Origin of the sequence: Aquibacillus sediminis, from assembly GCF_005870085.1 — a bacterium.
Lineage (GTDB): Bacteria > Bacillota > Bacilli > Bacillales > Amphibacillaceae > Aquibacillus_E > Aquibacillus_E sediminis.
This window is the reverse complement of the sequence record NZ_SZNM01000020.1, coordinates 1-57671: the sequence shown is the minus strand read 5'-3', so window position 1 is coordinate 57671 and position 57671 is coordinate 1. Positions and strand designations below refer to the sequence as shown.

General features: G+C 37.7%; 53 protein-coding genes, 10 tRNA genes and 2 rRNA genes (1 of these 65 running past the window's edge). 11 read left to right on the top strand and 54 right to left on the bottom strand.

The genetic code is table 11. The features are described from left to right. The 3 genes from FCI53_RS16160 to FCI53_RS16150 form a co-directional block, all read right to left on the bottom strand. On the bottom strand, positions 1 to 123 hold the start of the coding sequence (locus FCI53_RS16160; RefSeq protein WP_138420074.1) for a hypothetical protein. 462 nt of this gene lie to the left of the window's left edge; only the first 123 of its 585 coding nucleotides appear in the window; its start codon is at positions 121 to 123; the stop codon falls past the left edge of the window. Next, positions 120 to 1064, bottom strand: coding sequence for a hypothetical protein (locus FCI53_RS16155; RefSeq protein ID WP_138420073.1), 945 nt, complete (start codon positions 1062 to 1064; stop codon positions 120 to 122). The genes FCI53_RS16160 and FCI53_RS16155 overlap by 4 nt, the downstream gene beginning before the upstream one ends. Before the next feature lie 263 nt (positions 1065 to 1327). Next, positions 1328 to 1537, bottom strand: coding sequence for a hypothetical protein (locus FCI53_RS16150; protein WP_138420072.1), 210 nt, complete (start codon positions 1535 to 1537; stop codon positions 1328 to 1330). Between the two features lie 134 nt (positions 1538 to 1671). On the opposite strand from FCI53_RS16150, the gene pepT reads away from it, so the two are divergent. Next, positions 1672 to 2907, top strand: coding sequence for a peptidase T (pepT, locus tag FCI53_RS16145; RefSeq protein ID WP_138420071.1), 1236 nt, complete (start codon positions 1672 to 1674; stop codon positions 2905 to 2907). Positions 2908 to 3725: 818 nt separating this feature from the next. Here the strand turns inward: pepT and FCI53_RS21555 are convergent. The 3 genes from FCI53_RS21555 to FCI53_RS16135 form a co-directional block, all read right to left on the bottom strand. After that, the gene (locus tag FCI53_RS21555) at positions 3726 to 3887 is read right to left on the bottom strand and encodes a hypothetical protein (protein WP_171038212.1); all 162 of its coding nucleotides are present in this window, start codon (positions 3885 to 3887) and stop codon (positions 3726 to 3728) included. Positions 3888 to 4186: 299 nt separating this feature from the next. After that, positions 4187 to 4573, bottom strand: coding sequence for a DUF488 domain-containing protein (locus tag FCI53_RS16140; RefSeq protein ID WP_138420070.1), 387 nt, complete (start codon positions 4571 to 4573; stop codon positions 4187 to 4189). 11 nt (positions 4574 to 4584) lie between these two features. Next, positions 4585 to 5040, bottom strand: coding sequence for a DUF2269 family protein (locus FCI53_RS16135; protein ID WP_138420069.1), 456 nt, complete (start codon positions 5038 to 5040; stop codon positions 4585 to 4587). 216 nt (positions 5041 to 5256) lie between these two features. Between FCI53_RS16135 and FCI53_RS16130 the strand changes: the two genes are divergently transcribed. Beyond that, on the top strand, positions 5257 to 6639 hold the full coding sequence (locus FCI53_RS16130; RefSeq protein ID WP_138420068.1) for a Glu/Leu/Phe/Val family dehydrogenase: 1383 nt from the start codon (positions 5257 to 5259) through the stop codon (positions 6637 to 6639). A gap of 385 nt (positions 6640 to 7024) precedes the next feature. On the opposite strand, the gene FCI53_RS16125 is transcribed toward FCI53_RS16130, so the two are convergent. Genes FCI53_RS16125 through FCI53_RS16110 form a run of 4 tightly spaced genes read right to left on the bottom strand, consistent with a single transcriptional unit; the run spans position 7025 to position 10317 of the window. Next, complete coding sequence (locus FCI53_RS16125) at positions 7025 to 7276, bottom strand: MerR family transcriptional regulator (protein ID WP_138420067.1); 252 nt, start codon at positions 7274 to 7276, stop codon at positions 7025 to 7027. A 29-nt stretch (positions 7277 to 7305) separates the two neighbouring features. Beyond that, a complete protein-coding gene (locus FCI53_RS16120; protein ID WP_138420066.1) occupies positions 7306 to 8037 on the bottom strand; it encodes an exonuclease domain-containing protein in 732 nt (243 codons plus the stop codon). Beyond that, positions 8031 to 9056, bottom strand: a complete 1026-nt coding sequence (locus FCI53_RS16115; protein ID WP_246050133.1) for a DUF294 nucleotidyltransferase-like domain-containing protein — start codon at positions 9054 to 9056, stop codon at positions 8031 to 8033. Before FCI53_RS16115 ends, FCI53_RS16120 begins: the two co-directional genes overlap by 7 nt. Beyond that, entirely contained in the window at positions 9049 to 10317 is a 1269-nt protein-coding gene (locus tag FCI53_RS16110) for an ammonium transporter (RefSeq protein ID WP_138420065.1), read from the bottom strand. The genes FCI53_RS16115 and FCI53_RS16110 overlap by 8 nt, the downstream gene beginning before the upstream one ends. 333 nt (positions 10318 to 10650) lie before the next feature. Between FCI53_RS16110 and FCI53_RS16105 the strand changes: the two genes are divergently transcribed. Further along, entirely contained in the window at positions 10651 to 12138 is a 1488-nt protein-coding gene (locus FCI53_RS16105; protein WP_425457191.1) for a potassium/proton antiporter, read from the top strand. A 29-nt stretch (positions 12139 to 12167) separates the two neighbouring features. Here the strand turns inward: FCI53_RS16105 and FCI53_RS16100 are convergent, their stop codons facing one another. Both FCI53_RS16100 and FCI53_RS16095 read right to left on the bottom strand, forming a co-directional pair. Then, complete coding sequence (locus FCI53_RS16100) at positions 12168 to 13082, bottom strand: DMT family transporter (protein ID WP_138420064.1); 915 nt, start codon at positions 13080 to 13082, stop codon at positions 12168 to 12170. A gap of 298 nt (positions 13083 to 13380) precedes the next feature. Continuing rightward, entirely contained in the window at positions 13381 to 13587 is a 207-nt protein-coding gene (locus tag FCI53_RS16095; RefSeq protein WP_138420063.1) for a CDGSH iron-sulfur domain-containing protein, read from the bottom strand. A 697-nt stretch (positions 13588 to 14284) separates the two neighbouring features. Here FCI53_RS16095 and FCI53_RS16090 point away from each other — a divergent pair. Next, complete coding sequence (locus FCI53_RS16090; protein ID WP_138420062.1) at positions 14285 to 14659, top strand: carboxymuconolactone decarboxylase family protein; 375 nt, start codon at positions 14285 to 14287, stop codon at positions 14657 to 14659. A gap of 63 nt (positions 14660 to 14722) precedes the next feature. On the opposite strand, the gene metA is transcribed toward FCI53_RS16090, so the two are convergent. The 9 genes from metA to FCI53_RS16050 form a co-directional block, all read right to left on the bottom strand. Next, positions 14723 to 15631 (bottom strand): homoserine O-acetyltransferase MetA, encoded by a 909-nt coding sequence (gene metA, locus FCI53_RS16085; protein WP_138420061.1) that lies wholly within the window; start codon positions 15629 to 15631, stop codon positions 14723 to 14725. A 221-nt stretch (positions 15632 to 15852) separates the two neighbouring features. Beyond that, the gene (locus FCI53_RS16080) at positions 15853 to 16776 is read right to left on the bottom strand and encodes a glycine betaine ABC transporter substrate-binding protein (RefSeq protein WP_138420060.1); all 924 of its coding nucleotides are present in this window, start codon (positions 16774 to 16776) and stop codon (positions 15853 to 15855) included. 885 nt (positions 16777 to 17661) lie between these two features. Continuing rightward, complete coding sequence (locus FCI53_RS22070; protein WP_281279548.1) at positions 17662 to 17793, bottom strand: hypothetical protein; 132 nt, start codon at positions 17791 to 17793, stop codon at positions 17662 to 17664. Positions 17794 to 17931: 138 nt separating this feature from the next. Further along, positions 17932 to 18960 (bottom strand): type 2 isopentenyl-diphosphate Delta-isomerase, encoded by a 1029-nt coding sequence (gene fni, locus FCI53_RS16075; RefSeq protein ID WP_138420059.1) that lies wholly within the window; start codon positions 18958 to 18960, stop codon positions 17932 to 17934. Between the two features lie 24 nt (positions 18961 to 18984). Then, a complete protein-coding gene (locus FCI53_RS16070) occupies positions 18985 to 20088 on the bottom strand; it encodes a phosphomevalonate kinase (RefSeq protein WP_171038211.1) in 1104 nt (367 codons plus the stop codon). Positions 20089 to 20143: 55 nt separating this feature from the next. Continuing rightward, positions 20144 to 21133, bottom strand: a complete 990-nt coding sequence (mvaD, locus tag FCI53_RS16065; protein ID WP_138420057.1) for a diphosphomevalonate decarboxylase — start codon at positions 21131 to 21133, stop codon at positions 20144 to 20146. Positions 21134 to 21180: 47 nt separating this feature from the next. Beyond that, the gene (gene mvk / locus FCI53_RS16060) at positions 21181 to 22131 is read right to left on the bottom strand and encodes a mevalonate kinase (protein WP_138420056.1); all 951 of its coding nucleotides are present in this window, start codon (positions 22129 to 22131) and stop codon (positions 21181 to 21183) included. Positions 22132 to 22182: 51 nt separating this feature from the next. After that, positions 22183 to 23538, bottom strand: coding sequence for a tripartite tricarboxylate transporter permease (locus FCI53_RS16055; protein WP_138420055.1), 1356 nt, complete (start codon positions 23536 to 23538; stop codon positions 22183 to 22185). Continuing rightward, positions 23539 to 23814, bottom strand: a complete 276-nt coding sequence (locus FCI53_RS16050; protein WP_138420054.1) for a hypothetical protein — start codon at positions 23812 to 23814, stop codon at positions 23539 to 23541. Positions 23815 to 24097: 283 nt separating this feature from the next. Between FCI53_RS16050 and FCI53_RS16045 the strand changes: the two genes are divergently transcribed. Continuing rightward, complete coding sequence (locus tag FCI53_RS16045; RefSeq protein ID WP_138420053.1) at positions 24098 to 24469, top strand: YbaN family protein; 372 nt, start codon at positions 24098 to 24100, stop codon at positions 24467 to 24469. A gap of 10 nt (positions 24470 to 24479) precedes the next feature. On the opposite strand, the gene FCI53_RS16040 is transcribed toward FCI53_RS16045, so the two are convergent. From FCI53_RS16040 to yfkAB, 3 genes are all read right to left on the bottom strand, one after another. Further along, complete coding sequence (locus tag FCI53_RS16040) at positions 24480 to 24683, bottom strand: hypothetical protein (RefSeq protein WP_138420052.1); 204 nt, start codon at positions 24681 to 24683, stop codon at positions 24480 to 24482. A gap of 40 nt (positions 24684 to 24723) precedes the next feature. Further along, positions 24724 to 25179 carry a hemerythrin domain-containing protein gene (locus FCI53_RS16035; RefSeq protein WP_246050132.1) on the bottom strand — a complete coding sequence of 152 codons (456 nt, stop codon included), beginning with the start codon at positions 25177 to 25179 and terminating at the stop codon, positions 24724 to 24726. A gap of 748 nt (positions 25180 to 25927) precedes the next feature. Continuing rightward, positions 25928 to 27052 (bottom strand): radical SAM/CxCxxxxC motif protein YfkAB, encoded by a 1125-nt coding sequence (gene yfkAB, locus FCI53_RS16030; protein ID WP_138420051.1) that lies wholly within the window; start codon positions 27050 to 27052, stop codon positions 25928 to 25930. Positions 27053 to 27237: 185 nt separating this feature from the next. Here yfkAB and FCI53_RS16025 point away from each other — a divergent pair, with 185 nt between their 5' ends. Next, positions 27238 to 28062 carry an MBL fold metallo-hydrolase gene (locus FCI53_RS16025; RefSeq protein WP_138420050.1) on the top strand — a complete coding sequence of 275 codons (825 nt, stop codon included), beginning with the start codon at positions 27238 to 27240 and terminating at the stop codon, positions 28060 to 28062. Positions 28063 to 28157: 95 nt separating this feature from the next. Here FCI53_RS16025 and FCI53_RS16020 read toward each other — a convergent pair whose 3' ends face one another. From FCI53_RS16020 to desA, 3 genes are all read right to left on the bottom strand, one after another. After that, a complete protein-coding gene (locus FCI53_RS16020) occupies positions 28158 to 28757 on the bottom strand; it encodes a response regulator transcription factor (protein WP_138420049.1) in 600 nt (199 codons plus the stop codon). Positions 28758 to 28770: 13 nt separating this feature from the next. Continuing rightward, positions 28771 to 29892 carry a sensor histidine kinase gene (locus FCI53_RS16015; RefSeq protein ID WP_138420048.1) on the bottom strand — a complete coding sequence of 374 codons (1122 nt, stop codon included), beginning with the start codon at positions 29890 to 29892 and terminating at the stop codon, positions 28771 to 28773. A gap of 115 nt (positions 29893 to 30007) precedes the next feature. Beyond that, entirely contained in the window at positions 30008 to 31063 is a 1056-nt protein-coding gene (gene desA / locus FCI53_RS16010) for a Delta(5) desaturase DesA (RefSeq protein WP_138420047.1), read from the bottom strand. Positions 31064 to 31440: 377 nt separating this feature from the next. Between desA and FCI53_RS16005 the strand changes: the two genes are divergently transcribed. Continuing rightward, entirely contained in the window at positions 31441 to 32502 is a 1062-nt protein-coding gene (locus FCI53_RS16005; protein ID WP_138420086.1) for an NAD(P)/FAD-dependent oxidoreductase, read from the top strand. 51 nt (positions 32503 to 32553) lie between these two features. On the opposite strand, the gene FCI53_RS16000 is transcribed toward FCI53_RS16005, so the two are convergent. Together FCI53_RS16000 and FCI53_RS15995 are read right to left on the bottom strand one after the other, a co-directional pair. Further along, on the bottom strand, positions 32554 to 34455 hold the full coding sequence (locus tag FCI53_RS16000) for a heavy metal translocating P-type ATPase (RefSeq protein WP_138420046.1): 1902 nt from the start codon (positions 34453 to 34455) through the stop codon (positions 32554 to 32556). Positions 34456 to 34895: 440 nt separating this feature from the next. After that, positions 34896 to 35117, bottom strand: coding sequence for a heavy-metal-associated domain-containing protein (locus FCI53_RS15995; protein ID WP_138420045.1), 222 nt, complete (start codon positions 35115 to 35117; stop codon positions 34896 to 34898). Between the two features lie 333 nt (positions 35118 to 35450). Here FCI53_RS15995 and FCI53_RS15990 point away from each other — a divergent pair, with 333 nt between their 5' ends. Continuing rightward, positions 35451 to 36155: a DsbA family oxidoreductase gene (locus FCI53_RS15990; protein WP_138420044.1), complete on the top strand. Its 705-nt coding sequence runs from the start codon at positions 35451 to 35453 to the stop codon at positions 36153 to 36155. Between the two features lie 58 nt (positions 36156 to 36213). Here the strand turns inward: FCI53_RS15990 and FCI53_RS15985 are convergent, their stop codons facing one another. From FCI53_RS15985 to FCI53_RS15970, 4 genes are all read right to left on the bottom strand, one after another. Next, positions 36214 to 37812, bottom strand: coding sequence for an ABC transporter permease (locus FCI53_RS15985; RefSeq protein ID WP_138420043.1), 1599 nt, complete (start codon positions 37810 to 37812; stop codon positions 36214 to 36216). A gap of 5 nt (positions 37813 to 37817) precedes the next feature. Continuing rightward, positions 37818 to 38717: an ABC transporter ATP-binding protein gene (locus tag FCI53_RS15980; RefSeq protein ID WP_138420042.1), complete on the bottom strand. Its 900-nt coding sequence runs from the start codon at positions 38715 to 38717 to the stop codon at positions 37818 to 37820. Between the two features lie 67 nt (positions 38718 to 38784). Further along, positions 38785 to 39411, bottom strand: a complete 627-nt coding sequence (locus FCI53_RS15975) for a TetR/AcrR family transcriptional regulator (protein ID WP_138420041.1) — start codon at positions 39409 to 39411, stop codon at positions 38785 to 38787. Between the two features lie 236 nt (positions 39412 to 39647). Next, on the bottom strand, positions 39648 to 40469 hold the full coding sequence (locus FCI53_RS15970) for a squalene/phytoene synthase family protein (protein WP_246050131.1): 822 nt from the start codon (positions 40467 to 40469) through the stop codon (positions 39648 to 39650). 161 nt (positions 40470 to 40630) lie between these two features. On the opposite strand from FCI53_RS15970, the gene FCI53_RS15965 reads away from it, so the two are divergent. Both FCI53_RS15965 and FCI53_RS15960 read left to right on the top strand, forming a co-directional pair. Continuing rightward, positions 40631 to 42001: an aldehyde dehydrogenase gene (locus tag FCI53_RS15965; RefSeq protein ID WP_138420040.1), complete on the top strand. Its 1371-nt coding sequence runs from the start codon at positions 40631 to 40633 to the stop codon at positions 41999 to 42001. Between the two features lie 839 nt (positions 42002 to 42840). Beyond that, a complete protein-coding gene (locus FCI53_RS15960; RefSeq protein ID WP_138420039.1) occupies positions 42841 to 44058 on the top strand; it encodes a Bcr/CflA family efflux MFS transporter in 1218 nt (405 codons plus the stop codon). Positions 44059 to 44231: 173 nt separating this feature from the next. Here the strand turns inward: FCI53_RS15960 and FCI53_RS15955 are convergent, their stop codons facing one another. The 9 genes from FCI53_RS15955 to sigW form a co-directional block, all read right to left on the bottom strand. Continuing rightward, entirely contained in the window at positions 44232 to 45089 is an 858-nt protein-coding gene (locus FCI53_RS15955) for an MBL fold metallo-hydrolase (protein ID WP_138420084.1), read from the bottom strand. A gap of 295 nt (positions 45090 to 45384) precedes the next feature. Next, the gene (gene ahpF, locus FCI53_RS15950; RefSeq protein ID WP_138420038.1) at positions 45385 to 46947 is read right to left on the bottom strand and encodes an alkyl hydroperoxide reductase subunit F; all 1563 of its coding nucleotides are present in this window, start codon (positions 46945 to 46947) and stop codon (positions 45385 to 45387) included. Between the two features lie 11 nt (positions 46948 to 46958). Beyond that, complete coding sequence (gene ahpC / locus FCI53_RS15945) at positions 46959 to 47522, bottom strand: alkyl hydroperoxide reductase subunit C (protein WP_138420037.1); 564 nt, start codon at positions 47520 to 47522, stop codon at positions 46959 to 46961. A 533-nt stretch (positions 47523 to 48055) separates the two neighbouring features. Beyond that, on the bottom strand, positions 48056 to 49858 hold the full coding sequence (gene glmS, locus FCI53_RS15940) for a glutamine--fructose-6-phosphate transaminase (isomerizing) (protein WP_138420036.1): 1803 nt from the start codon (positions 49856 to 49858) through the stop codon (positions 48056 to 48058). 573 nt (positions 49859 to 50431) lie between these two features. Continuing rightward, on the bottom strand, positions 50432 to 51781 hold the full coding sequence (gene glmM, locus FCI53_RS15935; RefSeq protein WP_138420035.1) for a phosphoglucosamine mutase: 1350 nt from the start codon (positions 51779 to 51781) through the stop codon (positions 50432 to 50434). A 78-nt stretch (positions 51782 to 51859) separates the two neighbouring features. After that, positions 51860 to 53110 (bottom strand): CdaR family protein, encoded by a 1251-nt coding sequence (locus FCI53_RS15930; RefSeq protein WP_138420034.1) that lies wholly within the window; start codon positions 53108 to 53110, stop codon positions 51860 to 51862. Continuing rightward, positions 53103 to 53927 (bottom strand): diadenylate cyclase CdaA, encoded by an 825-nt coding sequence (gene cdaA, locus FCI53_RS15925; protein ID WP_138420033.1) that lies wholly within the window; start codon positions 53925 to 53927, stop codon positions 53103 to 53105. Before cdaA ends, FCI53_RS15930 begins: the two co-directional genes overlap by 8 nt. 164 nt (positions 53928 to 54091) lie before the next feature. Beyond that, a complete protein-coding gene (locus tag FCI53_RS15920; protein ID WP_138420032.1) occupies positions 54092 to 54703 on the bottom strand; it encodes an anti-sigma factor family protein in 612 nt (203 codons plus the stop codon). A 15-nt stretch (positions 54704 to 54718) separates the two neighbouring features. Further along, positions 54719 to 55282: an RNA polymerase sigma factor SigW gene (gene sigW, locus FCI53_RS15915; protein WP_138420031.1), complete on the bottom strand. Its 564-nt coding sequence runs from the start codon at positions 55280 to 55282 to the stop codon at positions 54719 to 54721. 167 nt (positions 55283 to 55449) lie between these two features. Here sigW and FCI53_RS15910 point away from each other — a divergent pair, with 167 nt between their 5' ends. Continuing rightward, positions 55450 to 55605, top strand: coding sequence for an aspartyl-phosphate phosphatase Spo0E family protein (locus FCI53_RS15910; RefSeq protein ID WP_138420030.1), 156 nt, complete (start codon positions 55450 to 55452; stop codon positions 55603 to 55605). Between the two features lie 314 nt (positions 55606 to 55919). Here the strand turns inward: FCI53_RS15910 and FCI53_RS15905 are convergent. The 12 genes from FCI53_RS15905 to FCI53_RS15850 form a co-directional block, all read right to left on the bottom strand. Beyond that, positions 55920 to 55992, bottom strand: a tRNA-Ala gene (locus FCI53_RS15905). Positions 55993 to 56000: 8 nt separating this feature from the next. Further along, positions 56001 to 56075: transfer RNA gene (locus tag FCI53_RS15900), tRNA-Gly, on the bottom strand. Positions 56076 to 56121: 46 nt separating this feature from the next. Continuing rightward, positions 56122 to 56194 (bottom strand) — tRNA-Lys (locus tag FCI53_RS15895). A 303-nt stretch (positions 56195 to 56497) separates the two neighbouring features. Then, positions 56498 to 56572 (bottom strand) — tRNA-Gln (locus FCI53_RS15890). 10 nt (positions 56573 to 56582) lie between these two features. Beyond that, a tRNA-Tyr gene (locus FCI53_RS15885) sits at positions 56583 to 56668 on the bottom strand. Positions 56669 to 56686: 18 nt separating this feature from the next. Further along, positions 56687 to 56762, bottom strand: a tRNA-Thr gene (locus FCI53_RS15880). Between the two features lie 4 nt (positions 56763 to 56766). Then, a tRNA-Val gene (locus tag FCI53_RS15875) sits at positions 56767 to 56842 on the bottom strand. A 38-nt stretch (positions 56843 to 56880) separates the two neighbouring features. Beyond that, a tRNA-Glu gene (locus FCI53_RS15870) sits at positions 56881 to 56955 on the bottom strand. Positions 56956 to 56970: 15 nt separating this feature from the next. Then, positions 56971 to 57042, bottom strand: a tRNA-Thr gene (locus FCI53_RS15865). A 3-nt stretch (positions 57043 to 57045) separates the two neighbouring features. Further along, positions 57046 to 57120: transfer RNA gene (locus tag FCI53_RS15860), tRNA-Asn, on the bottom strand. Between the two features lie 61 nt (positions 57121 to 57181). Beyond that, positions 57182 to 57297: ribosomal RNA gene (gene rrf / locus FCI53_RS15855) — 5S ribosomal RNA — on the bottom strand. Between the two features lie 250 nt (positions 57298 to 57547). Beyond that, positions 57548 to 57671 (bottom strand): 23S ribosomal RNA (locus FCI53_RS15850); the annotation flags it as partial.

Genomic DNA, 57671 nt, shown 5'->3' with positions numbered 1-57671 from the left:
TGCACCTGCATAAATCAAATAATATCCTAATGGTTCGGGTAAAACGTCAATAACAAGAAAGTGAATTTCGATTAGTATAAATAAATAACCCCAAAACACTTTGCTGAAAGCTTCCCGCATCATGACCGTCCCCCTTGCTTCTCATCAATGATTTGGTTTATATCGTCCTGCTCTAAATATGGGAGATCATGAATGAATGTTTCCGTGACAAAGGGTTCACCTGATTTAGTCTCGCCTACCATTTCAATCCCAAAGTGAAAGTAACTCACCCGATTTGGGTTAAAACGCATAAACAGTCGTAAGGCTTCGTCCCTTTCCATTTCAAGCGGAAAAACTTCATCATCAATGGTGATACCAGGCACCTCTTCCCATGGAACTTCGAAATCCCGCTTATGCCAATCTGGTCTTTCACCATTCTGCTTTATTTCTTCTAACTCTTGTAGTTTTTCTTGTTCTACATCTACTTTTATCGCTACTTCATTACTAATTTCAGCAAATGGGACATCAATTGCATCAATTCTAATCTCCTCTGTTGTCATTAATGACGTTGACTCTCGGTGCTGATTACTGCTACTGCCAGAACGAAATTCAAGTACACTTTCATTGTTTAGTCGATTGTATAAACGAACCTTACCAACCGTTGCGTTCGTGACACTACCATCAGTAAAATACACTTGCATCTGTTCAAATGACCATGATGGGTTGTCTTCAGATATTGGAATGACGTTCGATGGAACATTTACATTCACTTTTTTTAAATAGTGATGGCGGAATTCCTGTTCGTATTGTATTTGCGGCTGTGTAGCCTGCCATACACCAAAACTTTGATTGTCTACAGGATACAATTGGACATCATCAACTTGTATGTACTGGACCTCCAATGGATTTTGCTTATTGGTTAAGTAATGGAATGGTAAATGAGTTTCTTCCTGCTCAATCTGACGTCCGTAATAGTGATCTAAAAAGATTGGTTGTTCCAACTGATGCGTTTGAAAATAGATATAGTTAGCTATCCAACTAATGATGATCAATCCAATACCAAGCCATAATCCTTTACTATTCAACCCAATCCCCCCGCTCCCGATAATAAGAACTTCAACCATTTTATCATAGGAATACGGTGTAAAGGCCTTTTTGGATGGATTTAGGAAAATCAAATGTTGTAATTTTCATCTTACTTCTACCGAATGCAAAAGACTATCGTAGTTAGTTCATTGTCTCTCGGTTGGATCCACGGTCTGTTCTGTCTGAATCTATCGTGACTATAGAAGACAGAAAAAACTGCCCAACAATAGGTCTAAACCCTAATTGGACAGTTCTGGAACAACTATAAATTCTCTCGCTCTTGTTTAAATTCTTCCTCGGCAATATATTGGTTTGCATTTTCCATTGCCTTATGTTCATTAACAGAATCTCCTGCATACTGATCTGTTGTATCTAGTGGGTGGTCTGCTTCTAAATCCGTTCGTACACCTACCTGTTCACTTGAATTTGCTTTTGTTGTTTTACTAAAGCTTTTTTTATTTTGTTCTTTCATTCCTATCACCTCTTATTTAGTTTTGTTCCACCACAAGAATTTGATTCAGTCTCAATCAATGAACTCCTTTTTAAGTTGTTTCAGAATCTATGCTAGTATGGATGTATAATTTAAAAATGGAGATGAAGCCAAAAATGAAAAAGGAAATTTTAGATCGCTTTACAACTTATGCGAAAGTGGATACACAATCTAATGAAGAAAATGATTCCTGTCCATCTACCCCTGGTCAATGGACACTAGCAAAAAGGCTAGTCGAGGAGTTAAAACAAATTGGAATGGAGGAAGTAACCATTGATGAGCACGCATATGTGATGGCTACACTTCCAGCCAATACGGATAAATCTGTTTCAACGATTGGCTTTTTAGCCCATATGGATACTGCGACAGATTTTACTGGTAAAGATGTAAAGCCTCATTTAGTCGAAAATTATGATGGTAATGATCTTGTGTTAAACCATACAGAAAACATCGTTCTGTCACCTAGTCAATATCCCGAGTTGGCTAACTATAAAGGGCACGATTTAATTACAACAGACGGCACTACACTTTTGGGGGCGGATAATAAAGCAGGTATTGCCGAAATCATGACTGCAATGGCTTATTTAATTAATCATCCTGAAATTGAACATGGAAAAATTAGAGTTGCTTTTACACCTGATGAAGAAATTGGCCGCGGACCACATAAGTTTGATGTAAATGCATTTGACGCTTCCTTCGCTTACACGGTAGATGGTGGACCATTAGGTGAACTTCAATATGAAAGCTTTAATGCTGCCGCTGCGAAGTTAACTTTTAAAGGCAACAATGTCCACCCAGGTTCAGCGAAGAACAAAATGGTAAATGCAACGAAACTTGCAATGGAATTTCACCAACACTTGCCAGAAGAACAAGCCCCAGAACATACAGCAGGATATGAAGGGTTCTACCACCTTCTTTCCTTCCATGGTGATGTGGAACAAACGAACGTCTACTATATTATCCGTGATCATGATGGTGAAAAATTCAATGCCAAAAAACAATATGTGGAAGATACTGTTCAAAAACTAAGCGAAAAATATGGTGCAGATAACATCTTGTTAGAAATGAAAGACCAATACTACAATATGGGAGAAAAAATCAAACCTGTTAAAGAAATTGTAGATATCGCCCATCAAGCGATGGAAAACTTAAGTATAGAACCGATCGTTAAACCAATTCGTGGAGGGACAGACGGATCTCAACTTTCTTATATGGGACTTCCAACACCAAATATATTTACCGGTGGAGAAAACTTTCATGGTAAATTTGAATATATTTCATTGGACAACATGGAAAAATCTGTCCGAACCATAATAAAGATCGCATCCCTTTTCGCCAAAAAAGAAGCATAATATCTTATGAAGTCCACCTGTTATCTATAAGAGGTGGACTTTTTTATATAAAAAAAAGCCTTTGCCTATAAGATTGTTTTTAGTGCATATAAGCTGTATTATGCGACATAACTAGGCTCTATTTACTTTCTTACATTCTGATTGAAATAAGTGCTTTATCATTGTTCCGGCTGAATACTACGCTTTCCATGAGCACGGCCTCGGGACAACAGGATGTTGGTCACACAGACGTTGCTCGCGTGTCCGTGGCAAACTTAGCCTACGTTCCTTAATAATTACTGCGGGATCTTCGGCTCGTGCTGTTCCCATAGGACAAGGAAAGCTTCGATAGCGATACATCGCACGAAGAAAATTGGTTTGTATTTTCGAGGAGTCTCCGTATTCCGCCTCAACTATGGTAAGTTTTCTGATTATGATAAGTGTATGCAAGTTAAATCAGACGCACAAAAAAGGCGTTGATGTTGTAATTAAGTAATAACAACTCTATAAAATTCAACGAATTCTACTTAGCGAAGGAAATACACGAAGACTCCTACGGGAGGAAAGGCCTAGATTGAGACCCCGCAGCGAGGGACGAGCGAGGAGGCTCAACAGCCGCCCGTGGAAAGCGGAGTGTATTTCCGTAGCGATATATTAGCACTCATATTATAAAGGAAAAAGTGGAGGTTAATGCGTATAATACAGCAAATACGCAATAACTAACGAATAAGTGCGTTACGAAAAAAACATACAAAAAACGCCCTTTGGTTATTGTTTGGAATACCAAGGGCGCCATTAATCTGACCAAGATGTCAGGTAATTATCATAATCACCATTTTTCATTGCTTACCAACAGCCACAAAAGTTGGATTGATTTGTTCTCTGTTTGAAACAAATTTGTTCTTTTTCTTCTTACGGAATGCTGAAACTTTTTCGACAATCGACAACGTGATAAAAGTTAACAGAATCGTTACAGAAATAGCAAATAATGATGTCACCATAATTACTATCCCCTTTCTTCATAAAATTCTTCATTTGTTAATGAATTCAAGTATATAATACCAAATTTTAGCAATAAGTAAATATATAAATTGAAATTCTTTTAAATTCTTTTAAATTCTTTACAATATCGTCACATACTTAAAATTCGATCATACATTTCCTCTAATAAAATCGCCCATTACCATCTATTACAAGCTTTGATAAGCATTAGTTAGTAATGTTTTTTTCTTGCATTATTTAACCTAGGCAAAAAAAGAGGAAGGACGCACCTTTACATTTCGGCTTGTCCTTCCTCTTTTTATTTAGACACTACTTTATAATTTAACAACTCTGCTAACACAACCACTTGATTATACTCGCGGTCTTTTGCAGCGTATACTAATGTCACCCGTTCACTGCGCTTAATTATTTCCTGTAATTCTTGTAATTGTCTTTCTTTTTCTTGATTGGTCCATATTTCTTCTTTATATTTTTGTTTAAAAACCGAAAATTTCTCTTGGTCATGGTTAAACCATTTACGCAACTCTGTTGATGGTGCTAGTTGTCGCAACCAATAATCAATCCGGGCTTCCTTTTTTGAAACACCACGCGGCCACAATCTGTCCACCAATACTCGCACACCATCTTCAGAAGTAGGTTGTTGGTAGGCACGTTTTAGTTGTACTTCAATAACAAACACCTCCATCTTATTTCGTTTTAAAATGGTTTTAAGATCATTAGTAAGATGATAATTAAGAAAATAAAATTCTCCACATATTCATATCGAAACAATACTTTGGCTAACCGGTCATACTCCTTGGGAACATCTTCCCCCTGATAGTTTGCAAGCAATTCTTTAATTGGCCTTGAGCAAGGACTTAGAACAAGCGGGCCCATTGCTAATGCAAGTATAAATAAAACAAGACTTATCACATACCATCCCGCTCGAAATAACCCCGGATTAATGAATCCCATCAATAATCCGGTAATCAGTAACAACGTGCCTCCAATCATGACAAAAATATGTAACCGATGTCGAATCAAGTAAGCATGTCTTACTTCTTTCATTGTATTTGCCGTTTTTGGAATAGTCGTCAATACAAAACCAGGGCCCATCCCTAAAATAGCAGAAAATATATGAATGACAACCAAAATTGTGTAGAACGTATCCACCTATATTCCTCACTCTCACATGAATTGTTTTTCAATTTCTACCATTATATTTATCGGTAAGTCTATCATGACAAGGATACAGATGGTGTGACATTCATCAATTATTCATGTGATAACATTTTCTTTCATCGAATAAAATACAATAGTCTAAGTATAATTTAGCCCTATACGATTCATTCTGTATGTATACTAGCTTTTAACATGGAGGTTTGTCACATGAGCGATAAAATGAAAGCAATCATAGAACAGTCTTTAGGCCAACTAATGGAGGATGATACCTTTCTCCCTCATTTACAAGAAGATAAACGGAAAAGAGCACACGATTCATTAGTTTCCATTTTATCCACCCCAAATCATATCATCAAATCTTTCTTACGCATTTCCTTAGAAAATGGTAGAATCACGAGAATACCAGCCTTCAGAGTGCAACATAACAATACACTCGGACCCTATAAAGGTGGTATAAGATTCCACGAATCCGTGAATGAAGATGAAGTTGTTAATCTAGCTAAATTAATGACATTAAAAAATGCACTCCACGATGTCCCATTTGGCGGTGGCAAAGGTGGTGTTGTGATTAATCCTAGAAAGTACAGTGAGGCGGAATTAAACTTAATTTGTAAAAAGTATGTGCATTATTTTAGTGACTCACTAGGTACAGAAAAAGATATCCCAGCACCTGATATTGGTACTGGCGAAAGAGAAATGGATTGGATGATGGCAGAATTTAAATCAATACACCCTGGCGAAACATACCGTGGAAGTTTCACAGGTAAAAGCGTTTTGAATGGTGGATCATTAGGACGTCGTGAAGCAACTGGTAAAGGGGTCTATTATACGTATCGTTACTTACTCCATGATTTTATAAAAGAAAATATAAACCTAATGAACAATCATAAAAATAAACCCTTTGTACAAACCGCATTACAGCATCATGATGGACCCTTAACCATCGCGATCCAAGGTTTTGGAAATGTTGGCTCTGTCGTCGCCCTGGAAGCTTATCAATGTGTGCACCTACAAAATAAAGTGGTTGCTGTTAGTGATCGAAATGTTACACTTTATAACTCTGATGGTTTAGATATACCTGCACTAATCTCGTATAGTAACAAACACGAGGGTGATTTACCTACAACAGAGGGCCAATTAAAAGAACACAACATAAAAGCAACGATTAAAGACCGTGATGGCTTACTCACATCAAACGTTGACGTGTTATTCTTAGCAGCGCTTGAGGATCAGATTCATCGAGATAATTGTCAAGATATTAAAGCACAGGTAATTGTGGAAGGTGCCAATTCACCCGTTACCGAAGAGGCTGGTCGCTTTTTAAGCAATAAAGGGATCGTCATTATCCCCGATATTTTAGCTAATGCCGGTGGTGTGATTGTATCCTACTTAGAATGGTTACAAGGACGAGATACACAATTTTATACGGAAGAACAAGTCTATGAGCTTCTCCACCAAAAAATGAAAACAACATTCGAATCTGTATTCCCTCCATTCTTTAGCAACACATTACCATTAAGAGAAACCTGTTATACCCATGCCGTGATGAAGCTATCTACCATCTTGTATCGCCAAGGTAAGTTATACTAACGGGCGCTTAAAGACAGAACAAAAACCAGTTTAGATGAACTGGTTTTTGTTCTTACCTTACTTTTTTACTTGTTGTTTTTGTCACAATAAAGATAGAATCCGACGTAACTCAAAAATAATTACTCATAATCACCGAAATTTAAGCTAGATGTGTACAATTAACTAGTGTCCGCCTATATTCGAGGCAAACTTATTCCTTCCTAATGTACACGTTTCTTGAGTTTTCATGCACAATAGGATCAACTTTTATGCTAGATGTGCACGTTTATTTCGTTTCCGTCTATATTTGAGGTGATTTCCCTCCCTAATGTACACGTTTCTTGAGTTTTCATCTTGTTCTACGTCGGAGTTTCTATCAACTACGTACTAAGAACCATTCAATAACCTACCTTTGCTCATCCTCCAACATCGCTTTAATTCCAGCAATATTTATCCCTTGATCAATTAATTCTTTCACCTTTTTTAACCGTTTCATATCATTAAATGAATAGACACGCCGATTTCCTTCACTTCTCTTTGGATGAACCAATCCTTGTTCCTCGTAATACCTAATTTGTCTTGCGGACAGTTCTGTCCATTCTTTTACAGCACTGATTGGGAAAGCGGCTCTATCATTAGGAATATTCTGATGGTTCAACTCCCCCTCCCCCCTCTTCTCATATACGGCTACAGTTTAGCTAATTGTGTATAGACGTCTTTTAGGTTCTCAAATCCTAACCCTTGAATAGACCGGACACATTCCGTCCACAACTTAGCTGTAGCGATTGCATCATGCAAGGCATGATGTCTTTTTTCAATCGTGATTCCATAGTAATCACAACACGAATCTAATGTCACCAACTGTGTCTGAGGATTGATTACCTTCATTAAAAATGACGTATCAACAATTCGGTGTTGAAACCCTGTCTTCATCGACATCCATGTTGCATGTTTCATAAACTGCTTTTCATGACCGGCGTGATGAGCCACTAATAGGTCACTTTTAACAAATTGGTAAAACTCCCTTAGCACAACTTGTAGAGGAGGTGCCTCGTTTAATTGATCATTTGTGAGTCCAGTTAAACCCTTTATTTCTGTCGATAACGAGCTATCATGATGAATCATCGAATAAAAGGATTCCTCCTCTAGCAGTTGCTCACCCTTCACCTTAACCGCACCAATTGATAGTATTTTGTCCCCCTTGTATGGAAAAAAACCTGTTGTTTCCATATCAAATACAACCACTTCTAATTGGTGAAAAGGAATTTCCAAGACTTCTTTCTTTTTTAATTCTCTTTGTAAGTTTCGCAAATAAGCTACTTTATTAGGATCTGTTTGACCAGATGTCCCCGAATACGGCCCCACGTTTAACTTTCCTGATACTTGTTTCACGAATTGAAACATGTGATTCATTACCATAAGGAACACTCTTTTTCGACAATAGATTTAGTTTCAGAAAAAAGGCTATATCCATTTTTCATTAATACTTTAAGCTGTTGTCTACCCTCTTTTGATAGAGCATGTTTGTGTACAACATGCACCTGTTTATAACTTCTTGCATGCTTACAAAAACGAAGACGAAAATCCAGCAGCTCTTGAAAATACGGTCGATACCTTCCTATAGTAGGATAATTGTTTTCTAACAGCTTAAATCTCGATAGGGTGGAAGGTAAGAACACATCATTCTTTAAAGCTAGTAATCTTAGTGCATTAACATATGGAAAAAAGGTTGTTTGCTTTAGTTTAATTGTTCCCGCTTGTTCCCCTCTTGTCTCTGGAAGTAGTTGACCAAAGACACCAATACCTTTTTGTATAAACGCTACATTCTCCACTAAACGGATATATAAGTGAGGTTGAGATTTTAACAGACTAAACGCTGTTTCCTTTAGCGTTTTTAGATACGCTTCCCTTCCAATTACTACACGCGAATCAAAAAATGTAGAAAAATGGCGGAGTGACTCCCACCGCGCTTCTTGAAGCCATTGTTTGATTTGTTGTTGCCATGAACTGATCGATTGACACCAGAGCGGATAAGATGCCATGACATACCCGTCGCACAATTCATAATCAACCACCGCAAGGCCATGTGTTATTTCTTTTCCCAGTTCTAAAAAATAGGACTGACACTCGTCGTCATTACCATCATAAATAATCCCATGATCTTGATCACTCCAAATCGATTGTTCAAATCGACCACCACTACCCATTAAAAAGAAAGCAAAGGGAGCGGGAGGGCTCCCCCACTCAGCACAAACCTTCTTCATTGCAACATGCACTGTCTCTCTGATGATGTGATCATGAAGTTTATTTAATTGCTCATGGTCAGAAGCTACTTTTGACATCTGTATCCATCGCCATTTTTTTATTTCTGTATAACTTTCCATCACCTGATCAGACCCTTTATCTCGTCTCGACTTCCTTCTATCTAGTTTAAGCACCTTTCCTGTCATCTGGATGAGGGATATTCTCAGGGTAACCATAACTACCGTGTTCACTTAAATCAAGGCCAACAATCTCTTCTTCTTCCGTAACTCGAAGACCACCCATCACTTTATCCATTACTTTCAAAATAATAAAGGAAACAACAAATGCATAAACACCACTAGCTACAACACCCATGATTTGAACACCTAGTTGCGTAAAGCCACCACCATAGAATAGTCCTGGTAGCCCCCATCCAATCTCAACAGAATAAGCAGGAACAGCGAATAGTCCGTTCGCAATTGTCCCCCACACACCAACTGTACCGTGAACAGATAGGGCAAAAATCGGATCATCAATTTTAGCTTTATCAAATAGCTTCATACTGTACACGACAATGATCCCACCAATAATACCAATAACAACTGCAGCCCATGGTTCAACAAACCCAGCAGGAGCTGTAATAGCAACTAAACCAGCTAATGCACCATTTAATGTTGTAGGAACATCTGCTTTACCTGTTAATGCCCAAGCAACAAACATGGCAGCAACAGCACCAGCAGCAGCAGCTAATTGTGTATTAAGGATTGCAAAACCAAAGAATGCATCTGCAACTTCAAATGTACTTCCTCCGTTAAATCCAAACCAACCTACCCATAGAAGCAATACACCTAGCGCAGTATATACTTGGTTGTGACCTGCTAAATCATTGGATGAACCGTCTTTGTTATATTTGCCAATACGTGGTTTCAAAATAATCGTTGCAGCAAGTGCCGCCATTGCACCTGTTAAGTGAACAACGGTTGAACCCGCAAAGTCTTGTTTCCCGTGATCGGCTAACCAACCACTACCCCAAATCCAGTGTGCCACGACCGGATAAATGAAAGCTGAGAATAATACTGCAAAAATAACATAAGCAGATAATTTCGCACGTTCAGCAAAGCCACCAAATGCAATTGTTAAAGCAATTAAAGCAAACATCATTTGAAACATAAAATCTACAGCTGGTGATAATCCTTCACCACTAAACGATGAATCCCCAAAGAAGAAATCAGTTAATCCAATAAAACCGTTACCTTCACCGTAAATAAATCCCCAACCTACGGCCCAGAAAACCAATGAACCAATTCCAACTGTGAAGATCGTTTTACCAGCAATATGTCCAGCATTCTTCATTCTTGTTGAACCTGCCTCAAGTAATATAAATCCCCCCTGCATTAATAAGACTAAAAAAGTACCGATGATGACCCATAAATTATCCATTAAAACTTGTTCCATAATCTTTCTCCCCTTTTGTGTAAATTGTGTTAACATCTCTTGTTAATTAACAATTTATCAGCGGCTGAATTTTCAAACAATTAACTTGTGAGAAAATCTAACAAACTATTTAAACACAGCCCCCCAGTGAATCCGTTAACATTACGATTACGATGGGGAGTGTGCAATAAATTATTTTTTTAAAAAATTATCCACCTTGCCACGATCGAGAAGTTATTTGTTATACTCAAAGATTAAAGTTTGGTATACTAAAATATGAGCACGAATATTGCTACTATTTAAAATTATGGTTTCATAAATTAATAATAAATACATTCAAAAAAGGTGGGATTTATGATTGCTGACATAGCAAACACAATCAATAGCTCGATACTATTAGTTTCCATACTATTAATCGTCGGTGTACTTACGACAAAATTCTCCTCACGTTTAGGACTACCTTCCCTCGTTTTTTATATCATTGTAGGCATGATCCTTTCACAATTTATTTACTATGACAATGCACCACTTACTCAATTATTTGGAATATTGGCTTTAATTGTTATTTTATTTGAAGGTGGGATGCAAACAAAGTGGGAGCCTTTAAAAGGCGTCATAAAACCATCCTTATCGTTAGCTACCGCTGGTGTATTGATCACAACCGCAACAATAGGTGTTTTTGCTAAATATATTTTGGGTGTTTCCTGGCTTGAGGGACTGTTATTCGGTGCAATTGTTGGATCAACAGATGCAGCAGCAGTATTCGCCGTTATTGGGAACAAAAATATTAAACAAAGATTAGCCGCAACATTAGAAGCAGAATCAGGGACAAACGATCCAATGGCCGTGTTTTTAACCATATCGTTTATTTCACTAATCCAAAGTCCAACAACAAACATATGGGCTATTTCATTACACTTCTTTTGGCAAATGGGGTTAGGTATTGCGATTGGATTTTGTATGGGGAAATTGACCGTTTGGGGTATAAATAAAATTAATTTGGATTCGTCAGGATTATATCCTATTATGGCACTTGCTTTCGCCATTTTCACATTCAGCATAACAGCGCTTTTTCAAGGAAGTGGTTTCCTTGCTGTCTATGTAATGGCAGTATTCGTCGGAAATGCAGATTTAACCTATCGTCATTCCATTTTCCGTTTTAATGAAGGCTTTGCATGGATGATGCAGATTCTAATGTTTATTCTATTAGGTCTATTAGTATTTCCGAACCAATTAGTAGATATCTTCTGGCAAGGCGTCATTCTATCCTTACTTCTAATGCTTGTAGCAAGACCATTAGGTGTATTCTTAAGTACTATTAAGATGAATTTTTCTTTGAAAGAAAAACTTTTCCTTTCATGTGCTGGGTTAAAAGGGGCTGTACCAATCGTGTTGGCTACTTACCCAATGATCGCAAACCTTGAAAATAGCCAACTATTATTCAATGTTGTCTTTTTCGTTGTCTTGACCTCTGCTCTTATTCAAGGCGCTTCGATTTCACCATTAGCTAATATATTGAGGCTTTCAAATGGAGAAAAAATTCAACCTACACATTCTTTAGAATTAGTCTCCATGGGGAAAACCACTTCTGAGATAATTGAAATTCATATCAAAGAAAAGTCAGATGTCATTAATAAAACCCTAACCAATATTCAACTTCCTAAACATACATTAATTACTGCTATTATCCGTAACGAAAAAGTCCTTACACCATCTGGGGATACAACATTAAAACAAGATGACATTATTTATGTGTTAACACCCAAAATAAAACGAAAAAAAGTCCATTCCATCTTTACACACCAGACAGCTCAACAATCTAAAAATGAGGCCGTTCCATAAGATATAGCTTATGGAACAGCCTCATTTACTTAACTGATCGTTGAACCTCTTGAAAGTAGCCGTTGCTTATTTGTCCGATTATCCTGAACAATAATAACTGCTGCTAATACCATTACAACCCCTAGATACTGCCAAACGATTAACCTTTCTTGAAAAATAAGAAAGCTTGTTATACATGCAACAACCGGCTCGATTGTCGCAATAATGGAGGCCTGACTAGATTCTATTTGTTTTAATCCTGCGGTATAAAACAGAAAGGCTAATGTCGTAGAAAGAAAGCCAAGACCTATTATAAAAAGCCACGACTTGATATTTATAAATAACGGGAACGCCCTCCACACCCCACTAAATGGAGTAACAGCACAAGCAGCAAAAATAAAGGTATAAACCGTTACCGTTAACGTATCATATTTCCTTAAAGCCAGTTTCCCAAAAATACTGTACAATGCATAAAAAAAGCCTGCTCCTAACCCTAAAATGATGCCATACAGTGACACCGTCTCATCCATCGAAGGAAAAACACCAATCACTAAAACACAACCAATAAAGGTAGTCACTAAAGCCACTACCTTTCTACTAGTAAACCATTCTTTGAATATAAACCTCGCGATTACCGCAACAAACACGGGTGCGGTATATAATAAAACAGAAGCGATTGATATCGAGGTTTCTTCCATTGCACGAAATAAACACCAATTGAACAAGGCAATACTAATAACGCCCGTCCCAACAAAATAGTGACTATCCTTGAAAGATATCTTGAAAAGGGAGCGGTTTTTATATAAAACCACTAAGATTAGAAACAAAGCAGCTGTCATCGTACGAACTGCGACAACTTGTATTGGTGTAAAACCTAGTTCATATAAATAAGTAACAAATATACCAATAATCCCCCAGAGCGAAGCCCCCATTGCTATATATGCTAATGCTAGCTTCCTTCCCATTTTACACTCCTCCTACCAATCATCTTACCAAACAGATCTTTTGTAATAGCAATAATAAAGTAATACTTCAATCAGTGGGATTTTTCTTTTACCCCACTGATTGTTAGTACCACAATGATGACCTGCCCCCCCTTCCACACTTATCTTCTTTTGATTTAATTTCGTAGATTAAAGTGGGGCCTTACTGCCAATTAAACGCGGGATAAATAATACTCTTATGTACAAAAATGCATTCAACAACTATTATTTAAAAGGAGCGATGTTTATGCCAAACATCGCTCCTTTTGCCTATTTCTGTTTATTTGTCTGCTCTCGGTTGACTCTCAAATCCTATCTTCTTATGTGTTCCATCACAGAATGGCTTATTTCCTGACGCCCCGCAACGACATAAGGAAAAGGATGGCTTTGTCTCAAACACATTCCCCTCTTTATCAACTAATTCAACATCACCTGATACACGAAGAGAGCCATTATCGTTTACTTTAATTTTAACTTTTTCACTCATTTCTCTCACCCCTTTGTTTTTATTTTAAAGTTTGTTATTTCCAGTGTCTAGCAATCCCAATCCACATAACGAAAGACCCTTTTAAAAATTGTTGTTGCACAAGCTGTATTTTGTGCAATTATCTCTTATGTCCTTTATAAAGTGAGTGCTAATAGTCGCTGCGGAAATACACTACGCTTTCCTGTGGGGGGCTGGTGAGCCTCCTCGTTCGTACCTCACTGCGGGGTCTCACCGATGCCACTAGTCCCACGGGAGTCTCCGTGTATTTCCTCCGCTTATTTAGTGATTTGAAGTTTTATAGAGCATTGATTAATAAATATCAAATATATTTTTGAATTTTATTGCGTATATACATTTACCACTAATCAGAGAACTTATCCCAGCGAAGGCAAAATACGGAGACTCCTATGGGAATAGCGCGAGCTGAAGATCCACTTGGTAAAGTGGTTTTCTTTACCAAGTTAGCTGAGGCCGTGCCCATGGAAAGCGGAGTATTTTGCCGCAGCGACCTCATAGCACTCTTTTCAATCTGTGTAAATATAGCTAGTGAATTTACTGCACATAATACAGCTATTGTGAATTAAAAAGCGACAACGTTTATGAAATGAATCCATATGTAAAATATGTTCGTATATGAATATTTATGACCTTTCTCATGATACTAATACTGTAACAATAACGAACTGGAGGCGGAAATATGGATATAAATTCTGAAGAAATGTATAACTTTTTCGATGAGTCGATTTTAGACTATAAAGAGGGTAGTTCTAGAATTAAGAAACGCTTACCTAAGATGACTCAAGGTTACTTTGATTTTACTGAAGCATGTTTCGAAAAAGGAGCAATTGACCAAAAGGAAAAGCAGTTAATGGCGCTTGGTATTAGTCTTTACTCTCAAGACGAATATTGCATTATGTATCATACAAAAGGTGCAGTTGAACATGGAGCAACAGAAGATGAGATCATGGAAACAATTGCTGTAAGTGCTGCATTAGGTGGTGGAGCAGCCTTTTCTCAAGGTGTTACGTTAGCCGTAGACACGTTCGATTATTACAATGATGTAAAACATTAAATTGTTGTACATACATCAACACAATTGCAAGGGTGTCAGCTACCTCACGACACCCTTTTCATTCTACCTAAGTTCATATGGTGTTTCTTGATAAACATAATAATTTAACCAATTAGAAATTAATAAATTAGCATGGGAACGCCACCTTAGTAATGGACGATTAGCAGTATTATCATCCGGGAAATAATTTTCCGGCATTTTTGTTTTTAAACCATTTTTACGATCCCGTTCATATTCTTCTTGCAATGTACATGCATCATATTCTGGATGACCTGTTACAAATATTTGCTTACCATCCTTTGATGCCGCTAAGTAAATACCTGCTTTATCTGACTCACTTAAAATATCCAATTCAGAAACCGCTTCTACATCTTCACGCCTAACATCTGCGATTCGAGAGTGTGGAGCAACAAACTCCTCATCAAATCCACTTAATAACTTTATGTTCGATCCATTGATTCGGTGTGTATATACCCCATACCTTTTTTCAATTAAATTGTATTTCGATACCCCATAATGATGATACAGTCCAGCTAAGGCCCCCCAACAGCTATGGAACGTGGACGTTACATTTTCGACACTCCAGTCCATAATTTCGGTCAATTCCTCCCAGTAATTAATGTCTTCAAAAGGAAGCTGTTCAATTGGAGCACCAGTAATAATCATTCCATCAAATTTACTATCCTTTACATCTTCAATCGTCTTATAAAATAATTGCAAATGTTTGTGTGGCGTATTTTTCGATGTATGTGTACTAGGATGTAAAAGGGTTACTTCTAGTTGTAATGGGCTATTCGCCAATAGTCGTAAGAATTGTGTTTCTGTTTTCTCTTTTAACGGCATGAGGTTAAGAATCACAATCTTAAGCGGCCGAATATCCTGCTTAAAAGCCCGACTCTCATCCATCACAAATATGTTCTCTTCTTTCAGCAAATCTTTTGCTGGAAGATGATCTGGAACTTTAATTGGCATCTTTAAAAATCCCCTTTTACATAATTAATGGTATTTAAAATTAGACTAACATATAGTTTTCTAATAATTATAAATTTTATAGGTGCGATAGTAAAGCAATCAAGCTTTACTTTTGTTCGACACGATTCTATACAGAAAACACGACCACAGTAAACTTCTATGATCAAGACTTACCTAAAAAAATCAACACTCATAAGTGATTATGAGTGTTGACTTTTGCTTTATTCTGAATCCGAACTACTTGTTAGCCATTCTTCAATTAGTTCTCTATTTTCATCAATCCAAGCCTGAGCACCCTCTGGCTCAGAATCTGCTTCATTAAGAGATGCCATCAAGCTACCTAATTGCATGTCATTTAACATAAAGTTATCAAACCACTCCGCCACTTGTGGGTAATCTTCTTCAAAACCTAATCTAGCAGCATATGAAATATTTTCAGTATCACCATAAACATTTTTTGGATCTTCTAAAATTTTCAAGTCCATCTCCGCAAATGCCCAGTGCGGCTTCCAAAGTGTCACAAGAATTGGTTGTTGATGATGGTTCATATAATTATCTAACTCTGCTAGCATTGTTGGTTCAGATGAAGGAAGCAATTCATATTCTAACTCATACTGGTCAATAACTTCTTCTGTCAATCCCATAATACTAGACCCTGGATCAATCCCCTTGATTTCAGACTCAAACAATTCCCTATGTTCGTTTAGATCTTCAATACTATTCACTTCTTCTACAAATGATGGCACAACCAAGGCAAGGTCCGTACCTTGATACCACTCTTCACGCCAATCAATCGTATCTTTATGTTCTTCATAGAAATGTTGATCCGTGTTTGGTAACCAAATTTCCATACCAATGTCTAGATCTCCATTTGACAACCCTTCATATAACACACCTTTTTCTACAGATGTTAGGTCTACCTCGTAGCCTTTTTCTTCTAAAATAATTTTCCACATATTAGAAACCGCTACGTTTTCAGCCCAATTATTCATCCCAATTGAGATCGAACCTTTACTTTCGCCTGTTTGATTTTCGTTATTACCATCTGTTTCTCCCTCATCATTATCAGCCCCACCACATGCAGCAAGGATAGCGATAACAGCTAATAAAATTGTAGCAAGAAATGTTTTTCTCAAATTAAGCATCATTTACCTCCTGTTGTCATTAATATTATGTAAGTATTGGACTATTGTACAATCTAAGGTTACGTTCCCCGTTTCACCGAAATTTATCCAATTACTGTCACTTAAATAACTATAATGAAAGGTGAACAGGCAATCAAGTGATATGGGTTGACTGCCTGCTCAGTTTGGGTTTCACATGTGAATAATCCTTTTTCTTAAGTAAAGTAGAATATTTCCAAAATATTACTACACAGTAGTTATATACTACGCAGTAACGTCTTCTGGTTTTATGGTTTGGAGCAAATCCAGGGAACGTTTAGACCGTAATCGTTTACTGGTTTCATACTTTAGAGCAGATCCAGGGAACGTTTAGACCGTAATCATTTACTGGTTTCATACTTTAGAGCAGATCCAGGGAACGTTTAGATCGTAATCGTTTACTGGTTTTATACTTTAGAGCAAATCCGGGGAACGTTTAGACCGTAATCGTTTACTGGTTTTATACTTTAGAACAGATCCGGGGAACGTTTAGACTGTAATCGTCTACTGGTTTCATGCTTTAGAGCAGATCCAGGGAACGTTTAGACCGTAATCGTCTACTGGTTTTATGCTTTAGAGCAGATCCGGGGAACGTTTAGACTGTAATCGTCTACTGGTTTCATGCTTTAGAGCAGATCCAGGGAACGTTTAGACCGTAATCGTTTACTGGTTTTATACTTTAGAGCAGATCCAGGGAACGTTTAGACCGTAATCGTCTACATCCTTCACGATTCAGAGCAGATCAGGGGCTGAGACCTTGACCCATACGAGATGGAGTGTTCTGCCGCAGCGACTTCATAGTATTCTTATCAATTAGTGTAAACAAAAGATAATGAACAGTATACAGCAACTGCGCAATTAAAAATACTAATCATCCGCTTCTTGATCAGCACATGTAAAACAATATAATCTTCCTTCTTCAATCACACCATTTAAGAACCCTTCAAGGCAGTAAACACTTTTACCGCACTCGCTACATGAACCTACTTGTTCCTTCACAGAAACGCCTCCATTCTATTGGGATTCTCCTTATGTTTATATCTATGCTATGCCTTTACAATATTTTTATCATAACTACAAAAAACCCTTGAGGATTATTCCTCAAGAGTTTTTTAAGAAGCTATTATGTTTTACTTATTACTTCATCATCAACCGATCGGTAGTCTTTAATTGATCCAATGACGCCGCACCAATACCAAACATAGCCATGCGAAGCTCAAGTTCTCGTGTTTCCATCCATTCTTCTACTGCATCCGATGATTGCGTTGCAGCTTCTAATATTGATCGACCAAAACCAACCATATCTGCTCCAAGCGCAATAGCCTTCGCCCCATCAACACCTGTGTGAATTCCACCACTACCAATGATTGTTTGGCGATCAACTTGTTGTTTTACCGATGAAATACTAGCAGTTGTTGGGATTCCCCATTCGGTAAATGCTTCCGCAGCTTTTTTCTTAATCGGCTCATTTGAGCGAAACTTCTCTACTTGACTCCATGAAGTCCCACCAGCACCAGCTACATCGACAAAGGATATACCTGCATTCACTAATTCTTTAGCAGTTGTACCATCAATGCCCCATCCAACTTCCTTGACACCTACAGGAACATCCAATTGATCACACAATTTATCAATTTTACTCAATAAATCTTTAAAGTTCGTGTCTCCACCTTGTTGAATTACTTCTTGGATACTGTTGAGATGAAGTACAAGCGCATCCGCATCCGTAATATTTATAATCTGTCGACACTTTTCAGCATCAAAACCATAATTGAGTTGGACAGCACCTAAATTAGCAATAATCGGGATAGTAGGAGCATACTCTCTTAGTTGAAACGATGGGCGATGTTCCTCACTCTCTACTAATGCACGTGTTGAGCCCAATGCAAATGCCCATCCACGGTTTTCTGCCGCGATTGCTAAATTTTTGTTAATCGTTTCCGCTAGAGCCGCTCCACCTGTCATCGAGCTAATTAAAAACGGTGTCTGTAATTGCTTTCCTAAAAAAGATGTATCCGTACTGATTTCAGCAAAGTCAATTTCTGGTAATGCATTGTGAACAAATTTTATTCCATCAAAGCCTGTTGTGATCTGATTACCTGTGACATGCTCATTTAAAACGACTTCAATATGCTGGGATTTTCTTTGATTAATTGAGTCAACCATATAAATTCTCCTTATTCACTATATCTAAACTACCTCATAGTTTGCTCCATTTGGGGAAACCTTTAGATCAAGCATAGTAATGTTTACATCTGCCCAAGCTTGTCTCAGTAGACCTACTTGTTGTTCTCCTGTTACAAATGCAATTCCACAGTCTCCACCACCAGCGCCAGAGGATTTGCCACTTCCGTAGTTTTCTGCTATATCTGCCAACTTACGTAATTCAACTGTTTCAATTGGAACATCCGTGTGTGCACCAAGTTCCACCAATGCTTTACGATTTTCGGTTAAACTTGCGATAGCACCTTGGTGATCATTCATCTCGAAGCTCTTAACTAACTGACTAACAGCACTTGAACTAGCTTGCAAGAATTGGTTATAAAAGCTTTCATCTGTCTCTTTCAATGTTAGAATTCTCTTCACCATTGGACCTGTTGATGCTGCATCACCAGTCCATCCTACACATAATTGTAAATGGCTAGGGGCTTTTATTCGTGAAATGTGTAAATGGGGCCAATCTTTTGCAACTAACTCTTTTACTGGCATTTCCTGCTGCATTTGTTCATGAATCCAACTAGGTTGAAAGGCAGCATAACAAAGCCAGCCACCATATGTGGATGCCGCTACATCTGCACCAGAACCATTCCCCTGTGTTTGTAAGTGGGCAATTGTCGCTAACTTAAACACGATGTCATTTGAAATCGTAATTTTTTCACGATATTGTTGTAACATTGCTGAAACAACCGCTACGACAATAGCCGCACTCGAACCTAACCCCAACTTTTTACCTGACTTATCATCCAATTCACTCGTTATCATTAAACGAAACGGACGCTGTTGTATATCATGTTCATATAAATATTGATGCACGATTTGAATGGCATGCTGAACAAATCGTAGTTTGACGTCATCATGGTCAAACCGCACCTTTTCCCGCTCACTTTCCCATATCACTTGATCAAAACCGATATCTGGAAGTGAAATGATATTCTTATCACTTGAACTAACTGTTGCTGTTATGTATCGATCGACAGCAATGACAATTGCTTGTTGATCCGGTTCCAATACTGCATATTCACCAGCAATAAATAGTTTCCCAGGTACCTGAATCCGGTAGTTACAACTCGGCACTTCTATCACCCCATTATTAATACTTTCCAATCAGTACATAAAATGACTTCTCTCATCATAATGCAGTAGAAGGCAAATAGGAGATTCCAGGTCCTGGGTGGCATACTAATACATCCTGTACAACGGACAATTCTTTTAGTGCCTCATAAACTGCTTGTTCATCTTTAGGTTGACAAACAACTTTCACATTTGGACCGGCATCAATCGTAAAATATGCTTGTATGCCTGCTAATCGTAATTCCTGTACGAGTTCCATCACTTCAATCGTCGCACTTTGCCAATACATAAATGGCGGATTTGCCCCCAAAGTCGTTGCATGCATCTTTAATGCATTTGCTTCCAAAATAGACCCTAATGCTTCAAAGTCACGCTTTGAAATAGCCTCTTTGGCATCAAGAAAGTCTGTTTCCACTGTTTCTAACCAGCCCGAATAAAAAGGTGACGTCTCGACTGTTCGTTTCATGCCTTCACGACTTAATACCTTTTTCTTTTTGGAAACAAGCATGACGGACAAAATACTAACATCCCAATCCTTTTCTCCAAGAATTGGTTTTGCATAAGAATCAGAGCCATCCGACTGTTCACCTTTTTGCCATTCGACATATCCACCATAAATAGACCTACAGGCAGATCCTGAACCTTGCCGAGCTATTTGCGATAAGGTTCGATCATCCACATCTAAGCCGATTGCTTTGGTTGCAGCTGCTGCTAATGCTGCAAAGCCTGACGCTGATGAAGCAAACCCTGCAGCTGTTGGAACTTGATTTTCAGATTTGACTTCCGCAAATAAACTTTTGCCCGCACGGCTCCGAATTTTATCAAGAAATCGAGTTATTTTAGCTGTTTCGTCCCCATCCACATATTCTCCATTCAGAATAAAATGATCTTCTTGTAAATGTTCATGAAACTGTACAGCAGTTGTAGTATAAAATTTATCCAACGTAATGGATAAATTATTGTTCATTGGTAAAAATAGTTGTTCGTCCCGCTTGCCCCAATACTTAATAAGGGCGATGTTCGTATGTGCTTTTGCTACTGCCTTCAATCTTAAACTCTCCTATCTATCGGCTTTCCTCACACTTGTATCCTAATCTATACATTTTGACTTAATGTAAAATACCAGGTATTCGCAGCACCCATTTGTTTTAACTTGTCGGCAATCGTTTTGGCTTCACTACTATTACGAGCAAGTGCAATGATACAACCACCACGTCCGCCTCCAGTTAATTTTGCACCTAAAGCTCCCGCCTTTCGGGCAATAGAGACCATCTCATTTAACCCATCATCACTAACACCAAGTGATGTTAATAAGGAATGCGCTTCGTTTAATATTTTACCTAATATTTCCGCCTTCCCATTAAATAGTGCAGTTTTTGCTTGTTCCGTGCACGCACCTAATTTTGTTATTGCTTGTTCGGTTGATACATAATCTTTATGATATTTTTCTCGAATACCTTCCACAGCTGTATGTGTATCGCCAACTCGTCCCGAATCCGCTACGATGAGATGGAAAGGTGCTCCTATAAAGAGGGATTCAATTTGTCTTCCTTTCTCAAACCAAATAGGATAATCACTGCATGCTGCAGCCATATCAATTCCACTGGGATTTCCATGTGCATAAGTTTCCGCAATGTGAACCAGCGCTAATAATTCTTCTTTTGATACATCTTGGCCAAAGTATGCATACAAACTCCTCACAATTGCTAATGCTATAGCTGCACTTGATCCTAACCCTCGCCCAATCGGGATCGTAGAATGTAAATGAATCGTTATATCTTCACAGGGTTGTTGAAGTCGTTGAAAAGTTTCTTTGATACATGCCGCAATCCCCTGCATTTTTTCAGGAATATGTTCAATTGGTCCTTGATAGTATTTGCTGTTTAATAAAACGGTACCTTCCTTCTTTTCAATAGTGGCTGTTACTTCAACCATCGGAAAGGGAAGTGCGATTGCCGGTTTACCATAAACAACAGAATGTTCTCCGATTAATATTAATTTGCTGTGTGCACTACCAACAGCAATCTCTTGTGGGAGTTCGATCATCTTCATACCTCACTTTCTCAGGTGCAACCAAAACTAGTTATCGTCTTTGTTTTAACCAATTAATTTTGTTATTATCCATGGTGCAGCGTACAATACCATGAATTGCACACCATAATTCACACCCCAACGATGGAGAACACCTGCAACAATACCGATTAATAGGACCCCACCGATATTGATCCAGCCTGCATCCATATATGCCAATAATAACACTAAACCAAAGAATAAACCTAGCATGGCCTCATGTGGAATCTTTTTAAATACAAACGCACAAATTTGTTGTGAATATTTTACAATAACAAAATAAGTAATCGCTAATGCAGCAATAGCCCCTATGATTGTTGCCCAAATATAATCTGTTGTTGATAGAATATGGTGCATATTATGATCCAACGTAAATACGGGTGGTGCATTAAATAATGCATTAGCTGGACCAATTGCAACAGGTGATAGAGGTATACCTAACGCAATAAGCGGAATTAATGTTCCCGAAATGTATGCTGCATTGGTCAGCCCGTCCATACTTGAAATAGCTAGTGATGCCCGCTTGACAGGGTCTTTTATATGTCTAGTAAATAATTCTCCGAGTAATATCGTTATGCCTACTGGACTCATAATGAAAATAACCGACCCAATTAAAGAAGAAACAGAACTCATCCCTAGTTCTTGTCTTGACAATATTTTAAAAGGATTAGGCATTTCTTTCACACGATCGTTTTTGTTTATCGCTATTTCCTTATGACTATGTCTTTCCATCGTGTCTCGTTTATCTTTAATCAACAGTTCAAATAACGTTAAAATGACTGGACCAATTGTAATCCCTAAGAAAAAGGAAATAAAAACATTCGTCTCTTCTGGTACAACACCTACTCCCCAATATAAATGACGCAAGCCTTGAATTAACAAAGCAAGTGGGACAATTGATGCTAATGCAATCCACCTATTACGACTCATTAATGCTAAAATAACAGCACCAATAAAAAATAAAGGATCGGCATATTCCTTAATCACCTCAGAGAATTGGGTAAGTAAATTAGCTAGAAACAAACTAACCGGAACAGATATAAGCGTTCCAATGACAGATCCTGAGGCCATTTTCCGAATACCCAAATCTGATCTACCATGTTTTTTCAAGACTAAGGCATGTTCTACCATTGGAGCAGCCATTACACCACCAGGTATACCTGCTACTGCAACTGGAACAGAATCCGTTAATTTCTTGGCAACAATCGAAGCAATGAAAAAAGTTAAAATAACTACTGGATCCACCCCTGTTAATACCAATACTAATGTAACTGGTGCGAGAACAGCTGTCTCATCTGTTCCAGGCGCAATCCCAATAATTGTATAGATCAAAGCCCCTAAGACCGCCGCCATGATCATTTGCGTTAAGGTGATAGGATCCATTTATTTTTCACCCTTTTCGTCATTTACAATTAATTTCCTTTTTGGATGTATAACGAAACTACTAATTGCAAATCCAACTAAAGCACCAACCAATCCAAAAAACAAAGGTTTTGGGGGCTCATTAGGAGCAATAAAATAAGCTCCAAGTGTCGTAATACTACATATTACTAAAGCGACGACTAAATCTTTGATACGGACAAAATCTTCCCAAATCTCTATATTATCAGCTGAATTTTCTTGTATTTGACCCGATTTATGCCCTTGTCCATCCAGCATAAAATTATTCCTCCATTCGACCCAATTCAATTCATACGTTATATTATAAGTTAGTTGAAATACGTTAGCAATTCCTCCTGCAAAAAAACGTGAACTTTGTCACATCATGAACGGTTGTTACGAAGTACAATCCTATTTGTACAGTAGTATTATAACCGTTTCATGATATACTAAAAAATGAAATGATATAATCGAAGGATTGAAAGATGCATATTTGAAATAAAACAAGATGTTGCTAAATTTGGATTAGCAACATCTTGTAACAATAAAGGTAGACGATAAAATGAAGCATATAAAAAAAATCTTTTTAATCATCATTGGTAGCTTATCATTAGGTCTTGCCATTTTAGGTATATTCTTACCATTATTACCGACGACACCACTGCTACTACTCGCTGCAGCTTGTTTTTTCCGAAGTTCCGAGCGCCTATATCAGTGGCTGATTACCAATAAATGGTTTGGTAAATATATTGAAGACTTCCGAGCTGGTAAAGGAATCCCATTAAAAGCAAAGGTTATTGGTGTCTCGACACTGTGGCTTACAATTGGGTATACCATCATTTTTGTTATTCAACCCATTATTCTTAGATTACTGCTTTTTACGATTGCATCCTATTTTACATGGTTTATTTTATCGTTTAAAACATTAAAATAAGTTCCGTTCATTATTTAAACAGCTTTTTTAACAACTTAAAGATGTCAAAACTTGTTTTACGATATACCTTATTATAAGCATATTTCTTTGGACTTCTTAACCAACCATAGCCTTTTGGTGCTTTCAAACCTGCTCGATGCACAACTTGTCGTTTAAGACTTGTTCTTGCTGATACTCTTTTTTTCAAGCTCGGTTTTCGCATGCCAAACTTCATAAAGCACATCTCCTATCTTTTTAAGTTGAAACACACTTAACTAACGGTGCCAATGAGGTTCTAACTCAACTAAGACTTGTTCTGGTAAAGCTTTCTCAACCATAGGAAAAATAATGCGTTCTTCTTTACGTACATGCGCTTCCAGTAACTCACCCAATTCCCTCATGATTGGTTCTAGGCCGGTATCAGCCTGTTGTATTTTTCTTACCAGTGATCGAACCATAACATGCTCCAACAACATCTCTTTTATTTCTGGTTGATCAATTGATTCATATTCCGCATATGCAGGTAATAAAATTTCTTCTTCCTCACGAAAATGTTGCTGACCACCAGGTTCCCAAAACTGGTTTACTTCATTCTTTAATTCATCTACAGATAGCTGACTTTTCTCCGTGCCAGCTCTTCTTAATTTTAGAGCCAAAAACAGTGCATCATGGTGATGATGAGATAAAGGATAGAGAGTTTCATGTCTTTTAATTCCTTTCTTCTTATCCAAACCAGATTCCTCCTATATTATTCAAAGTGTTGAGTTCTTCTTTTTTGAAAGATCTTTTCTTATAAATTATATACTTTTTTGCACAGTTGATCGAAACCTCGACTTAGAACAAGACGAAAACTTAAGAAACGTGAACATCTAGCTTAAAATTTGATCTTAATGTACACGAAAACTCAAGAAACGTGCAATTAGCAGGGAGTTTCGCCTCAAATATAGACGAGCACTAGTTAATTGTACACATCTGACTTAAAATTTCGGTGAATATGAGTAATGATTTTGAGCTACGTCGGATCCTATAGTTATTATGACAAAATAACAATCTTACAGAAAAGAGCCCCTTTTAGTAAAAACCTATACATAACTTCTTTTTTAAGTATAGCCAATATGAATAGAACAAGATGTGACCGTCGTCATTTTCCATAAGTTTATAAATTCTGTGGATAAAATAATAAAGCATTACTACTTGTTACAAAAAAGCTTGTGGATACTTATAGTTATCCACTAAATGACTGAAAATGTATGTGTACAAATGAATTAACAGGGGATAACCTTTAAAATAGACTTCAGAGCTGATAACAAATCTGTGGATAGTCAAAAAAAGTACATCGGGGTGCGCGCGTTGAATCAATCGTGACTGACCTTTTATCGCTCATTTATACGATAAATCCCGCTTAAACCTGGCTATGGTTAATTTGTTTCAAAGCAACAAAAATACCAGCACCTTCTCTTCGAAGACACTGGCATGAACTTACAGGTTAATATTCGCTTTCCTCTGTTGAAAATCAACCTCTTGATAATACGTGTTTTTCACTAAAACATTTGGCCCTAGGCACTTAACAGCTGGACAATGACAATTTAATTGCTTAGCTGTTTTCGTTTCCATCCAACGCTCATAAGCTTCTGGTAATGAATCTGTTTGAATGTTTCCTAACGGTGGTTCATCACCAAAATCTGTAACAATAACCTCTCCCGTAAATACATTGACATTCAATCTAGAACGACCATCGGGGTCATTTCTTACTGTCACATTGTCCTCACGATACAATCGCTTCAATAAATCTAATTCCGCTTTGGATGAACTACACGGATAAAATGGCAGTGTACCAAACAACATCCATATACCCTCATTTCGATGGTCTAGCAAACGCTTGATAGCTACCTTGATATCATCCAATGACAATGTTTCTAAGTTACTAGCAAAATCAACAGGATACATTGGATGAATTTCGTGTCGTGTACATCCCATTTCGACAACATGATCATGAATTTGCTCCAAATATGGGAATGTCCGTTTGTTTAACATCGTCTCTGCCGATACCATTACACCTTGTTCAGCAAGACGTCGAGAGTTTTCAACCATTCGTTCAAAATATTTCACACGATTTTCAATAGACGGTTTACGTTCCATTCGTGCAAATCCAGTTTCAACAAATTCTTCGACTGTTCCCCAGTTATGAGAAATATGTAACACATCTAAATATGGAATAATATCCTTATAGCGATCAAATGGAAGGGTTAAGTTAGAGTTTATTTGTGTTTTCACACCTCGGCTATGTGCATATTTAAGTAATGGTAAAACTACATTTCTAATTGATTTTTTTGACATCATTGGTTCTCCACCAGTAATACTAAGCGTACGTAGTGTTGGAATCTCATCTAGCCTGCGCAAGATCAAATCCATCTCAAGCGCTTCTGGATCAATATTTTGAAGTGTATAACCGACTGCACAATGTGCACAACGCATATTACAAAGTGTTGTCGTAGTGAACTCAATATTTGATAAGGTTAACCCACCGTGCTCTTCAACATCCATATACGCTTCCCATGGATCGATTGGCGATGTAAGAGTCGGTGAACTATGTTTATTAGGCATTTCCATTCCCCCATTATTCAAACTTCTAATAGTATAACAAGGAACCCCATGAGAATACTATGCTTAGTACTCAGTAGATATCGATAATGAATAAGTTTTCACCTAATCATTAAACTAATTCATACTACTAATAATTATTTGGACCCTCACCGGTACTAAGAGCGTCATAGGAGGTGCTCATCAAAATGGACAATGAGTTAGAATTAGAAAAGTATAAACAAGATGGCTTGGACATGGATCATGCAGAAACACAAGAGGTGCTTGAAGATGTTGCTTTCTATCGAACACTTTTTTCCAATGTCTGCATGATTGGCGAAGCGGATAATTGGGTACTAATTGATACCGGGGTAGCACACTATAGTAAACGAATTATAGCAGCTGCAGAAAAACGTTTTGGCTCAAAGCCACCCAAGGCAATCATTTTAACCCATGGCCACTTCGATCATGTTGGGTCTGCTAAAGATTTAGCAAACCATTGGGATATTCCCATTTACACTCATGATGAAGAAATCCCTTACGTTACCAAAAAGAAGGAGTATCCTCCAACTGATCCTACTGTTGGTGGCGGGATGAATTCATTACTTTCAACATTTTTCCCTAAGGAATCTGACAATTTAAAAGACTTGGTACATCCATTACCCGATAATAATGAGATACCATATTTGAAGGATTGGAAATATCTTCATACACCTGGACATACTCCCGGACATATTTCCTTATTCCGAGAAAGTGATCGCACCTTAATTGCAGGAGATGCTATAGCAACCGAAAAAGTGGAATCGACTATTGCCGTTTTCCTTCCGATTCAAAAAGTACATGGTCCACCAGCATATTTCACACCTGATTGGGTTCGTGCAGAAGAGTCTGTTAAGAAACTTGCTGCTCTAGAGCCTGAAATTGCGTTGGCTGGTCATGGATTACCAATGGAAGGTGACAATTTAAGGGAACAACTGAATCACCTTGCGAAAAACTTTAAGGAGGATGCTATTCCAAAGCACAAAAGAAATTGATCATTTATTACTTTCACAGGAATGGCGTGTACACAATAACCACCCATTCCTTTCCCCAAACATATGTGAAATTTGGATTCCAATAAAGTTCCTTTTTAATTAAACCATCCATTTTCTTTAAATTTTGAAATAGCTTCGATACGGTTACCGACTTCCAATTTGTCTAAAATAGTGGAAATATAATTACGTACAGTACCGTTGGTGATCAATAGCTGATCAGCTATTTCTTGTGTTGTTTTTCCTTCTGACATTAACTTGATAACTTGCTGTTCTCTATCAGTGAGTGGGTTTGTCATTTTATAGGCAATATCAACCAATTCAGGCGAATACACCTTCCTCCCATCGATAATAACACGAATCGAGTTAGCCAAATCCTCACTTGGACTATCTTTTAGTAAATAGCCGCTTACTTGTGCATTTCGTGCGCGTTCAAAATAGCCTGACCTCGCAAATGTTGTCAAGATAATAACGTTACATGGGTGCTCCTTTAGTTGCTCTGCAGCATCAAGTCCACTCATTAATGGCATTTCAATATCCATGATACAAATATCTGGATCGTGTTTATGAACAAGCTCAACAGCTTCCTCACCATTCCGAGCTTTCCCAACAACTTTCATATCCTCCTCTAAGTCGAGCAAAGATCCTAATGCCCCAAGTAGCATACGCTGATCTTCCGCTATAACAATACGTATCAAACATATCCCCCCATTATGTCGCTTGTTGAATTACATTAGGTACTCGAATAGTAAGTGTTGTACCATTTGAAGCACCAATATCTAAGCTGCCATTAACAAACTCTAACCGTTCTCTCATTCCAGTTATACCATGTCCACCTGAAAACTCCTTATCCTGTCCTATACCAATGCCATTATCCTCGACTTGTATCACTAATTCATCTGGACATTGTTTAAGCACAATTCGACAGTGTGTTGCATTACTGTGTTTTACAATGTTCGTAACCGCTTCTTTTAGACACATACTTACTATATGTTCCACAAATAATGGCGTTTTAATATCTTTCGGAGCTCCTATAAAATCACTTTCAATTTGTGCGACATCTAATATTTGCTGAATATGAACCAATTCGTCTTCTAACCGAATGCCTTTCATATCTGCAACCATTTCTCGCACTTCTTTCAGCGCTGTGCGAGCTGTTTGGCGAATGTCGTTGAGTTCATTTTTAACGGCATTCGGTTTCGTATCAATTAATTTATTGGCTAAGTCACTCTTCAAACCAATCAATGATAACTTTTGACCTAGTGTATCATGTAAATCCCTTGCAATGCGTTGTCGTTCTTCAATAACCAATAATTGTGAAATTTTTTCATTTGCATCTTTTAACTGCCCTTCTAATTTCTCACGTTTAATGCGATTGTACATACTAAATGGCAATAAAATGACACCCAAGATGCAAATAATGATAAAAGGAATTTGGTTTAAAAACATGGTTGTTTTTATAAAAAAACCAATCGTAATTGCGCCAACAGTTGTCACGAGGTGCACAACATATAACGTAATAAATCCTGCCTTATGTTGGATATTACCAATAAAAAATGCCAGAAAGAGTGAAAAGTAAACATAACCATATAACAACGTCATGACGATATTAATACAAATATCAACCGTAACCCAAACATAAACAGGCCAACCCTTCGATAAGAAAGATAAGCGATAAGATGCAAAAAATAATATCGTCATCACGATACCGTATACCACTTCTAAACTAGATGACGAGCGAAAAATAAAATAAAACGGTAGAATGCAAAATATAATCCAAATATAAATACTGATCCCCGTTTGATTCGGAAAAATATGAAACCAATTTCGCATGATGTTCTCCTTCATTTAATCTTTAATCAACCCTTTCTCCTCACTATACTATATACAACCTAATAAAGAAAAACAGGCTACCCTATTTCATTTTGGATAACCTGTACACTGTGCCCTACTTCTCTTGGAGCTTTGGGCTTCTTGTCTTAATCTCTGCATTTACTTCCTTCATATTACTAATAAGCGTTTGCGCTTCTTTAAAATTAACAAATGTTTTGTTCTTCTCATCATATAAACGAAAGTGAATCGATTCTAAACTTGATGCTAAGGTAATGGTAGTAGCCTTTTGTAATGGTGGTGTGGAATTATGGGCTTTTTCTAGGTGATAATTCGGCACTCTAGGACTTAAGTGATGCACATGGTGAAATCCAATATTGCCTGTAATCCATTGGAGTAATTTTGGAAGTTTATAGTAGGAGCTACCATCTACTGCCGCTTTCACATAATCCCACTCCTGGTCATTTTCAAAATAGCTATCTTCAAACTGATGTTGTACATAAAACAACCAAATACCAAGTGCGCCTGAAACAAACAGAATTGGACCTTGAATAACTAAAACTGCTTGCCAACCTATTGCCCAAATTAAAGTTGTATAAACCATAACAAGGCATAGATTGATGAAATACGTATTCAATCGTTCCTTTTGTTTTGCACCTTTGCGGTTAAATCGGTTATCGATGAAAAAGAGATAAATGGGGCCTAACCCAAACATAACGAATGGATTACGATACAATCTATAGCATAGCCTTGTCCAAAAAGACGCATGGACATATTCATCAATCGTCATCACCCACATATCTCCTGTACCTCGTTTATCTAAATTACCACTTGTCGCATGGTGAATCGAATGGCTTCTCTTCCATTTTTCAAATGCAAAATGCGTCAAGATCCCTGTTATCGTACCCAGTACTCGATTAGCCTTTTTATTTTTAAAAAAGGACTGATGGGTACAATCATGAAAAATAATAAAGATGCGAACAACAAATCCAGCAGCAATAACGGAAAGTCCTACAGTGATAACTGGTGAGATGGATAAACTTTGATAAGCCAAAAACCACAATAAGAAAAATGGTGGTATCGTGTTCATAAGTTGATACACACTTGCTTTCCTATCGGATTTGGCAAAAGGATTCATGCTTTTTCTCAATTGTGTTTGTTTTTGTTTACTCATATGTTCCTCCTTAAGCATAATTTGCTTATTTAGGGATTTTATATTCCTTTATAGTAGTAAAGATAAGCAGACTTTGTAAGTCATAACTGTCAGTGATTATATGTGACAAATGTCATATGTGAATGATCTTTTGCAATTGGCTTTATTTTCTTTATTTCTTCATGCAATCTTAGTAAACTAATATGGAGTTAACAGTATCTTCTGGTTACTAGTTACATAGGTATACAAAAGGAGTTCAAGCCTAGCAAATTCCTAGCCTTTATTCGACAAGTTTGATAGGCTTAGAATGATGGAAAACGCTTACTGGTTTTGCGATTTTTTTGCCATCTTTCTTAATTTTATTAGTTCATTCTCTTTTTAAAGGATGGGTGTATATGATCAAAAGATTAGTCATTCTTGGCGGCGGTTATGGTGGTATGAGAATACTACAAAAGTTACTTGAAACAGGGATTTCAACAGATATACAAGTTACATTAATTGATAGAAATCCTTATCATTCCTTAAAAACTGAATTTTACACGATTGCAGCAGGAACATCTTCTGACAGAGAGGTACGGGTTGATTTTCCTGTACATGACCAAGTAATGTCAATCTTTGGAGAAGTAAACAAAATTGACACAGAGAAACAAGAAATCTATTTTCATGACAGAAACGAGTCCATTCTATATGACTACCTTGTAATTGGTCTCGGTTGTGAAGATAACTATCATGGAATTGATGGGGCAATGGAATACACACATAGTGTGCAAACTATTTCGAAGGCTCGTTATGCAGGATTGGCAGTTAGTGAGCTTAAAGCATATGGTAAGGTGACAATTGTTGGTGCTGGTTTAAGCGGGATTGAAGTTGCATCAGAAATTAGAGAAAGTAGACCTGATTTAAACATTCGCTTATTAGATCGAGGTTCTTCTGTATTAAGAGCATTTGATAAGAAAATACAACAATACGTAGAAGAATGGTTTGCTAATAACGATGTAGAAGTGATCCACCGTGCGAATGTTGAATACGTGGAAAAAGATGGGGTATGTAATAATGGGATTTGCTATGTGAATGATGTGACAATATGGACGGCAGGTGTACGTCCAAACCGACTAATTGATGACTTACCATTCGAAAAAGATCAACAAGGAAAAGTTATTCTAAATGACTATTGCCAAGTTCCTTCCCACCAAAATGTGTATGTTGTTGGAGACTGTGCATCTTCGACCTACTCCCCTAGTGCACAGTTAGCGGGAAAACAGGGCGAACAAATCGGAGATGTCTTATCAGCTATTCTATATGATAGAGAACCACAAAAACCACATGCCATTAAGTTAAAAGGTCAACTAGGTTCCTTAGGTAAGTCCGATGGTTTTGGAAATATGTATAAACAACCAGTCACTGGTTTATTACCACGGCTGGCCAAATCAGGCGTATTATGGCTCAGTAAACGTCACTAACTTGTTAAAATCTATCCCTCTTATAGTAGGAGGGATAGATTTTATTATCATTTACACTTCTACTTGTGCGGTTTGTATGTTCTGTTCTGATTTCATCCGTTTCCGATTAAAATGGATTAATCTCATTGCGTTGACAATAACTAATATCACACTTGCTTCATGGATAAACATACCTGATGCTAAATGAATGGAATCCATTAAGACACCTAGTAATAATACAAATACAATACCGACTGCAAAGTACGTGTTTTGTTTCATGTTACGAATCGTAGCTTTAGCTAAAGAGTACGCATGAGAGAATTGCATTAACTTATCAGCCATTAACACAACATCGGCAGTTTCCATCGAAACGTCCGTTCCACCTTCCCCCATTGCTAAACCAATATCTGCGGTAGCAATGGCTGGCGCATCATTTATTCCATCTCCAGCCATTGCGACAACATGCCCCTGCTCCTTTAATTGTTTCACTAATTCTACCTTATCTTCAGGCAATAGTTCTGCATGGTATTCATCCAATCCTAATTGCTGCGAAACTAATGCCGCTGTATGTTTATTATCACCTGTTAACATGACAATCTTCTTAATGCCATTCTTTCTCATTTGAGCTAATGCACGAGGCGCGTCTTCACGAATCTGGTCCGCTATGGAAAAGATCCCAGCAATTTTTCCATCAATGGCTGCAAAAATAGCCGTATTACCAGCCTTTTCACGATCGATTGCATAATACGAAACTTCTTCCGGAACCTCAATATGTTCAACTTGCATTAATTGACGATTCCCAACAACTACACGATGATCTTCAATAGTCGCCCAAATCCCACTCCCTTTCCTAACTTCCCCTTCCACTGTCTGGTGAGTTAATGAAAGGTTCCGAGATTCTGCCTCCTTTACAATCGTCCTTCCTAGATGGTGCTCAGAAATTGTTTCTGCCTTGGCAACGATATGGAGCAATTCGTTGGATGATTGATTTCCAAACACTTTAATATCGGTTACTTCTGGTTTCCCTTTTGTTAACGTACCAGTCTTATCAAAAACAAGTGTATCTACTTTGGAGAATTGATCCATGACCTCCCCACCTTTAACAAGCACACCATTTTTAGCCCCATTCCCTATCCCAGCAACATTCGATACTGGGGCACCAATGACTAGGGCACCTGGACAAGCAACCACTAAGAAGGTGATTGCTAAATGAAGATCTCTTGTTAAAATATAGACAAGAACCGACAGTACAACAACGGCTGGTGTATAGTAGTTAGCAAATTTATCTAAGAATTTTTCTGTTTTTGATTTTGACTCTTGTGCTTCTTCTACAAGTTCAATGATTTTAGCGAAAGTCGTGTCATCACCGACTTTTTCGGCTATCATTTCGATATATCCACTGTCAACAATTGTTCCACTAAATACTTTGTCATTTATTTCTTTTGTAGCTGGGGTGCTTTCGCCGGTAACGGCCGCTTCATTTAGTGAAGCTTGACCTGTGACAATGCTACCATCAACAGGTACTTTTCCTCCTGAGCGAATCATCACTCGTTCCCCTTCAACTACTTGCTCGACTGGGACGACAACTTGTTCTCCTTCCCGAATAACAGTTGCTTCTTCTGGTGCCATATCCACTAATTCTTTCAACGATGAACGTGTTTTTTCCAGTGTTCTTGATTCGAGGTATGCACCAAATAAGAATAGAAATGTTACAACAGCCGACTCTACATACTCGTCAATAAACAAGGCACCAATGACAGCGATCGTTACAAGCAACTCAATACTGAATGCCTTTAAACGCAACGCTTGATAGGCTTTAATAAAAATTGGCACACTCGCTATGGCAGTCGCCACAATAAGGGCTCCGTTTTGTAGACCACTGCTACCTGAAATATTTGCGATAAAAGCAAATGCGATTAAGATGGCCGACAATGCTGTAATATGATTTTTGTGTTGATTAATGTGCTGAATCATACTGTCTTCCTCCTTTAATTAACTTTCGGTTGTTTGTTTTTTAATTATCTTCATCATATATCGCATTCGCTTTTATTAAATTGACGGCTGTCAAGTTTAGTTAATTTCTACAAAAGCGCTTTTTACATTTTCTTTGGCAAGTTGAGTTTAATAAAAATCTGATGTGAATTTTACTCAAACAGAAATAAATTGGGCAGTTCGTATCGTTTCAAACATATATAAACTATCAATTCACATGCCTTCTATAAAGAATCAACCACTGAATACAAAATTGCATTGCCTAAAAACAGTTCTCTTCGTCTTGGATTGTATTTCCGTCATAATAATACCCTTCTGACAATTGGCCGATATTTGGGCTCAAAGGTTGATTTTAGCTATCAATTACAAAGAAATAGAGATAGTCTTATGTTTAGACCATCTCATCTCTAACAATGATAAACTTAAGAAACTTTAGAAGACTGTACTGGATAACCTAACTTACTAATTGTCTCTTCTATTTGGGATGCTTCTACTTGGGATTCATCATATTGTGTTTTCACTTTACTTGAATTAAACAAGACCTTTGCTGAGTCAATTCCTTCTGTCTTACTTAAGGTTGTTTCAATTTTTTTAATGCAAGATGGGCATGTTAAAGGTTCTAGTTGAAATACTGCTTTTTTCATTTTCAATTCCTCCTTGTTTGATTATGTCTTAATTATAAGCCAGCTACTGTTGAAAAAAATTGATAGGAATCAAGTTTGAACATTGTTTTGTCACAATTAATTTAAACTACGGCGTAACTGTTAAATGATTTCCTTATCATCCTTTGAAAGATGAGTGCTAGTCAGCCGCTACGGAAATACACTCCGCTTTCCGTAGGTGGCTGATGAGCCTCCTTGAAAAAAATAACTTTGTTATAGAAAGTACGTATAACACAAACTATTAATAAGCAACCTTTTTGCTATTTTCATACGTCATATAAGATAATGAAATGGATTATAAAGGAGGTACTTTTCATGAAAGTTCAAATTTGGTCTGATATTGTTTGCCCTTTTTGCTATATTGGAAAACGACGCTATGAAGCTGCCCTGCAGCAGTTTGATCATAAAGATGATATAGAAATGGAATTTAAAAGTTTTCAATTGGATCCCAACGCTGAAAAGGGTACTGACAAAGATCTCCATCAATCACTTGCCACCAAATATGGTGTTTCCTATGAAGAAGGAAAAGCAATGAATGACAGGATGACGGAACAAGCAAAAGAAGTTGGGTTAGATTATCATTTAGATCATGCCATCCCAACCAACACCGAGGATGCACACCGTCTCAGTTATTATGCGAAACAACATGGAAAAATGAATCAAATGATGGAGAGAATCATGCATGCCTATTTTACAGAATCACTGGATGTTGGTGATCACGAAACACTCGTAAAGCTTGCTGGGGAAGTTGGTCTAGATCAAGAGGACACACGACAGATTTTAAGTGACGGGGCATTTAAACAAGAGGTTCAAGTAGATCAGCAGCAAGCAGCACAAATTGGTGTACAAGGTGTCCCATTTTTTGTTTTTAATCAAAAATATGCTGTTTCCGGTGCACAACCGACCGAGACTTTTTTGGAAGTACTTGAGAAAGTATGGAAAGAAGAAAATGAACAATCACCAATCCAAATGATTAACAACGCTGGTGAGCAGTGTACGGACGATAATTGTGATATTTAAATAGTAGGAGAAAAAAGCCTCTAGTTCAATCAGTCATAACTAGAGGCTTTATAATCGTTTAACTTTGTATATCTCGTTTCTTATATCCCTTAAAACCTAAAATCACAATAAGTATAGCAACCATACTTAAGCTTACATACGGAATGACATGACTTTCTTCTATCGGTAGCTGTGGAATATAGCCATACGGCGAGAGTTTTCCAATCCATTCCGGAAATTGAAATAAGCCGCCAAAATAGAGAACAACAAAAGAATAAAAAACATAAATCCAAACCACGGAAATAAATTTTGGAAACCACCCAATAAGTAATAGTGCTACTCCTAGCATGACACTGATTGCAGGGTAGTAAGAAATGGCGGCACCATAAATCATACTAAAAGAAAATGCTTGATCCATAACAGTATATGCAGCAATCCAAAGCCCCACCGCAGCGAGGGAAAGCATCATAAAGCCATTACCCATCGATAGGATAAAAAAGCTAGCCATGACCTTATTTCTTGACACCGTTCTACTTAAGAAATGCTCAACCCGACCTTTTTTCTCCTCACCATATAGTTTCGACACTGCCATCACAGGTGGAATGGTTGCTATAATAGCGATCACAACCATCAACATCGGAATGAACTGCTCTGTTAGGGTATAACCTTCCTCCATTGCTAGCATTTGCTTCAACATGTCATTTCCTGCAAAAAATGACTCTAAATCACCAAGTACAGAACCATAGGATAATCCTATTACAAGCATGCCTATTGCCCATGATACGGTTCCAGAACGTTGCAATCTTAACGCTAAACCGATTGGACTTTGCAAAAAGGGAGAAGCATGTTTTTTACCTGGTTTCGATGAAATAAAGCCCGCTTCTAAATCACGGATTGCATTTAAATAGTTGGCAATTATAACTAATATTAAAGAAACCCCTATTAACAACGTAATCGGCCACCACTCGTTGCCTGAATAGGGTTCCGTCTTTGTCACCCATCCCAAAGGAGAAACCCATGACAACACTTCATTACTAACATCACCAATTGCCCGAATAAGATAAGAAATTAATAGCACAGCAATCGATAATCCAAGCGTAGCACGCGAACTTTCAACAAGTTGGGATAGAACTGCTGTTACACAAGTAAATAATATCCCTGTAGCACCTAATGTAGCACCATATAATAGCGAACCTTCTAAATCCATGCTAGCTATATCTAATGCAAACAAGCCAAATCCGATCATGATGGAAAGACCTATATTCATTGTGAATAAAACGTAGATAGACGCATTTAAGTGTGCTAACCGACCAACAGGAAGAGCACGAATCAATTCGAGTCGGCCATCTTCTTCTTCAGCCCTTGTATGACGTGTCACTAATAAACAACTCATTAATCCTACCACCACTGCCGTTAACAATAACATTTGGTGTGTTGTCATGGCTCCAACCGTATAGTTGTTAAGATCCCCAGGACCAACCATTGCGGTCATTGCAGGATTCATCATGGTTGCAGCCATACTATCTCTTTCTGCCTGAGAATTGTATAATCCGGTAAATGCTATCGGTACAATTATGGAAAAAAAGGTGATTCCAATCATCCATAATGCAATACGGAGTCGATCACGTCGAATGATAAAGCTTGATAGCATACCAGTTTTAGCGAACCATGTCTTCATCTTGTTTACCCCCCAACCTTATTGCTTGTTACTTGATAATGGCGCATAAATAAATCCTCTAATGTTGGGGGAGCACTTTCTAGTTTGTTTATGCCGTAAGCACTAATATGTTTAATGACTTGATCTAACTTTTCGGTATCGACATCAAATTTAAGTTCCTGATGATTGGTTTCAATGTCATGTACACCATCAAGTTCCGTCAATCCAGTAATCGGTTGTTTGGTCTCAATAATCATTTGTGTACGCGTTAGATGACGCAGTTCCTGTAAAGAACCCGATTCAATAATTTCGCCATGCCGGATAATCCCAACGCGATCACATAGCCTTTCTACTTCTGATAAAATATGACTAGAAAGAAGAATACTTTTCCCTTCCTTTTTAGCTTCAACCACACATTGCTGAAAGACTTGCTCCATTAATGGATCGAGTCCTGATGTTGGTTCATCAAGAATATACAAGTCTGCATCTGAAGAAAAAGCTGCGATTAAGGCTATTTTTTGTCGATTTCCTTTCGAATAGGTGCTACATTTTTTCGTTGGATCCAACGAAAACTTTTCAATTAATTCTGCCCGTCTATTATTGGGCTCTCCTCCTCGCAACTTAATAAATAGATCGATTACTTCTCCACCTGTTAAATTCGGCCATAGGTTAACATCACCTGGTACATAAGCTGTTCTTTTATGAACTTCAACCGCATCTTGCCAAGCGTCTTTCCCAAAAATTGTAACATGACCATTCGTAGCTTGTAGCATCCCTAGTAGGATTCGGATTGCCGTGGATTTACCCGCACCATTTGGTCCAATAAATCCGAATACTTCCCCTTTATTCACTTCTAAATTGATGCCATTCAGTGCTTTAAATTTTCCAAACTGCTTAGTCAAATTAGTAACTTTTAAAACTGTCATATGAGGTTTCTCCCCCTTCTTTATTTATCATTCCACCATTATGGATGGTGAAATGTGCTTTCCTTGATCACTTGCTGTAAAAGACCGTTCTTAAAATTTGTAAATACTGTTCAAATTCAGCCGAATAATCATCAAATTTAATTAACGTCATATTCTCCCCTTTAAGTCTAGTTAGTAAATCTGTTTGATAGCCATCAATTGCCCATTTAATTAACTGAAATGCTTTATCATAATCGACATCACTACGAATTAATGTTTTATCTATATTGTCGTAAAGCTTTGAATAACCCAATTGCTTTAATTGTTGATACCTTTCATGAAAATGTGGCGTTAACTCTGGTTCGTTCCCTGTAAACAAGTTACTTAAAAAATTAAACACATGAGGATTTTCTGTATAGCATCTCATTTTCAGTTGTGATGCCTGTTTAAAACGTTTAATAAAATCCTGTTCCTTTTCATCTATTTTGTTTAGATAGTTATTGGTCACAACATCAAGAGAATAATCAATCAAATAATCATAAAGCGCTTTCTTGTTTGTAAAATAATAAAATAACATGCCTTTGCCAATACCAGCATTTTTTACAACTTTATTCGTCGAAGCCTGTTGAAAACCATTTGTTGCAAACTCCTCTAGTGCTGCATTTAAAATTCTCGTCTGTTTCTCTTTAGCAAGATTACTGAATTTTTCAGTCATAAATTCTCCCCACTTACATAGTATTTCGTCTGTTGACCACCTTGGTCGATTTAAGTATAACACCAGTCGACCAAGGTGGTCAACATAACTTGTTATTCTCAACTGATTTCACTTTTATGATTTGTACTAGAAGTATTCAACATACAGTAAATGCACTTTAACTCGGTTGATTTGCTCTCTTTTCCTGACATAAAAAAACACTTGAAGCCAACGCTTCAAGTGTTTTTTTATAGTCATTAATTAGTTGTTTTCACTTTTTCCACAATTTCTCCAACTTCATCTCGTGAAATCTTTTCTCTTCCCTCTTGTAATGCCTTTATTGTTCGTTTCGCAAGGGCAAGTGGGATATTACAAAATACCTTAATCGTCTTGGTATTTAAATCTTTCATATACTCATCAGCTAGTTGAAGATTGGCATTTGCATAGGTAAACATATCATCACGACTCCAACCTTTAGGGAAGAAAGTTACCCCTCGTTCATCATCTTCTTTTTGATTACGCAATATATTTACCGATTGCAGCCCTCTTCCAAATGCAATTGCTAGATCACGATCTGTCTTGGTATTGTCATACCAGTTCCATATATCAGACAGCATCACACCTACTAATCCAGCTACATAATAGGTATAATCATCTAAATCTTCTTTCGTTTCAATATACCAATTTCTTTTTGCCCAATCAGCCATACCTTGTGCCATTATACTCGTTGATTCCTTTACTTTCTCAACAATACCATCTGGACAAAAGTCGAGCCAATCCCCTAGGCGTAAAGTAACTTCCGGTAATGATGCAGCATATGGCGCTACTAACTCAAGATAAGATGCAGCATCAAACCCTTCTGTTAATAATTCACTAGTTGAATATAACAAGTGCTGTTTTGTATCTAATTCTAGTTGCTCATGGTCTTCAATTTCATCAATCGCACGCATACATAAATACGCTGAAGCAACCGTTTTCTTTAATGTAGGTTGTAAAAGCGTGATTGGTATATAAAAAGTTCTACTTGTTTGCTTTAATACGTCCATCGCCTCTTTTTGCAATCTCTTAGATTCGTTCACTGTTTTCACTCCTGTACAGCTCATGTATATATAAAATCTATTATACCAAACTATAGACATTTTTTATATGTCTCCTGTTTCCTTTTTTCTGTTAAATTATTACGTTCTTATGACTAGATTGGGTATACTGTAGATAAAATGACACAACCATAGGTGATTTAATGAAAAGCTACGAAACTTTAATAAATAGACAAAAAAACTTTTTTAATACACATAAGACAAAGGATTTATCTTTTCGACTAGAGGCACTTACTACTTTAAAATCTGTCATTACGACACATGAAAAAGAATTAATGGATGCATTAAAAAGAGATTTGAATAAGTCCGAATTTGATGCCTATACAACAGAAATAGGGTTTACCTTGAAAGAAATTAGTTTCATACTACGCCACTTGCGGTCATGGGCTAAACCACAAAAGGTAAAAACCCCCATCACACATATGGGCTCTTCCAGCTATATTTACTCGGAGCCATATGGCGTATCGTTAATTATTTCTCCATGGAATTATCCATTTCAATTAGCAATGGCTCCATTAATTGGTGCGATTGCGGCTGGAAATTGTGCAATTATTAAACCGTCAGAGCTTACGCCACATACTTCTAAGTTAATCGCACAGTTGATCAATGACACATTTCCAGAGGAATACATCTTCGTTGAAGAAGGTGGTGTCGAAACTAGCCAAGCACTATTGAGCGAAAACCTGGACTACATCTTTTTTACGGGAAGCGTACCTGTTGGTAAAATTATTATGGAAGCTGCTGCGAAACACTTAACACCTGTTACATTAGAGTTAGGTGGGAAAAGTCCTTGTATTGTTGACCAAGATACGAATATTAAACTAGCGGCAAAACGGATTGCCTGGGGAAAATTTTTAAATGCAGGACAAACTTGTATCGCCCCCGATTACGTCTATGTTCATCAAAACATTAAAGATGCCTTTCTAGAGGCATTAAAGACGGCGATACAAGAGTTGTATGGTGAACATCCAATAAGAAATAATTTCTTAACACATATTGTAAATGAGAAACATTTTAACCGACTTACAACTTACTTAAGCGATGGAACAACCTTCATTGGCGGAAATACAGATAGGGATCATTTAATAATCGAACCAACTGTCCTAACAGATATTACTTGGGATGATGAGGCCATGCAAGATGAAATTTTTGGTCCAATTCTTCCAGTGCTTGAATATAACGATATGGATTCGCTTATTGAGGGAATTAACAACAGTCCCAATCCGCTTGCACTCTATCTATTTACTGAAAATAAGGATGTGCAGAATAACATTCTAACTAACATATCATTCGGTGGTGGGTGTATCAATGATACAATTTATCATTTAGCCACCCCTTATTTACCGTTTGGTGGTGTAGGAACGAGCGGCACTGGAGCCTACCATGGTAAAAGTAGTTTTGATACTTTTTCACACAAAAAAAGCGTGTTAAAACAAACGACTTTATTTGATATACCCTTTCGATATCCTAATGCTAAGAATGCATTGAAAAGAATTAAGAGGTTTTTAAAATAGATTCCATCATACCTGCTGTTTTCGATGTATCGTAGTAGCTATATATTACGCAGTAACATTCGTAATTTTACTTTCTTTTATTCTGATTGACATAAGTGTTATTCCATCGCTACGGCAGAATACTACGCTTTCCATGGGCACGGCCTCAGCTAACTTGGTAAAGAAACCCACTTTACCACGTGGATCTTCGGCTCGTGCTGTTCCCATAGGACAAGGAAGGCTGCGGAAGCGATACATCGCACGAAGAAAATTGGGCTTTATTTTCGAGGAGTCTCCGTATTCTGCCTTCGCTGGTATAAGTTCTCTGACTTATAATAGTGTAGGCAATATTGTATACAACGTTATGCTCTATGCACGACCATATAGCAATAAATAATTAGGGCTCTTTGTATAAAAATTCATAGCTCATGAATCAGCGAAGGAAATACACGGAGACTCCCGAGGCCCGACGAGGGTCATGCAGGCGTTGTCCGACAAGGACGATTTTAGCCTGTGGTCCTTAATTTATCATCGGTGAGAGCCCACAGTGAGGTACGAACGAGGACAAGGAAGGCTACGGCAGCGTTACATCGCACGCAGAAAATTGTTCTTTATTTTCAAGGAGGCTCACCAGCCCCCCACAGGAAAGCGTAGTGTATTTCCGCAGCGCCATTCAGCGCTAACCTTATTAAGAATGGTCAAAAGTCATGTGCAGTTATGTCGTATAATATAGCTTCTGTGTCATAACACATAAAACATAATCATTTATCAAATACCAATCATCACGTATAATTGAGAAGTTACGATTTAAAATTATTTCATCATAATAAAAAATTACAGCAAGAAAGGTGTTTGGCAATATGATTCAGAATCCAACAGGAAAACAACGTTTTGGACTCGCTCTTCTTCTAGGTATGCTTGGAGTATTAGGACCGTTAAATATTGATATGTATTTACCTAGTTTTCCCGGTATCGCTGATGATTTCGGAGTGCGAGCTTCACTCGTACAACTTAGTCTAACGACTTGTTTAATAGGTCTTGCTATAGGACAATTAGTAATCGGGCCGATTAGCGATGCGAAGGGTAGACGAAAACCATTACTAGTATCGATTTCATTGTTTGCACTATCCTCACTGCTTTGTGCTGTTGCACCAAATATTTATATCTTAATAATTGCTCGTTTTTTACAGGGATTTACCGCTTCAGCTGGGGTTGTGCTTTCACGTGCTGTTGTCCGTGATGTTTTTACTGGAAGAAATTTAACAAAATTCTTTGCACTCCTAATGGTAATTAATGCTGTTGCGCCATTAGTTGCACCGATAGCTGGCGGAGGTATTTTATTATTGCCTTTCGCAAAGTGGCATACCATTTTCCTATTTTTAGCATTGCTTGGTCTTTTAATTGTGTTAACCGTTGCTCTTAAATTAAAAGAGACATTACCAAAGGAAAAACGAATTCCTAGCTCGATTGGACATTCTATTCGTACGATGGCAAGTTTATGTAAAGACCGTTCTTTTATCGGCTATGCTTTAGTAGTTGGTTTTGTTCATGGTGGTAGTTTTGCTTATGTGTCTGGAACTCCATTTGTCTATCAAGGGATTTATGGGGTGTCCCCACAAGCATTTAGTATTCTATTTGGAATTAATGGTATTGCAATTATATTTGGGAGTTTTCTAATTGGGCGATTAGGAGGATGGATTCACGAAAGGAGTTTACTTCGGACTGCGGTAATTATTGCTGTATGTGCAACGTTATTCCTTCTTATCATGACCATCATGGAAGGTCCACTTGCCTTGATTGTCATTCCAATCTTTATCTACATGACAACAATGGGGATGATCCTTACAAGTACGTTCACACTAGGGATGGAAAAGCAAGGGCATCGAGCTGGAAGTGCGAGTGCTGTGTTAGGTATGCTTCCTTTATTACTCGGTTCCTTTGTTTCACCACTTGTTGGTATTAATGAAACGACTGCAATTCCGATGGGGCTTATATTATTTGGCACTTCCTTTATTGGTTTGATTGCTTTCTTCACACTCACGGATAAACCTACAGAGGAGAAAGTGGCAGAAGGATAATAAATCGTATAAGAACATCATTAAATAAAAAGAAAATTCTCTGACTGGAAAGCCCGTGACGAAAACAGAAGCGTAGTTGCATGAACTTAACTTTGTCTTTTTATATAGTAAAATTTTATGCATCTATAATGGAGACCTTGTAACTGCAAGGTCTCCATTTGTCTTTCTCTACCTTAATGCTTATTTTTGTCAACGTATTTCCCATGATCTGGAACTGCAATACTGTCAAATTCACGTACTAACTTTTCCAAACTTGTCGATAATAACTGCCCAGACATCGGTAATCCATGACCAGTAACAGCAACAGTTGGTTTCAATGATTCTAACTTAATAACGGATTCCTTTGCTGCTTCCCAATCAGGTGTTAAATATCTAGGGGGGCCACTTATTTCTTGTTCCTGTGTTAAAACTTTATAAAGTGACTCCTGTTTAACAGTAACAAACGCATCCCCCGCTATTAATGCTCCGTCTTTTTCTCTAAATAATGAAACATGTCCTGGTGAATGGCCAGGGGTGTGAATCCACTTAAAGTCTGGCATATGTGGCACAGAACCATCTGAAGGTAGCTTTTCTACATGACTTCCTAAGTCAATCGGTTCATTCGGAAACATCGGTGACATTTTTGCTACCATTCCACCCTCTACAGTAGGGTCAGGTTCTGGATAACGCTGTTGTTCTGTCAGAAAAGGTAATTCCAATTCATGTGCATAGACGGGAATTTGCCAATGATCGACTAACTCGATAATAGCTCCAACATGATCAAAATGACCATGTGTTAAAATGATGGCTTTTGGACGACTATTCTTACCAAAACGATCCTCTGTCGTTGAAATAATCTCTTCTGCTGAATCAGGCATTCCAGCATCAACTAAAACAAAATCATCCGTTTTGGGGTTACCTACAAAGTGAATATTAACAATTTGGACAGTATAATTAAATAAATCTGGTAATACCTCAATGCCAACGCCACTTCCTACAGAAGTTGTAGGAATATATTTATAATCGCCTCCATAGTTCATATGTTGATCCATATCCATGCCAATTCCTCCTAAACTAAAGGTAACTACATGGTTAAGGTCTCTCTTTATAAAAATATTATGTTAGACTTTTCTTGGTAGTAATAACTAATTTGCACACTGTATTCTTACTCTTTATGTTAACTTTAGAAATACCTTTCTTAAGAAATAAAGTATTTCTTTGATAAAGAACGTTACTTACTTTTACGGTTTGTCAACTAGGATCATCGGCATTCCTAGACAATAAAAAACCCTACAAATGTTGTTATAACAACATTTGTAGGGTTTCACTTTATTTAATCAACAATTCTTAGGACTGAGTAACTTTTTCATCAGTTGGGTTTGGAGTTCGAATGAGATAATCGAATGCACCTAATGCCGCGGTTGCACCAGACCCCATCGAAATAATGATTTGATTATAAGCCGTATCTGTACAATCACCTGCTGCAAACAATCCTGGAACAGTTGTTGCCCCATGCTTGTCTACAACAATCTCACCGATACGATTTTTCTCAACCGTACTGTCAAGCCAATCAGTATTTGGTACAAGACCGATTTGGACAAACACACCTTGTAATTCAATATGTTTCTTTTCATCTGACTCACGGTCTATATAGCTAATACCTTCGACATTGTCAGAACCAGTGATTTCAGTTGTTTGCGCATTTTTTATAACTGTTACGTTGGATAGGCTATTAAGACGGTCTTGTAACACATCATCCGCCTTTAATTCTGGCGCAAACTCAAGGACTGTTACATGTTTAACAATACCCGCCAAATCAATGGCAGCCTCAATACCAGAGTTACCCCCACCGATAACGGCTACGTCTTTTCCTTCAAACAACGGTCCATCACAGTGTGCACAATATGCTACACCTCTATTTCGGAACTCTTCTTCACCAGGTACACCAATCTTACGCCAACTTGCACCTGTTGAAGCAATTACACTTCTACTTTTTAGAACAGCACCGTTCTCAAGTTCCACTTCGAACATGTCGTTCTTTTCTAAACGGCTGACACGTTGTGAATTAATGACTTCAATGTCATAATCTTTAACATGCTCTTCTAAACTCGCTACTAGTTTAGGACCTTCCGTGCTTACTACACTAATAAAGTTCTCAATACTCATTGTGTCTAGCACCTGACCACCAAAGCGATCTGTTACGATACCAGTACGGATACCTTTACGTGCTGCGTAAATCGCTGCACTTGCCCCTGATGGTCCACCACCTACAACAAGTACATCATATGGTTCCTTAGCAGACAATTCAGATGCATCTGGTCCAGTACCTAATTTGGAAAGAATTTCATCAATGGTCATGCGACCGCCACCAAATTCTTCCCCGTTCAAGTACACTGTAGGCACTGCCATAATATTTTTGCTTTCTACTTCTTCTTTATTTGTCGCACCATCAATCATTGTATGTGAAATCTTTGGATTGATCACACTCATCATGTTTAATGCTTGTACAACATCAGGGCAATTATGACAACTTAGACTTACATATGTTTCAAAGTGATAGTCACCATCAACACTTTTAACCTGATCAATAACGCTTTGGTCAACCTTTGGAGGTCTTCCACTAACTTGTAGTAATGCTAGCACTAAAGAAGTAAACTCGTGTCCGAGCGGAATTCCTGCAAATGTTACACCAGTATCTTCACCAACACGATTAACACTAAAACTTGGTGTTCTGTCTAGTGTTGTTTTCTCAACAGTAATTTTAGATGACATGGATGCAATCTCTTCTACTAGAGATTGCATGTCCTTTGATACATCATCAGAACCTAAACTAACCTTGAGAACTATATCGTTTTCCAATAATTGAAGATATTGGTCTAATTGTGCTTTAATATCTGCTTCAAGCATGATTATCGCTCTCCTTAAATTTTACCTACAAGGTCAAGGCTTGGAGTTAGTGTTTCAGAACCTTCTTGCCATTTAGCTGGGCAAACTTCTCCAGGATTTTTACGTACGTATTGAGCTGCTTTTACTTTGTCAACAAGAATACTTGCGTCACGGCCAATTCCACCAGCATTGATCTCAACTGTTTGGATAACGCCATCAGGATCAATGATGAAAGTACCGCGATCTGCAAGACCAGACTCTTCATCTAGTACCTCAAAGTTACGCGTAATCGTTTGAGATGGGTCACCAATCATAGCATACTTGATTTTTCCAATTTTTTCAGAGCTATCGTGCCATCCTTTGTGTACAAAGTGTGTATCAGTAGAAACAGAAAATACTTCTACTCCTAGTTCTTTTAAGTTTTCATATTCGTTTTGAAGATCCTCTAGCTCTGTAGGGCATACGAATGAAAAGTCTGCAGGGTAAAAGCAAACCACACTCCACTGACCTTTTAGATTTTCCTCTGTAACATCGATGAATTCTCCATCTTTGTAAGCTTTTGCGCTGAATGGTTGTACTTCAGTTCCGATTAATGACATAATTAATTTCCTCCTATGTGTGTGTTTGTGATTTAAATAGCAATAATTAAAATACTATTTATATATAATAATTCTAATCTAGTACTAATTATTATACAAAAGTTTGAAGTTGTCAAGAAGTTTGATTTAATGCTAAAAATAAATACAAACTTTGTAGAACATTGTCACAAGGACAATCTGTTTATAACTGTAATTATTAATAAAATAAGCATTTAATTGATAATTACCAAAACGCCCCATGTACTCACTTACAACATGTCGAGTACTTACAATTAATGGTTAAGTGATTTTTCATATTTAAACAGGATTCCTTTAAATACTCTTCCCTACACATTAAAGTTTTATAAAGGGTTTGGGTCATCTCCTTTATGTTGTCCACTAAAGTAACACTTATCCCATATGTTTAAAAACTTAAGTTATATTTCAGACTCAGAAGATTTTCCCACAGAAAAACCCCCCTTAGATAATCGTATCCAAAGGGGGGAATGGTTGCAACTATTTAAAACTAGATCTTTCACCTAATGTCTATTTGATTACTCAACAGTAACACTTTTCGCCAAATTACGTGGTTTATCAACATCACACTCACGATGAAGTGCTGCATAGTAAGCTAACAATTGCATTGGTACGACACTTACAAGTGGTGTCAATAACTCATGCACATGTGGTAAAATGAACGAATCATTCTCTTGATTTAACCCTTCTAAACTCACGACACATGAATTGGCGCCACGCGCTTCCACTTCTTGCACATTACCTCGTATCGAGTAATTCACATTTTCCTGTGTGGAAATGGCAACAACTGGTGTCCCTTCTTCAATTAGGGCGATCGTTCCATGCTTCAATTCCCCACCAGCGAATCCTTCCGCTTGGATATAGGAAATTTCTTTTAATTTTAGAGCCGCTTCTTGCACGACAAAATAATCCATTCCACGTCCGATAAAGAACGCGTTTCTAGACGTTGCAAAGTAATCTCTTGCCATCTGTTCAAATGTTTCTTTTTGATCTGTTAAAGCTTCCATAGCACTTGCTACAATGCCTAACTCTTGTAATGGATCAAAGTCTAAATCAATTCCTTTTGCCTTTGCAGTATCCACAGCTAGAATGGCTAGGACAGCAATTTGGGCTGTGTAGGCCTTCGTTGAAGCAACTGCGATTTCTGGTCCAGCATGAAGGTGTAAGGTATAATTTGCTTCACGAGAAAGGGTGGATCCTGGCACGTTCGTTATTGTTAAAGCAGGATGTCCTAATTCTTTAATTTTTACTAATACCGATCGACTATCTGCTGTTTCTCCACTTTGGGAGATAAAGACAAATAATGGTTTTTCAGATAGCAATGGCATATTATAAGAGAATTCACTTGCAATATGAACCTCGACAGGTACATTTGCCAATTTTTCAATAAACTGCTTGCCAACTAAGCCAGCATGATAACTTGTTCCAGCAGCAATGATATAAACACGATCAGAATCAAGCATCGCTTGACGAACAGATGGATCCAACTTAATCTCATCCTGTTCATCTTGATATTCCTGAATAATATTTCGCATAACAAACGGCTGCTCATCAATTTCTTTTAGCATAAAGTGTGGATACGTACCTTTTTCAATATCTGTTGCGTCAATTTCCGCAGTGAAAGGTTCACGAGTAATTGCTACGCCATTCAAATCTTGAATTTTTACGTTATCACGCTTTACAATAACAATTTCTTTATCATTTATTTCTAAATATTGATCTGTTTCCTTTAGTGTTGCCATCGAATCACTTGCAACAACATTAAAATTGTCACCAAGGCCAACTAATAATGGGCTCTTATTCTTAGCAACATAAATTGTTTCCTGATCGTTTCTATCTATCAATGCTATAGCATAAGAACCCTTTAGTAGTGCAACCGATTCACGAAAGGCTTCTAATACATCGTTATACTGCTCATTCAATACTTCTATCAGCTGTACAATGATCTCGGTGTCTGTTTCACTTGCTAACGTCACATCTGATAAATATTCTGCTTTTATTTCGTTAAAGTTCTCAATCACGCCATTATGAACGAGTGTAAATCTTCCTGATGCACTTTGGTGTGGATGTGCATTTTCTTCACTAGGCGCACCGTGCGTTGCCCAGCGCGTATGTCCAATCCCCATTGTAGCATGATTTGTATCGTCTACCCGCTCGCGTAATGCCGCAATACGACCTTTCACTTTAAATAGATTTACACCGTTATCATTTAAGGTAGCAATTCCAGCTGAATCGTAGCCTCGATATTCTAATTTCTCAAGCCCGTTTAATAATACTTCTTTTGTATCATTGTTTCCAATATATCCGACAATTCCACACATATCGTTGTTTCCTCCTTAGAGTAAAGGGGTAAACAAACGACCGTTGTAGCTTTTTTGCTAGGGGCGTTTATTTACCCCTTTCTCGTGAATGTTTGTCACCTTGTTTTTATTCTTGTGCAAAGAGTCGCCTCTTTGTTTTCAAATAAAAACTTAGCGGTTGAGATGTGTGCAACCGGGAGGTATCCGCCGAAGACTCGATCCTCCTCCTCCTCGTCGACTATTTTTTATAAGCAAAAGTTGCTTGGGGACGCCCTGGAAAGTCTCGCTAGGCGCTGAACGATTCGTAGACATGGTTATATCAAAGCCCCCAAATTCACACTTTCTTCATCAAAAATAGCCCTGGCGCTTTTTTAAGTTTTTACATCGATCCACCTTTCTATCCTTGAATAAAGTCCCGTGTAATCTTGACTAAAAATATACATGGGACACAACTTTCTCTATTTTACCCTATATAGTTGTTCACTAGCAATCCTTAATTATATCAAAAATAAGAAAAGAAAAACTTAAGTCTTTCTTTCACACTAATAAAATATGCGCGGTCAGCTAAACATGTGCTGATCCGCGCAATATCCTTTATTCTTTCATACCTAATAAGTCTTCAATTACCTGAACAACTTGGTCTACATAGTTGTGACAATCTTCCTCTGTTGGTGCTTCCACCATTACACGTACTAATGGCTCTGTGCCTGATGGTCGTACAAGGACACGCCCATCATCACCCATCTCATGCTCCACTTTTTCAATTACTTCTTGAATTTTTGGATTTACTAATGCTTCATTTTTATCAATCACTTTTACATTTTTCAGTACTTGTGGAAATTTTTCCATTTCCGCAGCTAACTCTGACAATGATTTCCCTGTTTCTTTCATTACATTTACCAATTGTAGTGCCGTAAGCATTCCATCACCGGTTGTAACATAATCAAGAAAAATGATATGTCCAGATTGCTCCCCACCAAGATTGTAGCCGCCTTTTCGCATTTCTTCCATCACATATCGATCACCAACAGCTGTCTTATCACTTTTCATTCCATGTTCTTCTAGCGCTTTATAAAAACCGATATTACTCATCACGGTTGACACAACGGTTGAATGTCTTAATAAACCTTTTTCATTTAAGTACTTTCCGCAAATATACATAATATGATCGCCATCAACTAGATTTCCTTTTTCATCGATAGCAATAATTCGATCACCATCACCATCAAACGCTAAACCAATATCTGCTTGCTTTTCTACTACAAAATCCTGTAATGATTCTGGATGTGTAGAACCAACACCATCATTAATATTTAATCCATCAGGAGAGGCTCCAATTGTTGAAATATCTGCTTCTAAATCCGCAAATAAATGAGGTGCCAAAGAAGACGTTGCTCCATGTGCACAATCTAATGCAATATGTAAGCCTTCAAAATCAGAATCAATCGATTGTTTTAGGTATTGAATATATTTTTGACCGCCTTCAAAATAATCATTGATTTGTCCTAAATCCGCTCCAATTGGACGAGGTAACGTATCTTCCTCTTGATCAATTAACTGTTCAATTTCAAGTTCCTGTTCGTCTGTTAATTTAAAACCATCTGGTCCAAAAAACTTAATCCCATTGTCTCCCACTGGGTTATGGGATGCGGATATCATTACGCCCGCTTCGGATCCTAATGCTTTAGTCAAATAAGCAACACCAGGAGTTGAAATTACACCAAGTCGCATGACTTCTGCACCAATCGATAGTAATCCTGCTGCAAGTGCGCCCTCTAACATATGGCCGGAAATACGTGTATCTCGGCCTACTAAAATTTTTGGCTTTGACATTTCCTTTGTAAGGACATAGCCACCAAACCTTCCTAACTTAAAGGCTAATTCAGGTGTTAACTCTTTATTCGCAATTCCTCTGACACCATCAGTGCCGAAATATTTTCCCATCTTGTACCTCTCCTTTAATCCCTTACTTCGGTTGGTTTTAAAATCTTATCTTTTCACAATTCGTTCTCCTTCGAGAGTTTAGTCTATCCTAACAGTTATTTGGTTAAATTGTGGGTCAACCGTAATATTATCAGGTCCGGTTACTTCAATTGGAAATGTATATTCTCCAGGTTGTTGATCCTGGACATCTATAGACAATCGTATATCGGTTTCTGACAGATTTTCTATTTGGTTACTAGCCCCTGTTACTGTTACCTCCATTTCATCCTGTGTAGGTTCTATGAAAGATAAGGAATAATTATTACTTAAATTGTTTACTTCTATAGGTATGTTTGATAAATTTCTTTCTTCGATCGTTTGTAACTGTAACTCTACAGTGACCTGTTCGGGTGAAATCTTTCTAACATCCGAAGGGGGTGACAGATTCACTTCCATTGTTCCGTCTTCAGAAATGGATGCTAAATCAATCGCTTCTGTTGATATATGGTTTAACTCATTTAAAACCTCTTCATCTGCAAATACAGTTATTTCACCCGGCTCTGTCACAATAGAGCTAATTTCCATATCGCCTTGTAACTCATTTTGGGTTTCCACATTTACCGGTACCTTTTTATTAGGGCTTACCATATGAACAGATACATCGACTGTTGATGGTTGGACACGTACATTGAGTTCATTACCTTGATTATCATACACTTTAACTGGAACATCCTCTAGATCGGTAGGTCCATTCACCCCTTCAAGATCGATAAAAGCTTTGACTACGGCAATCTGATCTACTACACTTTCAGCACTAGTGATCATCACCGTTGATGGATCCACAACGGCTTCCTCTATTTCAAATTCAGGCCCAAGCAAATCTTCATTAATATAATCAACTTTGACATCAAATTCTTTCGTAGCTTTTTCCTCAATAATAATATCTATTTCACTAGGTTCAATGTCAGCATAAATTTGATCAGATATACCTGAATGTTGTAATTGTACTGTATGCTCTCCTGGTTTGAGATCCTCTAAATCCACATATACATCAAAATTTCTTTGCGTAGCTGTTGAGGCTACGATATTTACTGAACCTTCTAACATGACATCTACTGTCTGCGGGACACCACTGACAACATATTGTTCTTCATTAATGTTTATATCTACTGGTATATCCTCAACTACACGTGTCTCTTGTGAACTATTAAAGAACGAATCAATCGCATCAAAACCAACATCATCTGCTCTATTTTTCTGTGTATCAAAACTAAAGACAATAAAAATTAATATAGCCAACAATAAAGACACCAAGCGAATTGCCCATGGCTTATTTAACCAATCATTCATCCTTTTTCCCCCTCCAACTCCAGCTTTTTAACATAGGGGATTTTAGAAACGTAGGTTCCAATTCACTAGTTAGTATTTCTTGTAATTTTTCTTCATCTAAATCTCTATGTAACTCACCATTCTTAGTACAAGAGATTTGTCCTGTTTCTTCTGATACAATGATGGTTATCGCATCCGTAACCTCACTAATTCCCATAGCAGCTCTATGTCTTGTCCCTAACTCCTTTGAAATAAAGGGACTCTCAGACAATGGTAAATAACATGCAGCCGCAACAATTTCATCTGCTTTAATAATGACTGCTCCATCATGTAGAGGAGTATTTGGTATAAAAATATTTGTCAACAATTGATTGGTTAGTTGACCATTTATTGGTATGCCCGTTTCAATGTAATCACCCATGGCCGTTTCTCTTTCGATTGTCATTAATGCCCCAATTCTTCGTTTGGCCATATATTTACATGATTTTATAATGGATTCTACCGTACGGTGCAATACCTCTTCTTCCGACCGTTTATTACGTGAAAAGAAACTACCTCGCCCTAATTGTTCTAATGCCCGTCTTAATTCTGGCTGGAATAAAATAATGATAGCCAGTGGCCCCCAAACAATTACTTGTTCGATCATTACTTGAATAGTGTTTAATCCAAATAAATAACTTACCAAATAAATACCAAGCACAACAAATATCCCTTTTAACAATTGAATAGCTTTTGTGCCACGTATTAACATGATAAGCTTATACAGAACATACCATATAAGAGTAATATCTACTCCAATACGTATTACATCAAATGCAGTTAAACCCCCATCAAACATGGTTACACAACCTTATATTCATTTAATTCCTCTTCCTATCTTAAAGTAATAACCTTTTTATTATAGCATATTCATAGCTTATTCAATATTATCATAACGTATACAATAACGCCCATGAGTATAAACTCTCTATGCATGCTTTCTAAGCAAATAACCTTCTTATTCTATTCCTTCATCGAAAAGATATTTTTAGCTATATCCTTTATATTGTACCAAATCCAATCAAACACTTGATTTACTTGTTCAATTTCTCCACTAATCTGGCCGGCAGAAGCTAAGAGGTGTTCCCCATTAATGATGGTAACATCTCCTTCCACCTCACCATCTATTTTCAAATCCCCATTTTTCACAACTAAATCCCCTTCAACTGTTACTCCCTCAGGGACAATGACTGTACCTTCTTCAATCACTACATTTTTATCTTTTGAAACTGTTACTTGATGATCTTGTTGCCAGGCAGACATAACACCACCGAACATAAAAATAAAGAAAATAGCCGCAGCAGTTATAATAGGATGAGCCTTAAACCAGCGCAAATAACTATTTTTTTTAGTTTCCTTTGGTAAATTACTCATTACATTACTCGTAAAGTCACTGGAAACTTGAAGATGGTTATTACTATCTAACAATGCTACCGTGCGCTTTAATTCGTGAAAATGTTGTTGACACTCCTCACATACCAATAAGTGTTCTTTTAAGTTTTGTTCTTCCGTGCTATCTAATTCACCATCTAAATATTTGTGCATCAGGTTTATAATATGATTGTTACAGGCCATGGAATTCACACTCCTTTACACATGGCGAAGCCTTTTACGAAGTGCTTCTCTTCCTCTATGAATTCGGGTTTTCACTGTTCCAACAGGAATATCTAATATCTCACTAATTTCTTTCAATGACAGTTCATCAACAAACCTTAGACTAATAACACTTCTGTACTTTACCGGAAGCTTCAATATTTCACTTTGAATATAATTTTGAATCTCTAAACTTTCCACTTCTTGATCTGGCATTGGTTGAGTAGACGGTAGTTGAGAATACATATCTAATCCATCTGTACCCTTTATTTCCGCATCTAAAAAGTAATCTGGCTTTTTTTTTCTGATCCGATCAATCGTTAAATTCGTAGCAATTCGATAAATCCAAGTGGAAAATTTTCTACGTTCATCATAAGAGTGTATATTTACATATGCTCTTATAAAAGCTTCTTGGGCAAGGTCTTCTGCTTCATGAGTATTTCCAATGATTCGATAACATATTTGAAAAACCTTGTTTTGATAAAATGCTACCACATCCTCAAAAGCAGATTGATCTCCCTTTTTGACCTGTTTTATTTTCTCTCTCATCATTGTTTCCATCTAAATACCTCCGCTTATTTTGCGGTCACTTCTTTATACGAGTGACTTCTTCATGAGGTTTCATCTAAGTATACAAATAGCAATATATTCATCTATAATGCGTTTAAGCCTTTGCATTTACGGGTAAAATTTAATACAAAGACATTATACCAGTTTAGGAGGTTTACATGGAAAAAAAACTGTATCTTTTAAAGAAGATTGAAATCTGTCGTAATGAAATGATTCAATTAACTAATACGAAGGATTTTACATCAGATGCAGTCATAGATGCTAGTGTTCGCCTAGACTCTTTGCTAAATGAATATAAAAAGATATCAAGCTAAATATAAAGTGAAACTTCAATCAGTGGGGTTTTTGCCCTTCCCCCACTGATTGTTAGTTGAACGAATCGGGGTGTTAGCGTCCGTTTACTCCCACTTAAATATCTTCAGTTTTCCTTCATGTTTCGAAGTGGGAGTCTTACGGACAGTTGCACCGGGATAAAAGATAGTTGAAGAATGGTCACTTCTTCTCCCTAGTGTTTTTCTGCTATTCCTGGCTAATTACTAAATTTGATAAACATATAATATCTTTTTACAAAAAAAGAGATTAAATCTAATATTAGATTTAATCCCTTTTTTTATTCTCTTACTAATGATGGAGCCTAGCGGGATCGAACCGCTGACCTCCTGCGTGCAAAGCAGGCGCTCTCCCAGCTGAGCTAAGGCCCCAATAAAATTGGAGCGGAAGACGGGATTCGAACCCGCGACCCCCACCTTGGCAAGGTGGTGTTCTACCACTGAACTACTTCCGCAACTATTTTACTATACTTTTAACTGATGCGCTTTGAGTATCTTTGATGAGCCATGGAGGATTCGAACCTCCGACCCTCTGATTAAAAGTCAGATGCTCTACCAACTGAGCTAATGGCTCGTGTTATTATTTAATATTATGCCTTCATCCTGTGAAGTACTAAAAATTTAATAGTATGAAGCTTATTCTGTTTATGCTTGTCACGTTGAATGTGATTTCGGTGAAGATTACGCTCCTCGCAAAACCTACACTGATGCTATTCCATGAGGTTTACGGTTTCTCTACCAACTGAGCTAATGGCTCGTGATATGATTAAATCCCGTTCTTTTGAAGGCACAAATAAAACTAGGCTATCCTCTGTTTTATTAGAAGAGGTTCCTAGTCATCATTATACTATCATGGTTGTAAAAGATAGTATAAAAATGGCTGGGCTAGCTGGATTCGAACCAGCGCATGACGGTACCAAAAACCGTTGCCTTACCGCTTGGCTATAGCCCAATAATTAAATTGGTGGAGGGAGTAGGACTCGAACCTACGAACCCGATGGGAGCGGATTTACAGTCCGCCGCGTTTGGCCAACTTCGCTATCCCTCCACTATTAATTTTAAAAGATGGTGCCGGCCAGAGGACTTGAACCCCCAACCTACTGATTACAAGTCAGTTGCTCTACCAGTTGAGCTAGGCCGGCTTTATGGTGGAGGATGCAGGGCTCGAACCTGCGACCCCTTGCTTGTAAGGCAAGTGCTCTCCCAGCTGAGCTAATCCTCCAAATAATGTGAGTTTTTTTCACTTATGTGAAAAAACTTTGGTGACCCGTACGGGATTCGAACCCGTGTTACCGCCGTGAAAGGGCGGTGTCTTAACCACTTGACCAACGGGCCATGTCTAATAAACAGAGCTTCCAGCCGGATTTGAACCGGCGACCCCTTCCTTACCATGGAAGTGCTCTACCACTGAGCTATGGAAGCAAATGGCTCCACAGGTAGGATTCGAACCTACGACCGATCGGTTAACAGCCGATTGCTCTACCACTGAGCTACTGTGGAATAATTATATTTAAATAACTATCCATGATGCTAATCCATTACTCTAATATCATTAGAAATGGCTTAGCGGCGTCCTACTCTCGCAGGGGCAAAGCCCCAACTACCATTGGCGCTGAAGAGCTTAACTGCTGTGTTCGGCATGGGAACAGGTGTGACCTCTTCGCTATTGCCACTAAACCATATTTTTTATTAAGGACAAAACATATTATATGCATTTTTTATATAAAATGCAAGTGTTTTTTTGTACCTTCAAAACTAGATAAGAAATACTCAAGACAACCAACAATGTTTAGTCTTTAACAGTCTAGCTCCGACTCCCAGGTCCTCGCTGCTATAAGCAATTCACCTCCATGTGTCCAAGTTCATGACACATTACGGTGTCTTGCTTATCCAGTCGGACCTAACCGGTCGTCTCCGCTTCCTTAATATAGTTAAGTCCTCGATCTATTAGTATCCGTCAGCTGCACGTGTCACCACGCTTCCACCTCGGACCTATCAACCTCATCGTCTCTGAGGGATCTTACTCATTTAAAATGATGGGAAGTCTCATC

Coding starts and splice junctions, on each gene's coding strand:
- FCI53_RS16150 (WP_138420072.1), bottom strand. CDS start 1,537: ATGAAAGAACAAAATAAAAAAAGCTTTAGTAAAACAACAAAAGCAAAT.
- pepT (WP_138420071.1), top strand. CDS start 1,672: ATGAAAAAGGAAATTTTAGATCGCTTTACAACTTATGCGAAAGTGGAT.
- FCI53_RS21555 (WP_171038212.1), bottom strand. CDS start 3,887: ATGGTGACATCATTATTTGCTATTTCTGTAACGATTCTGTTAACTTTT.
- FCI53_RS16140 (WP_138420070.1), bottom strand. CDS start 4,573: ATGGAGGTGTTTGTTATTGAAGTACAACTAAAACGTGCCTACCAACAA.
- FCI53_RS16130 (WP_138420068.1), top strand. CDS start 5,257: ATGAGCGATAAAATGAAAGCAATCATAGAACAGTCTTTAGGCCAACTA.
- FCI53_RS16120 (WP_138420066.1), bottom strand. CDS start 8,037: ATGGTAATGAATCACATGTTTCAATTCGTGAAACAAGTATCAGGAAAG.
- FCI53_RS16110 (WP_138420065.1), bottom strand. CDS start 10,317: ATGGAACAAGTTTTAATGGATAATTTATGGGTCATCATCGGTACTTTT.
- FCI53_RS16105 (WP_425457191.1), top strand. CDS start 10,651: ATGATTGCTGACATAGCAAACACAATCAATAGCTCGATACTATTAGTT.
- FCI53_RS16100 (WP_138420064.1), bottom strand. CDS start 13,082: ATGGGAAGGAAGCTAGCATTAGCATATATAGCAATGGGGGCTTCGCTC.
- FCI53_RS16095 (WP_138420063.1), bottom strand. CDS start 13,587: ATGAGTGAAAAAGTTAAAATTAAAGTAAACGATAATGGCTCTCTTCGT.
- FCI53_RS16090 (WP_138420062.1), top strand. CDS start 14,285: ATGGATATAAATTCTGAAGAAATGTATAACTTTTTCGATGAGTCGATT.
- metA (WP_138420061.1), bottom strand. CDS start 15,631: ATGCCAATTAAAGTTCCAGATCATCTTCCAGCAAAAGATTTGCTGAAA.
- FCI53_RS16080 (WP_138420060.1), bottom strand. CDS start 16,776: ATGCTTAATTTGAGAAAAACATTTCTTGCTACAATTTTATTAGCTGTT.
- fni (WP_138420059.1), bottom strand. CDS start 18,960: ATGGTTGACTCAATTAATCAAAGAAAATCCCAGCATATTGAAGTCGTT.
- mvk (WP_138420056.1), bottom strand. CDS start 22,131: ATGATCGAACTCCCACAAGAGATTGCTGTTGGTAGTGCACACAGCAAA.
- FCI53_RS16055 (WP_138420055.1), bottom strand. CDS start 23,538: ATGGATCCTATCACCTTAACGCAAATGATCATGGCGGCGGTCTTAGGG.
- FCI53_RS16050 (WP_138420054.1), bottom strand. CDS start 23,814: ATGCTGGATGGACAAGGGCATAAATCGGGTCAAATACAAGAAAATTCA.
- FCI53_RS16045 (WP_138420053.1), top strand. CDS start 24,098: ATGAAGCATATAAAAAAAATCTTTTTAATCATCATTGGTAGCTTATCA.
- FCI53_RS16040 (WP_138420052.1), bottom strand. CDS start 24,683: ATGAAGTTTGGCATGCGAAAACCGAGCTTGAAAAAAAGAGTATCAGCA.
- yfkAB (WP_138420051.1), bottom strand. CDS start 27,052: ATGCCTAATAAACATAGTTCACCGACTCTTACATCGCCAATCGATCCA.
- FCI53_RS16025 (WP_138420050.1), top strand. CDS start 27,238: ATGGACAATGAGTTAGAATTAGAAAAGTATAAACAAGATGGCTTGGAC.
- FCI53_RS16015 (WP_138420048.1), bottom strand. CDS start 29,892: ATGCGAAATTGGTTTCATATTTTTCCGAATCAAACGGGGATCAGTATT.
- desA (WP_138420047.1), bottom strand. CDS start 31,063: ATGAGTAAACAAAAACAAACACAATTGAGAAAAAGCATGAATCCTTTT.
- FCI53_RS16000 (WP_138420046.1), bottom strand. CDS start 34,455: ATGATTCAGCACATTAATCAACACAAAAATCATATTACAGCATTGTCG.
- FCI53_RS15995 (WP_138420045.1), bottom strand. CDS start 35,117: ATGAAAAAAGCAGTATTTCAACTAGAACCTTTAACATGCCCATCTTGC.
- FCI53_RS15990 (WP_138420044.1), top strand. CDS start 35,451: ATGAAAGTTCAAATTTGGTCTGATATTGTTTGCCCTTTTTGCTATATT.
- FCI53_RS15985 (WP_138420043.1), bottom strand. CDS start 37,812: ATGAAGACATGGTTCGCTAAAACTGGTATGCTATCAAGCTTTATCATT.
- FCI53_RS15980 (WP_138420042.1), bottom strand. CDS start 38,717: ATGACAGTTTTAAAAGTTACTAATTTGACTAAGCAGTTTGGAAAATTT.
- FCI53_RS15975 (WP_138420041.1), bottom strand. CDS start 39,411: ATGACTGAAAAATTCAGTAATCTTGCTAAAGAGAAACAGACGAGAATT.
- FCI53_RS15965 (WP_138420040.1), top strand. CDS start 40,631: ATGAAAAGCTACGAAACTTTAATAAATAGACAAAAAAACTTTTTTAAT.
- FCI53_RS15960 (WP_138420039.1), top strand. CDS start 42,841: ATGATTCAGAATCCAACAGGAAAACAACGTTTTGGACTCGCTCTTCTT.
- FCI53_RS15955 (WP_138420084.1), bottom strand. CDS start 45,089: ATGGATCAACATATGAACTATGGAGGCGATTATAAATATATTCCTACA.
- ahpC (WP_138420037.1), bottom strand. CDS start 47,522: ATGTCATTAATCGGAACTGAAGTACAACCATTCAGCGCAAAAGCTTAC.
- glmS (WP_138420036.1), bottom strand. CDS start 49,858: ATGTGTGGAATTGTCGGATATATTGGAAACAATGATACAAAAGAAGTA.
- glmM (WP_138420035.1), bottom strand. CDS start 51,781: ATGGGAAAATATTTCGGCACTGATGGTGTCAGAGGAATTGCGAATAAA.
- FCI53_RS15930 (WP_138420034.1), bottom strand. CDS start 53,110: ATGAATGATTGGTTAAATAAGCCATGGGCAATTCGCTTGGTGTCTTTA.
- cdaA (WP_138420033.1), bottom strand. CDS start 53,927: ATGTTTGATGGGGGTTTAACTGCATTTGATGTAATACGTATTGGAGTA.
- FCI53_RS15920 (WP_138420032.1), bottom strand. CDS start 54,703: ATGGCCTGTAACAATCATATTATAAACCTGATGCACAAATATTTAGAT.
- sigW (WP_138420031.1), bottom strand. CDS start 55,282: ATGGAAACAATGATGAGAGAGAAAATAAAACAGGTCAAAAAGGGAGAT.
- FCI53_RS15910 (WP_138420030.1), top strand. CDS start 55,450: ATGGAAAAAAAACTGTATCTTTTAAAGAAGATTGAAATCTGTCGTAAT.